General features: G+C 74.7%; 30 protein-coding genes. 21 read left to right on the top strand and 9 right to left on the bottom strand.

From position 1 onward, the window contains the following. Positions 1 to 246: 246 nt before the first annotated feature. The gene (locus ACZ4MU_RS13225) at positions 247 to 861 is read right to left on the bottom strand and encodes a DUF1203 domain-containing protein (RefSeq protein ID WP_467874928.1); all 615 of its coding nucleotides are present in this window, start codon (positions 859 to 861) and stop codon (positions 247 to 249) included. 140 nt (positions 862 to 1,001) lie between these two features. On the opposite strand from ACZ4MU_RS13225, the gene pepN reads away from it, so the two are divergent. After that, positions 1,002 to 3,569: an aminopeptidase N gene (pepN, locus tag ACZ4MU_RS13230; protein WP_467874931.1), complete on the top strand. Its 2,568-nt coding sequence runs from the start codon at positions 1,002 to 1,004 to the stop codon at positions 3,567 to 3,569. 259 nt (positions 3,570 to 3,828) lie between these two features. Here pepN and ACZ4MU_RS13235 read toward each other — a convergent pair whose 3' ends face one another. From ACZ4MU_RS13235 to ACZ4MU_RS13245, 3 genes are read right to left on the bottom strand one after another with little or no spacing between them, the layout of a single operon-like run. Further along, a complete protein-coding gene (locus ACZ4MU_RS13235) occupies positions 3,829 to 4,824 on the bottom strand; it encodes a LysR family transcriptional regulator (protein WP_467874934.1) in 996 nt (331 codons plus the stop codon). 14 nt (positions 4,825 to 4,838) lie between these two features. Next, on the bottom strand, positions 4,839 to 5,762 hold the full coding sequence (locus tag ACZ4MU_RS13240) for a DMT family transporter (protein WP_467875512.1): 924 nt from the start codon (positions 5,760 to 5,762) through the stop codon (positions 4,839 to 4,841). Positions 5,763 to 5,811: 49 nt separating this feature from the next. Beyond that, positions 5,812 to 6,768, bottom strand: coding sequence for an EamA family transporter (locus ACZ4MU_RS13245; protein WP_467874936.1), 957 nt, complete (start codon positions 6,766 to 6,768; stop codon positions 5,812 to 5,814). A gap of 79 nt (positions 6,769 to 6,847) precedes the next feature. Between ACZ4MU_RS13245 and ACZ4MU_RS13250 the strand changes: the two genes are divergently transcribed. Beyond that, a complete protein-coding gene (locus ACZ4MU_RS13250; protein WP_467874939.1) occupies positions 6,848 to 7,345 on the top strand; it encodes a MarR family winged helix-turn-helix transcriptional regulator in 498 nt (165 codons plus the stop codon). Positions 7,346 to 7,474: 129 nt separating this feature from the next. Here ACZ4MU_RS13250 and ACZ4MU_RS13255 read toward each other — a convergent pair whose 3' ends face one another. The 3 genes from ACZ4MU_RS13255 to ACZ4MU_RS13265 are packed head-to-tail and all read right to left on the bottom strand — an operon-like array spanning position 7,475 to position 10,012. Beyond that, positions 7,475 to 7,702, bottom strand: a complete 228-nt coding sequence (locus ACZ4MU_RS13255) for a hypothetical protein (protein WP_101388341.1) — start codon at positions 7,700 to 7,702, stop codon at positions 7,475 to 7,477. 20 nt (positions 7,703 to 7,722) lie between these two features. Then, positions 7,723 to 9,864 carry a 4-alpha-glucanotransferase gene (gene malQ, locus ACZ4MU_RS13260; RefSeq protein WP_467874942.1) on the bottom strand — a complete coding sequence of 714 codons (2,142 nt, stop codon included), beginning with the start codon at positions 9,862 to 9,864 and terminating at the stop codon, positions 7,723 to 7,725. Between the two features lie 4 nt (positions 9,865 to 9,868). Then, complete coding sequence (locus tag ACZ4MU_RS13265) at positions 9,869 to 10,012, bottom strand: hypothetical protein (protein ID WP_467875551.1); 144 nt, start codon at positions 10,010 to 10,012, stop codon at positions 9,869 to 9,871. Positions 10,013 to 10,282: 270 nt separating this feature from the next. Here ACZ4MU_RS13265 and ACZ4MU_RS13270 point away from each other — a divergent pair, with 270 nt between their 5' ends. Next, on the top strand, positions 10,283 to 13,348 hold the full coding sequence (locus ACZ4MU_RS13270; RefSeq protein ID WP_467874945.1) for a beta-N-acetylglucosaminidase domain-containing protein: 3,066 nt from the start codon (positions 10,283 to 10,285) through the stop codon (positions 13,346 to 13,348). A gap of 67 nt (positions 13,349 to 13,415) precedes the next feature. On the opposite strand, the gene ACZ4MU_RS13275 is transcribed toward ACZ4MU_RS13270, so the two are convergent. Next, positions 13,416 to 13,952 (bottom strand): HNH endonuclease, encoded by a 537-nt coding sequence (locus tag ACZ4MU_RS13275; protein ID WP_283143448.1) that lies wholly within the window; start codon positions 13,950 to 13,952, stop codon positions 13,416 to 13,418. Positions 13,953 to 14,206: 254 nt separating this feature from the next. On the opposite strand from ACZ4MU_RS13275, the gene ACZ4MU_RS13280 reads away from it, so the two are divergent. The 14 genes from ACZ4MU_RS13280 to ACZ4MU_RS13345 all read left to right on the top strand — a co-directional run bounded on the left by ACZ4MU_RS13280 (position 14,207) and on the right by ACZ4MU_RS13345 (position 33,119). Further along, the gene (locus ACZ4MU_RS13280; RefSeq protein ID WP_467874949.1) at positions 14,207 to 15,292 is read left to right on the top strand and encodes a mechanosensitive ion channel family protein; all 1,086 of its coding nucleotides are present in this window, start codon (positions 14,207 to 14,209) and stop codon (positions 15,290 to 15,292) included. Positions 15,293 to 15,495: 203 nt separating this feature from the next. Then, a complete protein-coding gene (locus ACZ4MU_RS13285; protein ID WP_467874952.1) occupies positions 15,496 to 16,713 on the top strand; it encodes an ROK family transcriptional regulator in 1,218 nt (405 codons plus the stop codon). A gap of 81 nt (positions 16,714 to 16,794) precedes the next feature. After that, entirely contained in the window at positions 16,795 to 18,141 is a 1,347-nt protein-coding gene (locus tag ACZ4MU_RS13290) for an ABC transporter substrate-binding protein (RefSeq protein WP_467874955.1), read from the top strand. Positions 18,142 to 18,172: 31 nt separating this feature from the next. Next, positions 18,173 to 19,114, top strand: coding sequence for a carbohydrate ABC transporter permease (locus tag ACZ4MU_RS13295; protein WP_467874958.1), 942 nt, complete (start codon positions 18,173 to 18,175; stop codon positions 19,112 to 19,114). Positions 19,115 to 19,117: 3 nt separating this feature from the next. Next, the gene (locus tag ACZ4MU_RS13300; RefSeq protein ID WP_467874960.1) at positions 19,118 to 20,008 is read left to right on the top strand and encodes a carbohydrate ABC transporter permease; all 891 of its coding nucleotides are present in this window, start codon (positions 19,118 to 19,120) and stop codon (positions 20,006 to 20,008) included. A 4-nt stretch (positions 20,009 to 20,012) separates the two neighbouring features. Further along, positions 20,013 to 21,278, top strand: a complete 1,266-nt coding sequence (locus ACZ4MU_RS13305) for a 6-phospho-beta-glucosidase (protein WP_467874963.1) — start codon at positions 20,013 to 20,015, stop codon at positions 21,276 to 21,278. Next, a complete protein-coding gene (locus ACZ4MU_RS13310) occupies positions 21,275 to 22,255 on the top strand; it encodes an N-acetylglucosamine kinase (protein ID WP_467874966.1) in 981 nt (326 codons plus the stop codon). Before ACZ4MU_RS13305 ends, ACZ4MU_RS13310 begins: the two co-directional genes overlap by 4 nt. A gap of 281 nt (positions 22,256 to 22,536) precedes the next feature. Further along, the gene (locus ACZ4MU_RS13315) at positions 22,537 to 23,949 is read left to right on the top strand and encodes a hypothetical protein (RefSeq protein WP_467874969.1); all 1,413 of its coding nucleotides are present in this window, start codon (positions 22,537 to 22,539) and stop codon (positions 23,947 to 23,949) included. A 61-nt stretch (positions 23,950 to 24,010) separates the two neighbouring features. Further along, positions 24,011 to 24,988, top strand: coding sequence for a glutamate ABC transporter substrate-binding protein (locus ACZ4MU_RS13320; protein WP_467874971.1), 978 nt, complete (start codon positions 24,011 to 24,013; stop codon positions 24,986 to 24,988). 58 nt (positions 24,989 to 25,046) lie between these two features. Continuing rightward, on the top strand, positions 25,047 to 26,375 hold the full coding sequence (locus tag ACZ4MU_RS13325; protein WP_467874974.1) for a coiled-coil domain-containing protein: 1,329 nt from the start codon (positions 25,047 to 25,049) through the stop codon (positions 26,373 to 26,375). Positions 26,376 to 26,425: 50 nt separating this feature from the next. Next, positions 26,426 to 29,086 carry a tetratricopeptide repeat protein gene (locus tag ACZ4MU_RS13330; protein WP_467875514.1) on the top strand — a complete coding sequence of 887 codons (2,661 nt, stop codon included), beginning with the start codon at positions 26,426 to 26,428 and terminating at the stop codon, positions 29,084 to 29,086. Between the two features lie 3 nt (positions 29,087 to 29,089). Further along, positions 29,090 to 30,403 (top strand): PP2C family protein-serine/threonine phosphatase, encoded by a 1,314-nt coding sequence (locus ACZ4MU_RS13335; RefSeq protein WP_467874977.1) that lies wholly within the window; start codon positions 29,090 to 29,092, stop codon positions 30,401 to 30,403. A 66-nt stretch (positions 30,404 to 30,469) separates the two neighbouring features. Further along, the gene (locus ACZ4MU_RS13340) at positions 30,470 to 31,822 is read left to right on the top strand and encodes a vWA domain-containing protein (protein WP_467874980.1); all 1,353 of its coding nucleotides are present in this window, start codon (positions 30,470 to 30,472) and stop codon (positions 31,820 to 31,822) included. 118 nt (positions 31,823 to 31,940) lie between these two features. After that, complete coding sequence (locus ACZ4MU_RS13345) at positions 31,941 to 33,119, top strand: FHA domain-containing protein (RefSeq protein ID WP_467874983.1); 1,179 nt, start codon at positions 31,941 to 31,943, stop codon at positions 33,117 to 33,119. 34 nt (positions 33,120 to 33,153) lie between these two features. Here the strand turns inward: ACZ4MU_RS13345 and ACZ4MU_RS13350 are convergent, their stop codons facing one another. Beyond that, on the bottom strand, positions 33,154 to 34,134 hold the full coding sequence (locus ACZ4MU_RS13350; protein ID WP_467874985.1) for a methyltransferase domain-containing protein: 981 nt from the start codon (positions 34,132 to 34,134) through the stop codon (positions 33,154 to 33,156). Between the two features lie 258 nt (positions 34,135 to 34,392). On the opposite strand from ACZ4MU_RS13350, the gene ACZ4MU_RS13355 reads away from it, so the two are divergent. The 4 genes from ACZ4MU_RS13355 to ACZ4MU_RS13370 all read left to right on the top strand — a co-directional run bounded on the left by ACZ4MU_RS13355 (position 34,393) and on the right by ACZ4MU_RS13370 (position 42,024). Then, positions 34,393 to 34,797 carry a globin gene (locus ACZ4MU_RS13355; protein ID WP_467874987.1) on the top strand — a complete coding sequence of 135 codons (405 nt, stop codon included), beginning with the start codon at positions 34,393 to 34,395 and terminating at the stop codon, positions 34,795 to 34,797. Positions 34,798 to 34,968: 171 nt separating this feature from the next. Then, positions 34,969 to 38,277 (top strand): FtsX-like permease family protein, encoded by a 3,309-nt coding sequence (locus ACZ4MU_RS13360; protein ID WP_467874989.1) that lies wholly within the window; start codon positions 34,969 to 34,971, stop codon positions 38,275 to 38,277. A 1-nt stretch (position 38,278) separates the two neighbouring features. Further along, positions 38,279 to 41,014, top strand: a complete 2,736-nt coding sequence (locus tag ACZ4MU_RS13365) for an FtsX-like permease family protein (protein ID WP_467874992.1) — start codon at positions 38,279 to 38,281, stop codon at positions 41,012 to 41,014. Continuing rightward, the gene (locus tag ACZ4MU_RS13370) at positions 41,011 to 42,024 is read left to right on the top strand and encodes an ABC transporter ATP-binding protein (RefSeq protein ID WP_467874994.1); all 1,014 of its coding nucleotides are present in this window, start codon (positions 41,011 to 41,013) and stop codon (positions 42,022 to 42,024) included. The genes ACZ4MU_RS13365 and ACZ4MU_RS13370 overlap by 4 nt, the downstream gene beginning before the upstream one ends. The last annotated feature ends 59 nt before the right edge of the window (positions 42,025 to 42,083 follow it).

Here is a 42,083-nt window from a genome sequence, read left to right on the forward strand (position 1 = left end):
GAACTGCGCGAGCAACCACCACCGGCCCGCAGACGAACACCGGGCCGAGAAGGGGCGCGGGGAACTGCGCGAGCAACCACCACCGGCCCGCAGACGAACACCGGGCCGAGAAGGGGCGCGGGGAACTGCGCGAGCAACCACCACCGGCCCGCAGACAAACCCCCGGCAGAACAGGGGCGCGGGGAACTGCGCGGGCAACCCACCACCGGCCCGCAGACAAACCCCGGGCCCGGCCCCCGCCCCCCCCTACCCCCTCCGCACCTCGAACTGGAAGCACCCGTACTCCACCGCCCTCACATGGACCAGCACCACCCGGGGATCCGAGAAGGCCTCCTCGAAGGCCGTCTCGAAGGCCCGCGTCGTGTCCGGCGGGAGTTCCAGCAGGCTGCCCCCGACGATCCGCCCCTCCGCGTCGTACCGCCGCACCACCCGCAACGCCCCCACCCGCGCGAACGGGTACTCCTGCGCGCCCCCGTCCCCCGGCCCCCCGCACTCCGCGTGGATGAACACCGGCCCCTGCTCGTCGTACGCCCCCGGCTCCGCCCCCGTCGTGCCAGCCCAGCGGCGCAGGGGGGCGTACGACACGAGCGCGATCCGCTCGCCCGGCGCGCTGCGGCACAGGCAGCAGCGCAGCGGGGCGTCACCCTCCTCGTCGGTGAACGGGGTGAAGGCGCGCCCGGCGTCGTCCGTCACGCGGAGCCGGGCGAGCGCGGACGGCGGAATCGGCAGGGGCGGGTAGGCCAGGGGCGGGTAGGCCAGGGGCGGGTGGGCCAGGGGCGGGTGGGCCAGGGCCGCCGTCGGCCGGGACGGGCGCGTATGAGGGGTCCGGGGTGGCTGGGGTGTCCGGGGTGTCTGGGTCATAGGGCCAGGCTGCCGGGGCGCCCCACCCCCCACCGGCGGAATTCGGACCTGTAACCCCCGGGCAAAAGCCCTGTACGCCCCCCGGACGTCTCGTGCAAGGATGGCCGAAACCGTAGAGAAGTCCTGAAGGAGATGGCCGGGTGCCTGGCACGAATCTGACCCGTGAAGAGGCCCAGCGGCGCGCGGAGCTGCTGAGCGTCGACTCGTACGCGATCGAGCTCGATCTGAGCGGCGCGCAGGAGGGCGGGACCTACAGGTCCGTGACCACCGTGCGCTTCGACTCCGCCGAGGACGGCGCGCAGACGTTCATCGACCTGGTAGCGCCCACCGTGCGCGAGGTGGTCCTCAACGGCACCGCGCTCGACCCGGCCGCCGTGTTCGCCGACTCGCGCATCGCGCTCGCCGGTCTGCGGGCGGGGGCGAACGAGCTGAAGGTGGTCGCGGACTGCGCGTACACCAACACCGGCGAGGGCCTGCACCGCTTCGTCGACCCGGTCGACGACCAGGCGTACCTCTACACCCAGTTCGAGGTGCCGGACGCCCGCCGCGTCTTCGCCTCCTTCGAGCAGCCGGACCTGAAGGCGACCTTCCAGTTCACCGTGAAGGCCCCCTCGGGCTGGACCGTGATCTCGAACTCGCCGACCCCCGAGCCCGCCGACGACGTGTGGGTCTTCGAGCCGACGCCCCGCATCTCCAGCTACATCACGGCGCTGATCGTCGGTCCGTACCACAGCGTCCACTCCTCGTACGAGAAGGACGGGCAGTCCGTGCCGCTGGGCATCTACTGCCGTCCCTCGCTCGCCGAGTTCCTCGACGCGGACGAGATCTTCGACGTGACCCGGCAGGGCTTCGACTGGTTCCAGGAGAAGTTCGACTACGCCTACCCGTTCGCCAAGTACGACCAGCTCTTCGTGCCGGAGTTCAACGCGGGCGCGATGGAGAACGCGGGCGCGGTGACCATCCGGGACCAGTACGTGTTCCGGTCCAAGGTCACCGACGCCGCCTACGAGGTGCGGGCCGAGACCATCCTGCACGAGCTCGCCCACATGTGGTTCGGCGACCTCGTCACCATGGAGTGGTGGAACGACCTGTGGCTGAACGAGTCGTTCGCCACGTACACCTCGATCGCCTGCCAGGCGTACGCACCGGGCTCCAAGTGGCCGCACGCCTGGACCACGTTCGCCAACTCCATGAAGACCTGGGCGTACCGGCAGGACCAGCTCCCGTCGACGCACCCGATCATGGCGGACATCCGCGACCTCGACGACGTGCTCGTCAACTTCGACGGCATCACGTACGCCAAGGGCGCCTCGGTGCTCAAGCAGCTCGTCGCGTACGTCGGCATGGACGCGTTCTTCCAGGGCGTGCAGGCGTACTTCAAGGCGCACGCCTTCGGCAACACGCGCCTGTCCGACCTGCTCGGCGCGCTGGAGAAGACCTCCGGACGCGATCTGAAGACCTGGTCGAAGGCGTGGCTGGAGACGGCCGGCATCAACGTCCTGCGCCCGGAGATCGAGGTCGACGCCGAGGGCGTCATCACCTCCTTCACCGTCCTGCAGGAGGCCCCGGCGCTGCCCGCCGGCGCCCAGGGCGAGCCGACCCTGCGCCCGCACCGGATCGCCGTCGGCTTCTACGAGCTGAACGAGACGGGCAAGCTGGTACGCACCGAGCGCCTTGAGCTGGACGTGGAGGGGGCGCGCACGGCGGTGGAGCTCCCGGCGGGCACGCGCCGCCCGGCGGTCGTCCTCCTCAACGACGACGACCTCAGCTACGCGAAGGTGCGCCTGGACGAGGAGTCCCTGAAGGTCGTCACCGCGCACCTCGGCGACTTCGCGGAGTCGCTGCCGCGCGCGCTGTGCTGGGCCTCGGCCTGGGACATGACGCGCGACGGGGAGCTCGCGACCCGCGACTACCTGGCGCTCGTCCTGTCCGGCATCGCCAAGGAGTCCGACATCGGTGTGGTGCAGTCGCTGCACCGCCAGGTGAAGCTCGCCCTTGAGCTGTACGCGGCGCCCGAGTGGCGCGAGACGGGACTGACCCGCTGGACCGAGGCGACGCTGGAGCAGCTGCGGGCGTCGGCGCCCGGCAGCGACCACCAGCTGGCGTGGGCGCGGGCGTTCGCGGCGACCGCCCGTACCGGTGAACAGCTCGATCTGCTCCAGGGGCTCCTCGACGGCACCGAGTCGGTGGACGGCCTGGCCGTCGACACCGACCTGCGCTGGGCGTTCGTCGAGCGTCTCGCGGCGACCGGGCGCGCGGACGAGAAGGCGATCGCGGCGGAGCTGGAGCGCGACCGTACGGCGGCGGGCGAGCGGCACGCGGCGACGGCGCGGGCCGCGCGGCCGACGGCCGAGGCGAAGGCTGAGGCGTGGGCGTCGGTGGTGGAGGGTGACTCGCTGCCCAACGCCGTGCAGGAGGCGGTGATCGGGGGCTTCGTCCAGGTCGACCAGCGGGAGCTGCTGGCGCCGTACACGGAGAAGTACTTCGCGGCGGTGAAGGGTGTGTGGGAGTCGCGGTCCCACGAGATCGCGCAGCAGATCGCGACGGGGCTGTATCCGTCGCTCCAGGTGTCGCGGGCGACGCTGGACGCGACGGACGCGTGGCTGTCGTCGGCGTCGCCCAGTGCGGCGCTGCGGCGGCTGATCTCGGAGTCGCGGGCGGGGGTCGAGCGGGCGCTGCGGGCGCAGGAGGCCGACGCGGCGGCGTAGCTTTTCCCCCACCCCGCCCTTTCCCTCAACCCTCCGGGGGCGGAGGTACCCCTCCCGGGCCAAGCCCCCCGCGCCCGCTCGCACGTGTTTCGGCCGCGGGCCGTGGGTGGCTGGTCGCGCAGTTCCCCGCGCCCTGGGCACCTAGGGGCGCGGGGAACTGCGCGAGCAACCCTCCACGGACCGCGGACGAACACGTCCCAAGGGGCCCCGGGGCCGTACGGCCCCGAGCGGAGGCCGGGGACCAGGCCCCGGACCCCGCTCAGCCCGCATCGCCCCCGGGCGACGCCACTTCCTGGAGCGTCGACAGGACCCGCCCCACCCCGGCTCCCCCCAACCCCCTCCGCACCGCCCCCACCACATGCCGGTACGGCCGCCGTTCCGCGGCCAGTTCGCGCATCGCCACCCCCTCCCGTGGCACCGACGCCATCCGCGGGACCAGCGCCACCCCCATCCCCGCCTCCACCATCGCCAGGATCGCCGTCCAGCCCGCCGCGCTGTGCGCCTGCTCGGGGACGAAGCCGGCCGCCTCGCACGCCGCCGTCGTGATCTGCGACCACGGGCCGCTGCCGCCGAAGATCCACGGCTCGCCCGCCAGGTCCGCGAGGCGCAGGTCCGGTTCGGTGGCGAGCGGGTGGCCTGCGGGCAGGGCCACGTCCAGGGGGTCGGCCAGCAGCGGGACCACCGTGAAACGCGGGTCGCGGACGCTCGGGGCGTGCGCCGCCAGCGACAGGGCCACGTCCACCGCCCCGGCCGACAGCAGCTCGTACGCCTCGGCCGCCTCCGCCTCCCGTACCCGCACCTCAAGCCCGGGATGGCTGCGCCGCAGCCGCCGTACGGCCGGGACGACCAGCGCGGGCACCGCCGTCGAGAACGCCCCCACCCGTACCAGCCCGGCCTCGCCCCGCAGATACCCGGCCAACTCCGCGTCCGCCCGCTCCAGTTGCGCGAAGACGGCCTCGGCGTGGCGCAGGACCAGATGGGCGGCGTCGGTGAGGCGGACCCGGCGGCCGTCCGCCTCCAGGAGGGTCACGCCGAGCCGCTTGGCCAGGTTGGTGAGCTGCTGGGAGACGGCCGAGGGCGTCATCAGCAGCGCCTCGGCGGTCGCGGTGACGGTCCCCTTCTCGCGCAGGGTCCGCAGGATGTGGAGCTTCTTGATGTCCCAGTCGTGCGCTCCGCCGGAGACGGCCCCGGCCCCCGCCCCGATCCCGCTTCCCGCCCCGGCCCCGCCGGGTGCCCCGTGCCCCTTCGCGTTCATGGCCGTCAATCTAGTCACGCGCCCGGGCGGCGGGAGCCCAGGACCACCCCGCCCAGGATCAGCGCCATGCACCCCACCCCGCCCGGCCCGGTCGTCTCGCCCAGGAGGGCGTACGAGAGCAGGGCCACGCAGACCGGCTGGAGGTAGTAGACGGCGCCCGCCCCGGCCGCCCCGATCAGCCCGATCGCCTTGTTCCAGGCGAAGAAGGCGAGGGCCGAGGAGAGCACTCCCACGTACACCAGCGGCCCGGCCGTCCCCGGCGTCGCCGCGAACCCGCCCTGCACCGCGAGGCTCACCCCGTACACCGGCGCCAGCATCAGCGCTCCCAGGACGAAGGTGGTGAACAGGAAGGCGGGGCCGCCCAGCTCGGCGGGGCGGCGGCGCAGCAGGGCGCTGTAGGAGGCGAAGGAGACGGCGGCGGCCAGCATCCACAGGTCCCCGGTCGCGAAGTCCTGCGTGAGCGAGCCCTTGCCCACGAGGAGCAGCACCCCGGCGCAGGCGACGAGCATCCCGGTGGTGCGCCGCGCCCCGAGCCGCTCGCCGCCGAGCCGCTCGTACACCGCCATCAGCACCGGCGACGCGGCCATGATCATGCCCATGTTGCCCGCGGAGGTGGAGAGTCCGGCCTGGTTGACGAGGGTGTTGTAGACCGTGACGCCCAGCAGGGCGGCGAGCAGGACGAAGCGGAAGTGGCGGCGGATCAGGGCCCGTTGGCGCCAGGTCGCACGGGCCGCGAAGGGCGCCACAGCCACCAGGGCGATGATCCAGCGCCAGAAGGCGGCCTGGACGGGGGGTACGGAGTCGTGCAGGGCCCGGGAGGCGACGAAGCTGCCGGACCAGACGAGGGTCGCTACGCCCGCGAGGGCGAGTCCGGGGCCGTTGGCCCGGCTCGCCCTCCGGGGGGTCCGTCTGGTCCGGTCGTGCCGGTCGTGCTCCAGGACTGCCACGGTGGTGGGTGCTCCTTCGGTGGTCGGCGGGGGTGCCGGACTACCGTCGCACCGCCCCGACCATCAGGTCCATCGAATCTTTCTGAGTGATTCGTTCAGGCGAAGTGAACGTTTCCGTCGCGACCGCGGGCCGGACCCTCGGCACGTACTGGCCCGCCAGCGTCGCCCCGAAGGCGACCGCCATACCCGCCAGCTGGAGCGGGGTGAGCGCCTGGCCGAGCGCTGCCCAGCCGATGACGGCGGCGGTCAGCGGCGACAGCGGACCGAGGAAGGTCACGGAGGTGGCGGTGAGGCGGCCGATGCCGCGGAACCAGAGCCAGTACGCCACGGCGGTGTTGACCAGGGCGAGGTAGAGGTAGCCCGCGAGGTTGCGGCCGTCCAGCGCGGGCGGCGCGCCCTCGGCCAGCAGGGCGACCGGCGCGATCAGCAGTCCGCCGGCGGTCAGCTGCCAGCCGGTGAGCACCAGCGGGCCGACCCCTTCGGGGCGCCCCCACCGCTTGGTGAAGACGGTTCCCGCGGCCATCGACAGGGACGAGGCCACTCCCGCCGCGACCCCGACGGCGTCCAGCGCCCCCGTGGCCTTCAGGACGACCAGGCTGACTCCGAGGGCCGCCGCTATGCCGGTGAGCAGGGTCCGCAGCGACGGCCGCTCCCCCAGGAAGAGCGCGGCGAGCCCGGCCACCCACAGCGGCCCGAGCGAGCCGATCACCGCGGCCATGCCGCCGGGCAGGCGGTAGGCGGCGAGGAAGAGGAGCGGGAAGAAGGCCCCGATGTTCAGCGCCCCCAGCACCACCGCCTTCCACCACCACGCGCCCCGTGGCAGGCGCCGGGTGGCGAGCATGAGCGCGAGTCCGGCGGGCAGCGCCCGCATCATGCCCGTGAACAGCGGCCGGTCGGCGGGGAGGAACTCCGTCGTCACGGCGTAGGTGGAGCCCCAGGAGACCGGGGCGAGGGCGGTGAGGGCGACGGTGGCGATGCGGCTCTGGGTTCGCTTCATGGAAAGTAGCTTACTCCTAAGCTACTTTTCGTCAAGCAACTTTCTTGCGTCCGTTCCATACGGCTCGGATACTGGTCCCATGACTGCGACCCCCCGTGATCCCGTCGACGCCATCACCGCCCAGTGGGCGGAGGTCCGGCCCGATCTCGACACCGTTCCGATGGCCGTCTACGGGCGCATCTACCGCATCGCCAAGGGCATGGGCGACCGGATCGAGAAGGAGTACCGGCGGTTCGGGATCTCGCGCGGCGAGTTCGACGTCCTGGCGACGCTGCGCCGCTCCGGCGAGCCGTACACGCTCTCGCCGCGTCAGCTGTCGGCGACGACCATGCTCACCACCGGCGGGATGACCGGGCGCCTGGACAAGCTGGAGAAGGCCGGACTGCTCAGCCGCAGCCCGGACCCGAACGACCGGCGCGGGCTGCGCGTCACCCTCTCGGACAAGGGACGCGAGATCGTCGACGCGTCGGTGACGGCCGGTCTGGAGATGCAGCACGAGGTGCTGGACGGGGTGCTCGACGCGGCGGAGGCGGAGCAGCTGAACGGGCTGCTGCGCAAGCTGCTCGCGGCCCACTGACACCACCGGGCCGGACGACGCGCGGGGGCGGGCGACGCGCGGGGGCGGGCCGGAAAAACGCAAAGGCGCTCCGCGGTACGAGTGCCACTCGTACCGCGGAGCGCCTCAGGGCGTGTGCGCCGTGACCGGTCAGGCCTTCTTCGACTTGTCGAGGACCATGACCAGACCGGCGATGACCGCGAACAGCGCGATGGGCGCGATCACGTACAGGCCGATCGTGTCGAACACGCTCAGGCCGGAGCCCGGGTCGTCGCCGTCGTCGCGGGTGACCGCGAGGGCGGGGGCCGACATGAGCAGCATCATCAGCGTCGTACCGGCTGCCACGGCGCCGGCGCGCAGGGTGTTCTTCTTGTCCACGGTGCAAACGTAGCGAACGCCTAAGCGGGCCGCGCGCCCGGGGGTGCCGTACGAGTCCGCACGCCCTGCGCCGGGGTGTCCGGGGCGGGCGCGAACACCCGCATCAGGCCGTGCAGCCGGGGCGAGGCGACCACGTCCTCCAGCGCGAGCGGGCGCCCGTCGGGACCGGCCACCGGCAGGCGCCAGTTGGGGTACTGGTCCCAGGTGCCCGGCAGGTTCTGCGGACGGCGGTCGCCCACCGCGTCCGGCAGCCACACCCCGACCATCCGGGCCGGGGTGCGCAGCAGGAACCGGTAGACCGCGCGCACCGCGCCCTCCTCGCCCCGGGCACCCTCGGGCAGCAGCCCGAGCCGGGTGAGGTAGGCCAGCCACTCGCCCACCTCCGCCGCGTCCTCGGCCTGCTCCTCGGCGAGCGGCCGGGTGAGCAGCCCGAGGCGGTGGCGCAGCCCCACGTGCTCGCCGGTGAGCCGGGCGGCCGTGGAGGGCAGGTCGTGGGTGGTGGCGGTGGCCACGCAGCCCTCGCGCCAGTCGGCCGGGGGCAGCGGGCGGCCCGCGCCCGCCCAGTCGCGCTCGAACCACAGCACCGAGGTGCCGAGCACCCCGCGCCGGCTCAGCGCCTCGCGCACCCCGGGCTCGACCGTGCCCAGGTCCTCCCCTATGACGGCCGCGCCCGCCCGGTGGGCCTCCAGGACGAGCACGGCGAGCATCGCCTCGGCGTCGTAGCGCACATAGGTGCCCGCCGTGGGCTCCTGCCCGCCCGGGATCCACCACAGCCGGAACAGGCCCATCACGTGGTCGATGCGCAGGGCCCCGGCGTGCCGCAACAGATTGCGCAGCAGACCCCGGTAGGGGGCGTAGCCGGAGGCGGCGAGCACGTCGGGGCGCCAGGGCGGCAGCCCCCAGTCCTGGCCGCGCGCGTTGAAGGCGTCGGGGGGCGCGCCCACCGACATGCCCTGGGCGAAGGTGCGCTGCTGCGCCCAGGCGTCGGCGCCGCCGGGGTGCACGCCGACGGCGAGGTCGTGGACGAGGCCGACGGTCATTCCGGCGTCCCTGGCGGCCCGCTGGGCGGCGGCGAGCTGGGTGTCGGTGAGCCAGGCGAGCCGGGTGTGGAAGTCGACGCGGTCGATGAGCTCGCGCCGGGCGCGGGCGGTGGCGGGTGAGCGGGGGTCGCGCAGGGCGCCGGGCCAGCGGGTCCAGTCCGAGCCGTACCGTTCGGCCAGCGCGCACCAGGTGGCGTGGTCCTCCAGGGCCTGGCCCTGGTGTGCCAGGTAGTCGCAGTACGCCTCGCGCCGCCCGGGGGCCAGCGGTACCGCGTGGAGGGCTTCGAGGGCCTCGCGCTTGAGCGCCCACACCGCGTCCCGGTCGATCAGCTCGCCGTCGTCGAGGACCGAACGGCGCAGCGCGTCCGCCGCCTTCAGCACCTCGTCCAGCCGCTTGCGCTCGCGTACGTAGGCGTACTCGGGAACGTCCTCGATCCGCAGGTGTACGGGGTCGGGGAAGCGGCGGGAGGAGGGGCGGTAGGGGGACGGGTCGGTGGGGGTACCGGGGACGGCCGCGTGCAGCGGGTTGACCTGGAGGAAGCCGGCGCCCACGGACCGCCCGGCCCAGCCGGCGAGTTCGGCGAGGTCGCCGAGGTCGCCCATGCCCCAGGAGCGGGCGGAGAGCAGGGAGTAGAGCTGGACGAGGAACCCGTGGGTGCGCTCGGGCGGCTGCGGCGTGCGCTCGGGGGCGACCACCAGGCAGGCGGTGGCCGCGCGGCCGTCGGGGGTGCGGGCGGTGGCCCGGTGGACGCCGAGGGGGAGGACGGGCCAGGGGGCCTCGCGCCCCGTCCCGCCCTTCGCGCCCGGGGCCGTCCACCGCGCCTGTTCGCCGTCCTCGGTCTCGACCCGGACCTCGGTGCCCGGCGGCAGCGCGGCCAGCGGTGGGGGCGGGGCGGGGTCGGGGGTGCGCCAGTGGACCACGGTCGGCGGCAAGAGGCGCTCCGCGGCGCTCAGTTCGGCGGTGGCGAGGGACGCCGCCACCGCCTCCGGGGTCGCCGCCTCGACGCCCAGGGCCGCGAGGACGGCGACGACCGTGGCCTCCGGGACGGGGACCGTGCGGTCGGCCGACGGGGCGTAGGACGTGGCGACGCCGTGCAGGGCGGCGAGCCGGGCGAGGGTCATGGCGTCAGGCTCCGGCTTGCGCGGCCACCGGGGTCGGTTCGCTGGTCAGGGGCGCGGCCTCGGTCAGGGGCGGCTCGCTGGTCAGCGGTGCGGCGTCGGCCAGCGGAGGTTCGCTGGTCAGGGGCTGTTCAGGGGCGGAAACGGCCACGGAGGGCTCCACGGGGGTCGGCGACGGGGACACAGCAGCCCTACCCAGCGGGCGGGCTCCCAGACGTACAACGCGGGGCGAGTAGCGCTCGTCACCCCCCTCCTGTGACCCAGGTCACCGGAACGGGCAATTCCGGCACAACAGTCACCCGCGTTGACACCTTCGCCACGGGGGTGGTGGGCTCGGGTCCGGTCGCGGCGCGGGAGGCTCCGCCGGGGGCCGTCACCAGGGGACCGGGGCTCCACAAGTCCACGCAGACGAGGAGACGGTGTGCAGTTCGGGCGCGGGAAGCGGGCGGCGGCCGTCGCCGTCGCCGCCATCGGCGGACTGCTCGGCGCGGCGCCCGGCGCCCTCGCCGCCCCCGCGGACCCCCCGGCACCCGAACAGCCCACCGCCACCCGGGAGTCGAAGGCCGCGGTACGGGACGGCGCCCCGGCCGTCTGGCCCCGCCCCCAGTCCGTCCGGCACGCGGGACCGGGGCTGCGCCTGGGCTCCGAGGCCGTGCTGATCGCCGATCCGGGCGCCGACCCGTACGCGGTGGCCGCGCTCGGGGACATGCTCGACCGGGCCGGCGTCACCACGCTGCACCACGAACCCCGGGGCGCGGGGCCGGTGTTCCGCGTCGGTGGCGTCGGCGCGCAGGACGCGCTGCGCGCCCTGCGGGTCGCCGAGCGCGGGGACCTGCCGCCGGGCGGCTACCGGATCGGGGTCGGCCGGGTCGCCGGGCGGGACACGGTCGCGCTCGACGGGGTCGGCGAGGACGGGCTCTTCCACGCCGTGCAGACGCTGCGTCAGCTCCTGGGGCAGGACCGGCGCGGCGCCGCCACGCTGCCCGGCGTCTGGGTGCGGGACTGGCCCGCCACCGCCGTGCGCGGCACGGCGGAAGGTTTCTACGGGCAGCCCTGGACCCGCGAAGAGCGCCTGGGGCAGCTCGACTTCATGGGCCGCACCAAGCAGAACCGGTACCTCTACGCGCCCGGCGACGACCCGTACCGCCAGGCCCGCTGGCGCGACCCGTACCCGGCCGACCAGCGCGCCGACTTCCGGGCGCTCGCCGCCCGCGCCGCCGCCAACCACGTCACCCTCGCCTGGGCCGTGGCGCCCGGCCAGGAGATGTGCCTGTCCTCCGACAAGGACCTCAAAGCGCTGCTGCGCAAGGTCGACGCGATGTGGGCGCTGGGCGTGCGCGCCTTCCAGCTGCAGTTCCAGGACGTCAGCTACAGCGAGTGGCACTGCGGGCAGGACGCGCGCACCTTCGGCCGGGGACCGGCCGCCGCCGCCCGCGCCCACGCGCGCGTGGCGAACGCCCTCGCCGCGCACCTCGCCGAGCGCCACCCGGGCGCGCAGCCGCTGTCGCTGATGCCGACCGAGTACTACCAGGAGGGCGTCACCGCCTACCGGGACGCGCTCGCGGACGGTCTGGACGCGCGCGTACAGGTCGCCTGGACGGGCGTCGGGGTGGTGCCGCGCACCATCACCGGCCACGAACTGGCGGGCGCGCGCGACGCGTTCGGGCATCCGCTGGTGACGATGGACAACTACCCGGTGAACGACTGGGCGCCGGGCCGGATCTTCCTCGGCCCCTACACGGGCCGCGAGCCCGCCGTCGCCACCGGCTCGGCCGCCCTGCTCGCCAACGCCATGGCCCAGGCCTCGGCCTCCCGCATCCCGCTGTTCACGGCCGCCGACTACGCCTGGAACCCGCAGGGCTACGAGCCGGAGGAGTCCTGGCGGGCGGCGATCGCGGACCTCGCGGGCGGTGACGCGCCGCTGCGCGAGGCGCTCACCGCGCTGGCGGGCAACGACTCCTCGTCGGTCCTCGGCAGCGCCGAGTCGGCCTATCTGCGCCCGCTGCTCGACGCGTTCTGGAACTCGCGCGGCACGGCGGACGCGGTGGCGCGGGACCGGGCGGCGGCGCGACTGCGCGCGGCGTTCACGGTCATGCGGCTGACCCCCGAGCGTCTGGCGGGCAGCGCGCTCGCCGACGAGCTGCGCCCCTGGGCCGAGCGGCTCGCCCGCTACGGCCGGGCCGGGGAGAAGGCCGTGGACATGCTCCAGGCGCAGGCCCACGGCGACGGCGCGGGCGCCTGGCGGGCCGCGCTCGCCCTGGAGCCGCTGCGCCGGGATGCCGCCACCGGCCCGGTCACCGTCGGCAAGGGCGTCCTGGACGCGTTCCTGACCCGTGCGGCGCGGGCCTCGGCGACCTGGACGGGCGCGGACCGCCCGCCCGGCGAGGTGACCCTCTCGCCGGACGCGTACACCGTGCGCCTGGACCGGGTCCGCCCGGTGGAGGCGGTCACGGTCATGGACGACTCCGGCGCCGGGCAGAGCCCGTCGGTGGGCCCGGGCTCGGGCCCGCCCGCCTGGGCCACGGCGGGCGCGCGGCCCGTGCCGGACGCCGCCTGGGGACCCGGCCCCGGGCCCGGCCGGGTCGCCTGGGCCGAGGGCGGGGCGCTGGTGCAGGCGCATCTGCCCGGCGTGGGCTGGCGCAGCCTGGGACCGCTGTCGCCGGACGGCTGGACCCAGAGCGCCGCGCGGGGCGTGCGCGCCGACGCCGTCCGGGTGACGGGCCCGACCGCCGCCGTACGGTCCGTACGCCATCTGGTCCCGTGGTTCGCCGACGAGCCGCGGGCCCGCCTGGAGCTGGCCCGGGACGTGGCCGACGCGGAGATCGGCGGGAAGCCGCAGGTGGTGACGGCCGTGCTGACGTCCACCCGGCCCGCGGACGTGCGGGGCACGCTCGCCGCGAAGGCCCCGCGGGGCCTGACCGTGCGGGCCCCGGGCGCGCTCACGGTCCCGCGCGGCGCCGCGATGGGTGTGCCGGTGGAGGTGTCGGTGGCGCCGGGCACCCCGGCGGGCGAGTACCGGGTGCCGGTCGCGTTCTCCGGGCAGGAGCGCGTCCTGACCGTACGGGCCCATCCGCGCACGGCCGGTCCCGATCTGCTCGCGGGGGCGGCGGCCTCCTCCTCCGGCGACGAGACGCCCGCGTTCCCGGCGCGCGCGGCGGCCGACGGCGACCCGTCGACGCGCTGGTCCTCCCCGGCGCAGGACAACGCCTGGTGGCAGGCCGAGCTCCCGGCCCCGAGCCGGGTCGGCCTGGTGGTGCTGACCTGGCAGGACGCGTACGCGAGCAGCTACACCGTGCAGGTCTCGCCGGACGGGCGGACCTGGCGCACGGCGGCGACCGTGCGGGAGGGCAGGGGTGGCCGGGAGGCGGTACGGATGGACGCGCGCGGGGTGCGGTTCCTGCGGGTGCAGGGGGTGGCGCGGGCAACGCCGTACGGGTACTCGCTGTGGTCGGTGGAGGCGTACGGCGTGGCACAGGGGAGCCGGTAGGCCCGCTCGCGGGCACGCCGGGCCGGGGACCGGCGGACCGGTCCCCGGGGACGACGAAGGCCCGGACTCAGGCTGAGATGCCGTCGATCCGGGCCAGGGCGTCGTCCGCGCCGAACGGTTGGAGGTACGGGAGCCAGCGTGGGTCCCGGTGCCCCGTGCCGATGATGCGCCACGCCAGGCCGCTGGGCGGGGCGGGCTGGTGGCGCAGGCGCCAGCCGAGCTCCAGCAGGTGCCGGTCGGCCTTGACGTGGTTGCAGCGGCGGCAGGCCGCCACCACGTTGTCCCAGACGTGCTGACCGCCGCGGCTGCGCGGGATCACGTGGTCGACGCTGGTTGCGACGCCACCGCAGTACATACAGCGCCCGCCGTCACGCGCGAAGAGCGCACGGCGGGTCAGTGGGACGGGCCCCCGGTAGGGGACCCGTACGAATCTCTTCAGCCGGACCACGCTGGGAGCGGGGACGACCCGGGTCGCGCTGTGCATGAAGGCGCCGGATTCCTCTAGGCAGACTGCCTTGTTTTCGAGCACGAGGACGAGCGCGCGGCGGAGCGGTACGACGCCGAGGGGCTCGTACGACGCGTTGAGGACCAGGACGTGCGGCACGGTGGATGCCTCCTTGTACGCCGGCGGCGCGTGGCTCGCGCCGGGACGATCTGCCTTCAGTCTCTCCTCAGGGCCGGTCGGAGCGCCACCACGTCCGGGTAACGGCCCTGAAGTGTTTTCGACCACACTCCCACGCGTCCCGGGCCCGGTGCCGCGCCCGCCTCGAACACGGCACCGAAGCACACGGGTTGCCCCGTTAGTGTGGTTGGTCTGCCGTCGCACTGTCGGCAGCGCAATGCCTGGAGGTTCCCGCCGTGCACTGGCCCGCCGTACTGGCCGCCGGATCCCCGTCCGATCCCACCGGCCCGACGACCGCCCCGGTCACCCTCGACGACGCCCAGAAGCAGGCCACCGAGGCCGCGGGCTGGGTGGAGGAGAACTGGTCGACCTGGCTCGCCCTCGGCCTGCGGATCCTGCTCATCGTGATCATCGCGTCGGTGCTGCGGGTGCTGGTGCGCCGCGCGCTGACCAAGCTCATCGACCGGATGAACCGCAGCGCCCAGGCGGTGGAGGGCACCGCGCTCGGCGGGCTCCTGGTCAACGCCGAGCGCCGCCGCCAGCGCTCGGAGGCCATCGGCTCGGTGCTGCGCTCGGTGGCGTCCTTCCTGATCCTGGGCACCGCGGCCCTGATGGTCCTGGGCGTCCTCAACATCGACCTGGCGCCGCTGCTCGCCTCGGCGGGTGTCGCGGGTGTGGCGATCGGCTTCGGCGCGCGCAACCTCGTCACCGACTTCCTCTCCGGCGTCTTCATGATCCTGGAGGACCAGTACGGGGTCGGCGACTCCATCGACGCGGGCGTGGCCTCGGGCGAGGTGGTCGAGGTCGGGCTGCGGGTGACGAAGCTGCGCGGCGACAACGGTGAGATCTGGTACGTGCGCAACGGCGAGATCAAGCGCATCGGCAACCTCAGCCAGGGATGGGCGACGGCCGCCGTCGACGTCCAGGTCCGCCCGACGGAGGACCTGGACCGCGTCCGGGCCGCCATCACGGAGGCGGCCGAGTCCATGGCCAAGGACGAGCCGTGGAACGAACGGCTGTGGGGGCCGGTGGAGGTCCTCGGCCTCAACGAGGTGCTGCTGGACTCGATGGTGATCCGTGTCTCGGCGAAGACGATGCCGGGCAAGGCGCTGGGCGTGGAGCGCGAACTGCGCTGGCGCATCAAGCGGTCGCTGGACGCGGCGGGGATCCGGATCGTGGGCGGCCCGCCGCCGGCGGACCCGGACGACTCGGCCCCGGACCCGTCCGCCGGTGTGTCCGCCCCCTCGGCCCTGAACAACCCGACGTCTCCGCAGTCGCTGGCCACGGCGCCGATACCGCCCGGGCAGGGTCTGGCGAAGTAGGCACGAACGAGGGCGCCCCCGGCCGCACCGCGGCGGGGGGCGCCCTTCGTCATGTGCGGCGCGGGGAGAAGTAACGCTTTGGTAGCCCCGGCCGTTCACCCCATTGACGCCCGTGGGACCGGCGGCCTACTTTCCTCCCACCGGATAGGAAACTTTCCTAACAGTCGGTTGGGAGCCGGGACCGTGAAGGCAGGTGCACCGTCGTGGCCGGTACTACCCCGGGAACCCCGCGCGTACTCCGCGCCATGAACGACCGCGCCGCCCTCGATCTGCTGCTGGAACACGGGCCCCTCTCCCGCACCCGCATCGGCAAGCTCACCGGACTCTCCAAGCCGACCGCCTCCCAGCTGCTCGCGCGGCTGGAGGCGGCCGGGCTCGTCGTGGCGACCGGAACCACCGAGGGACGGCCCGGGCCCAACGCCCAGCTGTACGCGGTCAACGCGCGCGCCGCGCACGTCGCCGGGCTCGACGTCACCCCCGAGCGCATCCGCGCCGCCGTCGCGGACGTCACCGGGGAGGTGGTCGGGGAGTTCGAGGTGCGCACCCCGGGGCGCCGGGCCGGCGAGTCGGTGGTGCGGCAGGTCACCGGCGCCCTCGACGGGGCGGCAAAGACCGCCGGCCTGGTCCGGGCCGATCTGCACCGCGTCGTCATCGGCACGCCCGGCGCCTTCGACCCCGGCACCGGGCGGCTGCGGTACGCCTCCCACCTGCCCGGCTGGCACTCCCCCGCCCTCCTCGACGAGCTCGCGGCGGCGCTGCCGATGCCGGTCGAGTACGAGAACGACGTCAACCTCGCGGCCATCGCCGAGCAGCGGCTCGGCGCCGCGCGCGGCCACGACGACTTCGTGCTGCTGTGGAACGAGGGCGGTCTCGGCGCCGCACTCGTCATCGGCGGCCGGCTGCACCGCGGCTTCACCGGCGGCGCGGGCGAGGTGGGCTTCCTGCCGGTGCCGGGAGCCCCGCTGGTGCGGCACGTCACCAAGGCGAACTCCGGCGGCTTCCAGGAGCTTGCCGGCGGTCAGGCGGTGCCGCGCCTGGCCCGGGAGCACGGGGTCGCGGACATCCCCGGCGGCCCGTCCACCGAGGCCGCGGCCGCGCTGGTCGCCCGGGCCGCCGAGGCCGTACGGGCGCGGGAGGACGGCCCGTACCGCGGGCTCCTGGAGACCTTCGCCACCGGTCTGGCCACCGGTCTAGCCTCCATGGTCGCCGTGCTCGACCCCGAACTCGTGGTCCTGTCCGGCGCCCTGATCACCGCCGGGGGCGAGCCGCTGCGCGCGCTGGTCCAGCACGAGCTGGGCGAACTCGCCGCCTCCCGGCCCCGGCTCGTCATCGGCGAGGTGCGCCACCACCCCGTCCTGCGCGGCGCGCTGGAGAGCGCGCTCGCCGCCACCCGCGACGAGGTCTTCGACACCTCCCGCTGACCTCCCCCACCCCCGACGCACCCCCCGCACGCCCGCACCCGTCTCTGCCCTGCCCCTGCCCCTGCCCCTGGAGACTTCGCCATGTCCGGAAACAGCCCGCGCCGCCAAAAGTCGGCCGCCGTCCTCGCCGTGACCGCCTCCATCGCCCTGTTCGCCACCGCCTGTACGGGCCAGAGCTCCTCCTCCGCCGAGGACGACGCCTCCAAGGAGACGACGATCACCTTCTGGCACGGGTGGAGCGCGCCCGAGGAGGTCAAGGCGATCCAGGCCAACGTGGACGCCTTCCAGAAGGCGCACCCCAACATCCATGTGAAGGTCGTCGGCAACATCAACGACGACAAGATCAACCAGGCGCTGCGCGCGGGCGGTTCGAACGCGCCGGACGTGGTCTCCTCCTTCACCACCAACAACGTCGGCAAGTTCTGCTCCTCCCGCGCCTTCGTCGACCTCGCGCCCTTCCTGAAGAAGGACGGGATCGACCCCGCGAAGACCTTCCCGAAGGCGATGAACGAGTACACACAGTTCGAGGGCAGGCGCTGCACGCTCCCGCTGCTCGGCGACGCCTACGCGCTCTACTACAACAAGGACGCCTTCAAGGAAGCCGGGATCACCGCCCCGCCGAAGACCTGGAGCGAGTTCGCCACCGCCGCCAAGAAGCTGACCAGGGCCAAGGGCGACTCCTACGAGCAGCTCGGCTTCATGCCCGACTACCACGGCTACGAGTCGACGACCGAGCACTACATCGCGCAGTGGTCGCCCACGTACTTCGACAGCGAGGGCAGGTCGAACATCGCCAGGGACCCGGCTTTCGCCAAGGGGCTCGCCTTCCAGAAGCAGCTGGTGGAGGACCTGGGCGGGTTCCAGAAGCTGGAGAAGTTCCGCTCCGGCTTCGGTGACGAGTTCGGCGCCAAGCACCCCTTCCACCTGGGGCAGGTCGCCATGCAGCTGGACGGCGAGTGGCGGCTGGGGATGGCCGAGGCCGCCAAGCCCGAGTTCGGGATCGGGGTCGCCCCGCTGCCCGTGCCGGACGACCAGGCCTCCACCTACGGCAAGGGGTACATCACCGGCACCATCGCCGGGATCGCCGCCACCTCCACCAAGCAGAACGCCGCCTGGGAGCTGGTGAAGTACATGACCACCGACACCCGGGCGGTGGTGGACTTCGCCAACGCCATCCACAACGTGCCCTCCACGATGGAGGCGCTCAAGTCCCCGGACCTGAAGTACGACCCGCGCTTCAAGACGTTCCTGGACATCGCGCAGAACCCGGCCTCCACGACCAGTCCGGCCTCGGTCAACGGCGGCCAGTACCTGGTCTCGATCCAGAACCTCGGCTACGACGTGGAGAAGGGCCGGCAGAGCGACATCAGGGCCGGTCTGGAGAAGACCGCCAAGGAGATCGACACGGCGATCGACCAGGCCAAGTAGGCCGGGTCCGACGAGCGCCGCGGAGCACTCCATGACCACGTACACCCCGCGCGCCAAGCGCCGCCGGGCGGCCCTGCGCACGGCCGCCTTCATGTCCCCCTGGCTGATCGGTTTCGGCGTCTTCTTCGCCTACCCGCTGATCTCCACCGTCTACTTCTCCTTCACCCACTACGACGGCTTCGCCGACCCCACCTTCACCGGGCTCAAGAACTGGTCGTACGTCTTCGACGACTACCCGCTGTTCTGGCCCGCGCTGCGCAACACCCTGTGGCTGGTGGTGGTCATGGTGGCCTGCCGGGTCGTCTTCGGGCTCGGCATCGGGCTGCTCATCACCAGGATCAAGACGGGCACCGGGGTCTTCCGGACGCTCTTCTACCTGCCCTACCTCGCCCCGCCCGTCGCCGCCACCCTCGCCTTCGTCTTCCTGCTCAACCCGGGTACGGGACCGGTCAACTCGGTCCTGTCCGACCTCGGCGTCCCGGCGCCGGCCTGGTTCACCGACCCCACCTGGTCCAAGCCGGCGCTGACCATGCTGGCGGTGTGGGGCGTCGGCGACCTGATGGTGATCTTCATGGCCGCGCTGCTCGACGTGCCGAAGGAGCAGTACGAGGCCGCCGAGCTGGACGGGGCCTCGTCCTGGCAGCGGTTCCGCTTCGTGACGCTGCCGAACATCTCGCCGATTCTGATGTTCGCGGTGGTCACCGGGATCATCCAGACCATGCAGTACTACACCCAGCCGCTGGTGGCCGGAAAGGTCGCCTCGGGGGTCATCGGCAGCTCCGGTCAGCAGTTCGAGCCCGGCTACCCGGACAAGTCGACGCTGACCCTTCCCCAGCTGGTGTACAACCTCGGTTTCCAGCGCTTCGACTACGGCTCCGCCTGTGTGGTCGCGCTGGTCCTCTTCGCCCTCTCCATGGCCTTCACCGCCCTGCTCATGCGGCGCCGCGGCGGACTGATCCAGGCAGGTGACTAGCCGATGGCCGACCTGACGTATCCACTCGACACTCCGGTGGCGAGGACCCCGGCGGCCCGCACGGCCCGCCGCAAGGCGCTGCTGCACTGGATCGGTGTGCACGCCCTCGGGGTCGCCGCGGCCCTCTTCTTCGTGCTGCCGTTCGTCTTCATCGTGCTCACCTCGCTCATGGACGACCAGCAGACGCTCACCCGCGACCTGGTCCCCGACCACTGGCAGTGGTCCAACTACAAGAAGGTGCTCGACACCCCGGGCTTCCTCACCTGGTGGCGCAACACCCTGCTCTACGCCGGGCTCGGCACCGTCCTGACCGTGGTGTCGTCCCTCCCGGTGGCCTACGCGCTCGCCAAGTTCCGCTTCCGCGGCCGCAATCTGTCGATGATGCTGGTCATCTCGATGATGATGCTGCCACCGCAGGTGATCATCATCCCGATGTACCTGTTCTGGGCGAAGCAGCTCGACCTCTCGGGGACGCTGTGGCCGCTGATCGTCCCGATGGCGTTCGGCGACGCGTTCTCCATCTTCCTGCTGCGGCAGTTCCTGATGACCATCCCGAACGAGTATCTGGACGCGGCCAGGGTCGACGGCTGCGGAGAGCTGCGGACCCTGCTGCGGGTCGTGCTGCCGATGGCGAAGCCCGGCATCGCCGCCGTCGCGCTCTTCCAGTTCTTCTACGCCTGGAACGACTACTTCGGGCCGCAGATCTACGCCTCGGAGAACCCCGGCGCCTGGACGCTCAGTTATGGCCTGGAGTCCTTCAAGGGCGCGCACCACACCGACTGGAACCTGACCATGGCCGCGACCGTGCTGGTCATGGCCCCCGTGATCCTCGTGTTCTTCTTCGCGCAGAAGGCGTTCGTCGAGGGCGTCACGCTCACCGGAGTGAAGGGTTAGAGAAATGAAGCTCACCGTGGTCGGCGGAGGATCGACCTACACCCCCGAGCTCATCGACGGATTCGCCCGGCTACGGGACACCCTGCCCATCGAGGAACTGGTCCTGGTCGACCCGGCGGCCGACCGGCTGGAGCTGGTCGGCGGGCTCGCCCGGCGCATCTTCGCCAAGCAGGGCCACCCGGGCACCATCACGACCACCTCCGACCTGGACGCGGGCGTCGAGGGTTCGGACGCGGTCCTGCTCCAGCTGCGCGTCGGCGGCCAGGCCGCCCGTGAGCAGGACGAGACCTGGCCGCTGGAGTGCGGCTGCGTGGGCCAGGAGACGACCGGGGCGGGCGGGCTCGCCAAGGCCCTGCGGACCGTCCCGGTGGTCCTGGACATCGCCGAGCGGGTGCGGCGCGCCAACCCGGACGCCTGGATCATCGACTTCACCAACCCGGTGGGCATCGTCACGCGCGCGCTGCTCCAGGCCGGCCACCGGGCGGTCGGGCTCTGCAACGTGGCCATCGGCTTCCAGCGCAGGTTCGCCCGCCTGCTCGGTGTCGCGCCCGGCCGGGTTCATCTCGACCACGTGGGCCTCAACCACCTCACCTGGGAGCTCGGGGTGCGCCTGGGCGGCCCCGACGGAAAGAACGTGCTGCCCGGGCTGCTCGCCGAACACGGCGACGCGGTCGCGGACGACCTGCGCCTGCCCCGGCGGCTCCTGGACCGGCTCGGCGTCGTCCCCTCGTACTATCTGCGCTACTACTACGCACACGACGAGGTCGTACGGGAGCTGGGCACCAAGCCGTCCCGGGCGTCCGAAGTCGCCGAGATGGAACGGCAGTTGCTGACAATGTACGGGGACCCGGCGCTCGACGAGAAGCCGGAGCTGCTGGCCCGGCGGGGCGGTGCCTTCTACTCGGAGGCGGCGGTGGACCTGGCCGCGTCCCTGCTCGGCAACGGAGGCAGCCCGGTGCAGGTGGTCAACACCCGCAACAACGGCACCCTGCCCTTCCTCGCCGACGACGCGGTGATCGAGGTGCAGGCGCGGGTGGGCGCGGACGGCCCGGTGCCGCTCGCCGTGCCGGAGCTCGACCCGCTGTACGCGGGGCTGATCGCGCACGTCACGGCGTACGAGGACCTGGCCCTTGAGGCGGCGCTGCGCGGCGGGCGCGAGCGGGTGTTCCGGGCGCTGCTCGCCCATCCGCTGGTCGGGCAGTACGCGGCGGCGGACGGCCTCACCGACCGGCTGATCGCGCACAACCGGGAGCACCTCGCGTGGGCATGAGCGTGCTGGCGATCGACGCCGGCAACAGCAAGACCGACGTCGCCCTGATCGGCCCCGACGGCACCGTCCTGGGGGCCGCCCGGGGCGGCGGCTTCCGGCCGCCGGCCGTGGGGGTGGAGACGGCGGTGGACGCGCTGGCGGACGCGGTCGGCCGGGCCCGGGCGGCGGCGGGGAACGCCGGACCGGCGGCGGTCGACCACGTCTCGGCGTGTCTGGCCAACGCCGACCTGCCGGTGGAGGAGCTCCGGCTGGCCGAGGCGCTGGCAGCCCGCGGCTGGGGCGGCACGGTCAAGGTCTACAACGACACCTTCGCGATCCTGCGGGCCGGACTGCCGCGCGGCGCCGAACCGCGCGGGGTCGCGGTGGTGTGCGGGGCGGGCATCAACTGCGTCGGCATGACCCCGGACGGCCGCACCGCCCGCTTCCCCGCGCTCGGCAAGATCTCCGGCGACTGGGGCGGGGGCGGCGGACTCGCCGAGGAGGCCCTGTGGTTCGCCGCGCGCGCCGAGGACGGGCGGGGCGCGCCCACCGCGCTGGCCCGGGCGCTGCCGGAGCACTTCGGGCTGGCGTCGGTGTACGCGCTGATCGAGGCGCTCCACCTGGAGCACGTGGCGCCCGCCCGCCGCCACGAACTGGCGCCGGTGCTCTTCGCGGTGGCGGCGGAAGGGGACCCGGTGGCCCGGTCGCTGGTGGACCGCCAGGCCGAGGAGATCGTGGCGCTGGCCGTGGTCGCCCTGGAGCGCCTGGACCTGCTCGACCAGGAGACACCGGTCCTGCTCGGCGGCAGCGTGCTGGCGGCCCGGCACGCCCAACTGGACGACGGGGTGCGTACGTTGCTCGCCGCCCGGGCGCCCAAGGCGGTCCCGCTGGTGGTGGGGGCCTCGCCGGTGCTGGGGGCGGGGCTGCTCGGGCTGGACGAGGTGGGGGCGTCGGCGGAGGTGTTCGAGCGGCTGCGCGGACAGTACGCGGGGGCGTGAGAAACGGGCCGGGCGGCGGGCTGTGGGCCGGGCGGCGCGCAGGAGCGGCCGGGGGCGTGCGCGGGGGAGCGGGGGTGGTGCGCGCGGACTCGTGCGCGGCCCCGTCGCATCGGGTCGCACCGAGGGGAACCGATCCGCGGACTGCGGCGTATACATGGTGGGGAGGCAGCGGGAGCCGGGGCGGAGCAAGCGGGTAACAAGATCAGGTCAACCCTTGTGTGGTGGTCGGTCCCTGCGTCCATACTGCTGGCCAGGCACTCGGTGACCCAGGGGGAGGTCAAGTGGCACACCCGCCGAGCACACACGCACCGCGGACACCGGCGGCGGCGCCGGATCCGGCGCCGCCGGCCGCACCGGTCACGGGGGCCCGGTCCGCGCCCGCACCGCGCCGGGGCGGCTGGGCCACGGCCCGCGAGCGGGTGCGCGCCGCCGCGACGACCGAGCCGGGGCGGCTGTGGATCATCGGCACGGTGGTCGCGCTGCTGGTCGTGGCGTTCGGCGCGGTGACGGCCTGGGAGGTCACCGACCGGGCGGCCGCCGCCGACGACGTGGTGAGCCGCAGCCAGCCGCTGAGCGCCGACGCGGCCTCCATCTACCGCTCGCTGGCGGACGCGGACACCGCGGCCGCCAGCGGCTTCCTCGCGGGCGCCCACGAGTCCCGCGCCGTCCGCGTGCGGTACGAGTCGGACATCGCGACCGCCTCCCGGCTGCTGGTGAAGGCCGCGGCCAACACCACGGGCGCCTCCGACTCCGGGCGCGCGATCGCCTCGCTCAACGAGCAACTGCCGGTCTACAACGGCCTGATCGAGCAGGCCCGCGCCAACAACCGCCAGGGCTTCCCGGTCGGCGGCGCCTATCTGCGGTATGCGAACGAGCAGATGACCAAGCACCTGCTGCCCGCCGCCCAGGACCTCTACGAGGCCGAGACCGACCGGCTCCACCACGACTACGACCAGGCCGAGACCTGGCCGTACGCGGCGCCGGCGGTCGGCGTGGCGGCGCTGGGCGCGCTGTTCTGGGCCCAGCGGCGCACCTACCGGCGCACCAACCGGGTCCTCAACCACGGGCTGCTCGCGGGCAGCGCGGCCTCGCTGGTCGTCCTGCTGTGGCTGGTCGCCGGGCACGCGGTGGCCGCCGCGGACCTGTCGGACTCGCGCACGCACGGCCAGGAGTCGCTGAAGGTGCTCAACGACGCCCGGATCAACTCCCTCCAGGCCCGCGCCAACGAGAACCTGACGCTGGTGGCACGCGGGGCCGTCCTGACCGAGGACGGCAAGGAGGACAAGTACGACGCGGACTACAAGGCGGAGATGAAAGAGCTCGTGGACCAGCTCGGCTCGGCCGGGAGACTGGCCGACGACAGCGCGGGGCGCACCCCGGTCGAGGAGGCGCGCGCCGGCGTCACCGAATGGCAGGCGCGGCACGACAAGGCGCACCAAACCGACACCGAGGGTGACTACGAGGACGCCCTTGAACAGGTCATCGGCGCGACCGGCTCCACCGGCCAGTCCTTCGACCGGGTCGACGCGGCCCTGGAGAAGGCGATCGGGCACGAGCAGCGCGAGTTCACCCGGGCCGCCTCCGACGGCAGGGGCGCGCTGACCGGGCTTCCGCTGGGCGCCGCGGTGCTGGCGGTGCTGGGCGCGGCGGCGGCGGGCGTCGGCGTCAGCCGCAGGCTCGCGGAGTACAGGTGAGCACCGTGGCATGGAGGGGAACACCGGCCCGAGGGGCACAGCGGCCCTGGGAGGAGGCGCGATGAACCGGAACAGCAAGCTCCGAGGCTGGGGCGGCGTGGGCGGGATGGCGCTCGCCTGCGCCGCCGCCGCTTCCCTGCTGGTCCCGCTCTCGCGGCACGAGGCGGGCGCCGAGGGCGCGCGGACCGGCGGCCCCGGTGTGGGACGGGGCGTCCAGGCCAGGGCCGACACCTGCGCCGACCCCGAGGCGAGCCTGCCGCCCTCGTCCGACGACGGGCCGAGCATCGAGAGGATCCGGAAGAACGGCAAGCTGGTCGCGGGCGTCGACCAGAACAGCTTCCGCTGGGGGTACCGCAACCCCGCGAACGGCCGGCTCGAAGGCTTCGACATCGAGCTGGTGCGGGCGATCGCCAAGAACATCCTGGGCGACCCGGACGCGGTCGTCTACCGCGCCATCCCCACCAGCCGGCGCATCCCGGCGCTCCAGAACGGCCAGGTCGACGTCGTCGTGCGGACGATGACCATCAACTGCAAGCGGATCGGCCAGGTCGCGTTCTCCTCGGCGTACTTCCAGGCGGGCCAGCAGGTGCTCGTGCCCGAAGGGTCGAAGATCACCGGCTACGACGACACGCTGAAGGGCAAGAAGGTCTGCGTCGCGGCCGGTTCGACCGCGTTCGACGCGCTGGAGAAGGAGTCGTACGGGGCGGTCTACAAGGACCTGACCGTGCCCAACCAGCTGGACTGCCTGGTGCGCCTCCAGCTCGGCCAGGCCGACGCGGTGGTCACGGACAGCGCGCTCGCCGCGAGCCAGGCGGCCCAGGACCCGTCGGTCCGCCTCACGGGCGCCCCGTTCACCAAGGAGTACTACGGGGTGGCCACCAAGCTGGAGAACACCGATCTGGTCCGCCGGATCAACCAGGTCCTGGTGGACTACCGCAGCGGCGGCGACAACAGCCCGTGGATGAAGGCCTACCGCGAGTGGCTCGCCGCCGACCTGCCCGGGATAACGGGGCCGCCCGAGCCCAAGTACCGTTCCTAGCGCCCGGCTTGACCCGCCCGGCACGACCGCACAGACACGCAGAGCAGAGAGGTGATCGATGGGCGCGGGATCCTTCCCCGGCTCCTCCTCGGGGAGGCCCGTCCGGCCGGTGCTCGACCGGGACGAGGTGGACCGCGCGCTGACCCGGCTCGACGCCGAGCACGAGGCCATCGAGACCTCGCTGCTCGCCCTCCAGGACCACGCGGGCAGACGGCTGCTGGAGGGCGCCGAGCTGACCGGGGTCACCCGGGAGCGCTGGGCCTCGGCCGAGCAGTCGATCACCGTGCTGTGGGCGTACTTCGACGCGTACAAGGCGGCCCTGGACGACGCCCGTGAGCTGCGCGAGCGGCGCCGCTGGCCCTCCCGGGAGGACCTGGTGGAGCTGACCGACCGGCTGCGCGGCGAGTCGGTGACCGTCGCGGGCGCCGCCTCCCAGGCCGCGGCGCCGACCGGCGCCGCCCGGCTGAGCGAGCGGTTCAGCCTGGAGCAGCTGGTGAACCGGATGAACGAGCTGTACGCGCGCTCGCTCGACCTGGTCGTCGCCGCCGACGCGGTGTGGTCGGCGCTGCCCGCCCGGATAGACCTCCTCGCCGCCGAGCTGCACCGGACCCGGGGCCTGGCCCACTCGGTGGGCGTGCGCCCCGGGGAGCACCCGGCGGGCGACGACCTGGAGTCGATCACCGAGGAGCTGGCGTCGCTGCGGGCGCAGGTGGTGTCGGACCCGCTGGCGTTCTGGCTGCCCGCGCCGGGCAGCTCCGCGCCGGGCGGCGGCCGCCCGGACACCGAGCGCTACGACCGGGCCGCCCGCGCCCTGGAGGACGTCCGCCGGGAGATCGACGCGGTGCTGACGGTCCGCCAGGACGCCGAGATGCGGCTGGTGCGGCTGCGGGACGTGCTCTCCCGGGCGGATCGCACCCTCACCGAGGCGCGGGCGGCGCGCGGCGAGGTGCTGGCGAAGATCGCCGCGTCCGAGGTGCCCGCGGTGAGCGGCCCGCCGACCCGGCTCCAGGAGCGCCTGGTGGCCGCCGCCGAGTACCGCAGACACGCCCAGTGGCACCGGCTCTCCCCGCTCCTGGAGTCCCTGGAGCGCGAGGCGGAGGACGAACTGCTGCGCGCGCGGGAGTCGCTGACGGCCGTCACCGCGCCGCTGGCGGTCCGCGCGGAGCTGCGCGGCCGGCTCGACGCGTACAAGGCGAAGGTGGCCCGGCACGGCCTGGCGGAAGACCCGCTGCTCATCGAACGGTACGACGCGGCGCGGCGGATGCTGTGGTCCGCGCCCTGCGATCTGCGCGTCGCCGAGCAGGCGGTGCTGCGGTACCAGCAGGCGGCGGCCGAGGCGCTGGCTCCCCGGCAGCCCGGGCCCGTCGACCAGAGGGGGGAATCGTGAGCGACCACAAGCAGTGCCAGCGCCCCGGCTGCGAGGGCTCCTACGAGGACATGGGCGGCGGCGAGCTGTACTGCGACACCTGCGGCCTGGCGCCGGTGGTGTCGCTGAACGGCGCCATCTCCCCGGCCCCCACGGGGATCACCGCGGGCGCCCGCGGGGACAGCGGCTCCTCCTCCGCCCGCTCCGGGCGCTCCTCGGCCTCCTCGCGCTCCTCCACGTCCCGGCGGTCGGTCTCGGGACGTCTGTCGCGCTCGCTGACCGGGGCGGGCAGCGCGCGCTCGGTCTCGGTGCGCAGCTCCGGCCCGGCGACCGGCACCTCCGGGCGCAGCAGGCTCGGGGCGGGTCTGGTGACCGTGCCGGGCGTACCGCGCCCCGATCCGGCGACGGCGGTGATGGAGCACCCGGAGGTCCCCGAGCGGAAGCGTTTCTGCTCACGTGCGGACTGCGGGGCGCCGGTCGGCCGCTCGCGCGGGGACCGGCCCGGGCGCACCGAGGGCTTCTGCACCAAGTGCGGCCACCCGTACTCGTTCGTGCCCAAGCTGCACCGGGGCGACATCGTGCACGGCCAGTACGAGGTGGCGGGCTGTCTGGCGCACGGCGGCCTCGGCTGGGTCTACCTCGCGGTCGACCGCGCGGTCTCGGACCGCTGGGTGGTCCTCAAGGGCCTGCTCGACACCGGCGACCAGGACGCGATGGCGGCCGCGATCTCCGAGCGCCGCTTCCTCGCCGAGATCGAGCACTCCAACATCGTGCGCATCTACAACTTCGTGGAGCACCTCGACCAGCGCACCGGCTCCATGGACGGCTACATCGTCATGGAGTACGTGGGCGGCAAGTCGCTCAAGGAGATCGCCAACGAGCGGCGCGGCCCGGACGGCAAGCGCGACCCGCTCCCGGTCGAGCAGGCCTGCGCGTACGGGATCGAGGCGCTGGAGGCGCTCGGCCATCTGCACAGCCGCAACCTGCTCTACTGCGACTTCAAGGTCGACAACGCCATCCAGACCGAGGACCAGCTCAAGCTGATCGACATGGGCGCGGTGCGCCGGATGGACGACGACGAGTCGGCCATCTACGGCACGGTCGGCTACCAGGCCCCCGAGGTCGCCGAGGCGGGTCCCTCCGTCGCCTCCGACCTGTACACGGTCGCGCGCACGCTCGCGGTGCTCACCTTCGACTTCCAGGGCTACACCAACGTCTTCGCGGACAGCCTGCCGGACCCCGACCACATCGAGGTCTTCCGTACGTACGAGTCGTTCTACCGGTTCCTCGTACGGGCCACCGACCCCGACCCGGCGCGCCGGTTCGCCTCCGCCCAGGAGATGGCCGAGCAGCTCACCGGGGTGCTGCGGGAGGTCGTGGCGCTCCAGACCGGCCGCCCGCGCCCCGCCCTGTCCACCCTGTTCGGCACCGAACTGCGGGTCACCGACACGACGTTGTTCGCCGAGCTCACCGGTGACGTGTCCGCGCTCGGGGCGCGACCGGTGCCCGAGAGCCGGTGGACGCGCAGACGCGCGGCGCGCCCCCGCACGAACGGCGCCCCGGCGCCGGACGGCGCCCCCTCCGCCGTGGTCCACCCGGGCGGGGGCGCGGTGCCCGTCGCCGTGGCCGGGCCGACCGTCACCGCCGCGCCGCACCCCTCCCCCGGCACCGGCGCGGCGGTGCCCGGCGGCGCACCCGCGCACACCGCCCTCGTCCCCGCGCCCCGCACGGGCGGCGCCCCGGCCCCGTACGGCACGGGAGCGGGCGGCGACGGCTACCTGCGTCCGCTGGACGCGCCCGCCACCGCGCTCGCACTGCCGGTGCCGCACGTGGACCCGGGCGATCCCAACGCCGGTTTCCTGGCGGGCCTGATGGGCGCCGCGCCCGCCGAGCTCATCGCCGCGCTGCGCACCGCGCCCGCCAACTCGGTGGAGAAGCGGCTGCGCGAGCTGCGCGCCCGGCTCGACCTCGGCGAACTCCTCTCGGCCGCCCGGAGTCTTGAGTCCCTGGAGGCCGACCACCCCGACGACTGGCGGGTCGTGTGGTACCGGGGCGTGGCCTCGCTGGTCTCCGGCGACCACGAGAACGCCGCGCTCTCCTTCGACGCCGTCTACGACGCCTTCCCGGGCGAGCCGACGCCCAAGCTGGCGCTCGGGGTGTGCGCGGAGGTGCTGGGCCAGCTCGACAACGCCGCCGAGTACTACCGGCTGGTGTGGACGACGGACCCCAGCTACGTCAGCGCCGCGTTCGGCCTGGCCCGGGTGCAGCTGGCCGCGGGCGACCGCGAGGCGGCCGTGGCCACCCTGGAGTCGGTGCCGGAGGCCTCGATCCACTACACGGCGGCCCGGGTCGCCGCCGTGCGGGCGAGGCTGCGCCGGCGCGACCCGGGCGACGCGCTGCTGGCCGATCTGCGGGCCGCGGCGGACCAGGTGGAGGCGCTCCAGCACCTGGGCCTGGACGCGGTGCGCCGCGAGCGACTGGCCACCGAGGTCCTCGGCACCGCGCTCGACTGGGTACTCTCCCAAGGCCGGGGCGGCCCCGGTGAGGGCGGGCGGCCCGGCCACGGCCCGGGCGGCGGGGCCATACTGCTGGGCAGCGAGCTGGACGAACGGGGCCTGCGCTTCGGCCTGGAGCGTTCGTACCGGGTGCTCGCCCGGCTCGCCGGCAGCGGCGAGGAGCGGATCGAACTGGTGGAGCGGGCCAACCGCTTCCGCCCCCGGACGTGGGTGTGATTGATGGCGCAGATGCACCAGCCGGCAACCGGGACGTGCCCCGGCTGCCACGAACCGCTGGAGTCGGGCGACCGGTACTGCGGAGCCTGCGGGTACGACCTGTCGGCCGTGCCCGTGGCCGCGGCGGACAGCCCGACGGTGGTCCTGGGCAGCCCGGTGGCGGGTGAGGCATGGCCCGCCGCGCGCGCGGCGGAGGGTCCGGCGGCCCCGGTGCACCTGCCCACCGACCTGCCCGGCACCGACTCGGGCGGCTCCCCGCTGCCCGGGCCCGTACGGCACGACGAGCCCGGCGGTGACCCGGCGGCCACGGAGTACCCGCTCCAGGCGCCCGACCCCCGCGCGGCCGACCCGGCCGCCCTCGGGGACCAGGCCACCCACGTCAGCACGCCCCTGAAGGTCTGTGTGGCCTGCCGGGCCGGGCGGGTCGACGACGACGGGTACTGCGAGAACTGCGGCCATGCCCAGCCGCGCGAGCGCGACCACATGGAGCAGGAGCTCGGCCCGGTGGCGGCAGTCAGCGACCGGGGCCTGCGCCACCACCGCAACGAGGACGCGTTCGCCGTGTCCACCACCGCACTGCCCGACGGCTCGCCCGCCGTGGTCGCGATCGTCTGCGACGGCGTCTCCTCCGCCACCCGTCCCGACGAGGCCTCGGCGGCCGCGGCGGCCCGTGCCAACGAGTCGCTGCTCCAGGCGCTGCCTCAGGGCACGCACCCCCAGCAGGCGATGCACGAGGCGATCGTGGCCGCCGCCGAGGCGGTCAACTCCCTGGCCGGCCCGCAGGGGTCGGCGCTCGACCACGACCCGCAGCGCCACCAGAACGCCCCGGCCTGCACCCTGGTCGGCGCCATCGCCGCGGGCGGTCTGCTGGTGGTCGGCTGGGTCGGCGACAGCCGCGCCTACTGGGTGCCCGACGACCGTACGACCCCGCCCGCCCGGCTGACCGAGGACGATTCCTGGGCCGCGCAGATGGTCGCGGCGGGCCTGATGAGCGAGGCCGACGCGTACGCGGACGAGCGGGCGCACGCCATCACGGGCTGGCTGGGCGCCGACGCCTACGAACTGGAGCCGCACACCGCCGCGTTCAAGCCGGACCGCTCCGGAGTGGTCGTGGTCTGCACCGACGGGCTGTGGAACTACGCCGAGGGCGCCGAGGAGATGGCCGGGGCCGTGCCGGCGGACGCCGCCGAACGGCCGCTGCACAGCGCCCAGGTGCTGGTCGGCCACGCCCTGGACGGCGGGGGCCACGACAACGTAACAGTGGCCGTCGTGCCGTTCGCGGTCCCCCGGCCCGGGGCAGGATCCGCCTACCACTAGGCCGTGCCACCTGTTTTCCCCGCATTCTCGTCTCTTCAGGCCCACAAGCCTCAAGGAGCCCCACAGATGGCCAACTTCTCCAAGCCGCCCGCGCCCCGGTTCTCCGTCGAGGTCTACCAGAACGAGTACCTGCCGGAGGGCGGCCGCGAGGTCAACGCGATCGTCACGGTGACGTCGACGGGCGGGACCGGCGGGGCCGCGCCGACCGGGGCCACGCTCTCGCCCTCGGCCCTGCCGGGGCAGGCGGCCGGCGCCGCCGTGGTGATCATGGTCGACTGCTCGGGGTCGATGGACTATCCGCCGACGAAGATGCGCAACGCGCGCGACGCGACGGCCGCCGCGATCGACACCCTGCGCGACGGCGTGACGTTCGCGGTGGTCGCGGGCACCCACCAGGCCAAGGAGGTCTACCCGGGCGACGGGCGCCTGGCCACCGCCGGCCCGCACACCCGCGCCGAGGCCAAGGAGGCGCTGCGCAAGCTGAGCGCGGGCGGCGGCACCGCCATCGGTACCTGGCTGCGGCTCGCCGACCGGCTGCTGAGCTCGGCCGACGTACCGATCCGGCACGGCATCCTGCTCACCGACGGCCGCAACGAACACGAGTCGCCCGCCGATCTGAAGGCCGCCCTGGACGCCTGCGCGGGCCGCTTCACCTGCGACGCGCGCGGGGTCGGCACCGACTGGGAGGTCAAGGAGGTCACGCAGATCGCCTCCGCGCTGCTCGGCACCGCCGACATCGTGGCCGATCCCTCGGGCCTGGCCGCGGACTTCACGCGGATGATGGAGAACGCGATGGGCAAGGAGGTCGCGGACGTCGCGCTGCGGCTGTGGACGCCGGTCGGCGTGGAGATCGCGTTCATCAAGCAGGTCGCACCCGCCGTCGAGGACCTGACCGGCCGCCGAACCGGGGCGGGACCGCGCGCCGGGGACTACCCGACGGGCTCGTGGGGCGACGAGTCGCGGGACTACCACGTGTGCGTGCGGGTCCCCGAGGCCGGAATCGGCCAGGAGATGCTCGCCGCCCGGGTCTCCCTGATCCTGCCCGACCCGGCGGGCGGCACCCCCCAGACCCTCTCGCAGGGGCTGGTCCGGGCGGTGTGGACCGAGGACATGGCCGCCTCCACCGCGATCAACCCCCAGGTCGCCCACTACACGGGTCAGGCCGAACTGGCTCAGGTCATCCAACAGGGCCTGGATGCCCGCAAGTCGGGCGATATCGACGGCGCCACCGCCAAACTCGGCCGGGCCGTCCAGCTCGCCGCCGCCTCCGGGAACGCCGATACGGCGAAGCTGCTCGCGAAGGTGGTGGACGTCGTCGACGAGGCGACCGGTACTGTGCGACTGAAGGCGAAGGTCGCGGAGGCGGACGAGATGACTCTCGAAACCCGCTCGACGAAGACCGTACGCGTGAAGAAGTGACGACGGGAACGACCCGGGCACGGGCCCGGGAGCGAGCCGCCCCGAGCGGTGCGCGGCAGCGAGACCACGAGAGCGCCCCGGCCCGAGGGGCCGGACGAGGAGAGGGGGAAGCGACTCCATGCCGACCTGCCCGAACGGACACCAGTCGGGTTCCGACGACTGGTGCGAGGTCTGCGGCCATCGCATGGGCGCCGTGCCGCCGCCTCCCCCGCCCCCGCCGGCCTTCCCCGGACCGCCCCCGCAGGGCGGCTACGGCTACCCCGGCGCCGAGGCGCCCGCCGCCCCCGCGGAGCTCTGCCCGCAGTGCCGCACGCCCCGGGAGGGCAACACGCCCTTCTGCGAGGAGTGCCGCTGGAACTACCTCACCCGCACGGCGACCTCGTACACCCCGCTGGCGCCCCAGCCCTCCCCCGGGCGGAGCGAGGGCCTGAACCTGCCGCCCGGGTTCCAGTCGCCGCCGCGCCACACCCAGGCGCCTCCGGCGCCCCCGGCCCAGCAGCAGCGCGACCCGTTCGAGTACCAGAGCTCGCGGCCCTCGCAGGTCAACCGGCCCGCGGAGCCGCTCACCGGCGACCCCTCGCAGCAGCAGGGGCCCCCGCAGGCGTTCCGCCAGGGCCCGCCGCCCCCGCCGAACGGGGGCACGCCCCCGCGGCAGGGTCCGCCGCCGCACTTCCAGCAGGGGCCGCCCGCCCCGCCGGCCTTCCAGCAGGCGGGACCGCCGGCGCCCCCGGTGATCCAGCCGCCGGCCCGCGCGGAGGACGACGACTGGATGATCCAGCCGCCGTCCCAGCCACACCCGCCGCAGCAGCACACCCAGGCACCGCAGGCTCCCCAGGCCCCGCAGCAGCCCCAGCCGCCCCAGCAGCAGTTCCAGGCCCCGGCCACCCCCCAGCTCGGCTGGACGGTGACCATCGGCCCGGACCGCGAGTACTTCATGGCGATGATGCAGCGCAGCGGCCCCGAGGCCGCCGGGCTCAATCTGCCCGCGTACTCGCCCGAGCAGCAGCGCCGCCTCACCGGCAGCCAGCTCACCATCGGCCGCCGCCGCCACTCCACCGGCGAGGCGCCCGACATCGACCTGGCCGTGCCGCCGGAGGACCCGGGCGTCTCGCACCAGCACGCGGTCCTGGTCCAGCAGCCCGACGGCGGCTGGGCGGTGGTCGACCAGAACTCCACCAACGGCACCACCATCAACGGCGCCGAGGAGCCCATCCAGCCCTATGTGCCGGTCCCGCTCCAGGACGGCGACCGGGTGCACGTGGGCGCCTGGACGACGCTGACCGTCCGCCGGGGATAGTTGCCCCGGTGGGCGGACACCGCCTGCCGTGCCGTCAGGACGCGTCCTGCGGCGCGGCGTCCCGCAGGGGCCAGGTGTGCGGCCCCCGCGGGTCGTCCAGCCAGGCCCACTGGCGCCCGCCGCCGACCGTCACGCCGAAGCGCTCGCGCCGGGGCCGCCCCTCGCGCTGCCACAGCGCGTACGCCTCGTACGGGTCCAGGCTGTCCGCGGTGAGCGCCAGCAGGAAGCGGAAGAGCTCGTTCTCCAGCCCCGGGCGGGTCGGTCCGTCGCGCCGCGCGGCCTCGGGCGCGGGCGTGGCGCCCCGCAGCGGGACGAAGTAGGCCGGGGTGTCCAGGAAGTGCCCCTCGGCGTGCTGGGCGTCGCGCACCTCCAGCAGGATCAGGCCGGTGGCGAGCGGGGCCTCGATCAGCGCGCCGGGCACGCACTGCGCCAGCCATCCGGCCGGGACCGACGGCAGGGTGCAGGTGGCGATGATCCGGTCGAAGGGCGCCCGGGCCGGGCAGCCGCGCGCCCCGTCGCCGGTCACCACCGCCGGGCGGAACCCCGCGGCCGTCAGATGCGTCCGGGCCGACTCGGTGATCTCCGGCTCCAGGTCGACGGTGGTGACCCGCTCCTCGCCGAGGCGGTGGCTCAGCAGCGCCGCGTTGTAGCCGGTCCCGGCACCGATCTCCAGGACCGTGTGCCCGTCCCGGACGTCCAGGACCTCCAGCATCCGCGCCATCAGCGACGGCTGGCTGCTGGAGGAGAGCAGTTCCCCGTCGCGCAGCCGGGTGGCCAGCGGGATGTCGGTGTAGACCCCTTCCAGCCAGCGCGCCCGGCGCTCCGGGTCCGGGTCCTCCCCCCACAGCCGCTCGTAGCCGCCGGACCGCCCGACGAAGTAGTACGGCACGAAGAGGTGGCGGGGCACCTCCTCGAAGGCGGCCCGCCAGGCCGGGTCGGCGAGCCCGCCGCCGGCGGCGATCTCCGCGACGAGGGCCGCCCGCGCCTCGGCGGCCGGATCCCGGTATGCGCCCATAGGTCCACTGTGCTGCGCCGGGGCCCGGGAGGCGAGCGGTCGTACGCCCGCACGGCCCCCGGGCGGACGGTCCCGGGCCTGTCGCCACCTTCGCGCCGGCGCCCGGCAGACGGGGATGTGCCGACAGGTCCTAGGCCCCAGGTCCTCGGCCGCCCCATCTGAGACCATGGACGTGTGCTGCATCTCCCGGGGGACGACCCCCGGGCCCCCGGCCGAGCCCCGGGGGCCGGGCCGAATGACATTGCGAGGCATACACAGGTGAACGAGATTCCGCGCGGCACGCTCCAGGAGCAGACCTTCTACGAGCAGGTCGGCGGCGAGGAGACGTTCCGGCGCCTGGTCCACCGGTTCTACCAGGGCGTCGCCGAGGACCCGCTGCTGCGGCCGATGTACCCGGAGGACGACCTGGGTCCGGCCGAGGAGCGGCTCCTCCTCTTCCTGATCCAGTACTGGGGCGGCCCGCGCACCTACAGCGACCACCGCGGCCACCCCCGGCTGCGGATGCGCCACGCGCCGTTCACCGTCGACCGCGCCGCCCATGACGCCTGGCTGACCCATATGCGGACGGCCGTGGACGAGCTGGGGCTCTCCCCGGAGCACGAGACGACGCTGTGGAACTACCTGACGTACGCGGCCGCCTCGATGGTCAACACCGCCGAATAGACCGGAACTTCACCCTCCGCCCCTCCCGTCCCCGGAATGCGGGACTCCGGGAGCGCATTGCGGTCACGATCCGGTCAAGGTGACCCCGCAAGCAGTTTCCCCCGCCCCACGCCCTCTGAAAGCATCCGTACAGACTTTCGGGGGCAGGGCGGGACAGGGTCTGGGGGCCGGGTGGCGGGGTTCGTGTTTCTGCGGGTGCGCGCGCACCGGCTGCTGCTCGCCGCCGCGCTGCTCGCGGTGGTGCTGACCACCTCGGTGCTCGCCGCCCTGACCGCGTTCTCCGGCTCCATCGGGGACGCGGCCCTGCGCCACACCCTCACCACCCGGTCCGCCGCACCCGCCGCGCTGGTCGTCAAGGCGGCCGTCCCCGAGGCGAAACGGCCGGCCGCCGACGCCGCCGTACGGGCGGGCGCGAGCCGCACCTTCGACCGGCTCCCCGTCACCACGGCCACGTTGACGCAGTCCGGGCCGTACGCCCTGCCGCGCGCCCTCCAGTCGCCCGACGCCCGCAAGGGCGACCAGCCCGACCTCACGCTCTTCGCCGCCGTCGACCGCAGCCGCGTCAGACTGACCGGCGGCGGCTGGCCCGCGCCGCCGGGCGCCGGAGGCGAGATCCAGGCCGCGCTGCCCGAGAGCGCCGCCGCCCGGCTCGGCCTGCGCCACTGGCCCACCAGGCTGACCCTCACCGACCGGCTCAGCGGCCCGGCCGTACAGGTCCGGATCACCGGCGTCTACCGGCCCGTCGACATCACCGACGCGTACTGGCAGCTGGACGACCTCGGCGGCCGGGGCTCGCGCCGGGTCAACTTCACCACGTACGGGCCGCTCCTCACCGACCCCGCCGCGCTCACCGGCGGACGGCTCAGCGCCGGGCAGCGGTCCTGGCTGGCCACCGCCGACTTCTCCGCCCTGACCACCGACCGCGTCGGCGCCCTGCGCGCCGCGGCCGAGTCCGGGCCCAAGTCCCTGGTGGGCGGCGGGGTGTTCGCGGGCGACGCGACCGCCACCACCGGACTGCCCGACGTGCTCGACGGGGCCGAGCGCTCACTGCTCGTCTCCCGCTCGACCCTGCTGATCGTGGCCCTGCAACTGGTGCTGCTCGCCGGCTACGCGCTGCTGCTCGTGGCCCGGCTGCTCAGCAGCGAGCGCACCGGCGAGACCGAGCTGCTGCGGGCGCGCGGCGGCTCCCGCGCCCGCCTCCTCGGCCTCTCCGCCACCGAGGCGCTACTGCTCGCCGTCCCTGCGGCGGTCGGCGCGCCGCTGCTGTCCGGCCCGCTCACCCGGCTCCTCGCGGGCCACGGCCCGCTCGCCCGCAGCGGCGTCCATCTGAAGACCTCCCCCACCGGCACGGTGTGGCTGGTGGCGGCGCTGGTCGCGCTGGGGTGTGCGGCCGCCGTGGTGGCCCCGGCCCTCTCGGCCGGGCGGGCCAACCGCGGCCGGGCCGCCGCCCTGCCCGCCTCCGTACGCGCCGGGGCCGACGTCGGGCTCCTGGTGATCGCGGGTGTCGCCTACTGGCAACTGGACCGCCAGACCTCCGGTTCCGGGGCGCTCAGCGACACCGGCACCGGCGGCCTCGGCATCGACCCGCTCCTGGTGGCCGCGCCCGCCCTCGCCCTGCTCGCCGGGACCGTACTGACCCTGCGGCTGCTGCCGCCCGCGGCCCGGCTCGCCGAACGGCGGGCCGCGAGCGGGCGCGGACTCCCGGCGGCGCTCGCGGGCTGGCAGTTCAGCCGCCGCCCGCTGCGCGGCGCGGGCCCGGTGCTGCTGCTGGTGCTCGCGGTTGCCATGGGCATGCTGGCGATCGGCCAGTCCGCCTCCTGGGACCGCTCGCAGCAGGACCAGGCGGACTTCCGCGCGGGCACCTCGGTCCGGGTCTCCGGGTCGAGCCTGAACGGCTTCGGCCAGGCCGGTTCGTACGACCGCGTCCCCGGCGTGACGACGGTGGCCCCGGCGGCCCGCTCCTCGCTGGAGCTCTCCGGCGGGCGCTCCGGGACACTGCTGGCCCTCGACACCGCGCACGCGGACGGCCTGCTGCTCCGCCCCGACCTCGGCGACCGGTCCGCCCGCGCCCTCCTCGCCGGACTCACCCCGCGCCGGACGGCCCGCGGCGGGGTGGCGCTCCCGGCGGACGCCGCCGAGCTCGTCCTCGGCCTGCGGATCGACAGCGCGGGCGCCCCGGGCCGGGCCTCCTCCGACCCGCTCACGGTGAACGTGACGGCGGTGGTCGAGGACCGGTTCGGCATCCAGTACCGCCTCCCGGCCGGGACCCTGGAGGCTGACGGGCGGGCGGCCGAGCGCCGGCTCTCCCTCGACCTGGCGGCCGGCGCGCCGGTGGGCCGCCCGGCCGCGCCGCTCGGCCTCACCGCCCTGCACCTGGAATTCAGCGTGCCGGTCCACGACGAGCAGCAGCGGTTCACCGTGAGCGGGCTGAAGACCGTGGCGCGGGACGGGCGCAGCACCGCCGTCCCGGTGCCCGCGGCCGACGCCTGGCGGGCCACCTCGATGGAGGTTGCCACCCGCCCCACCGGCGTGGTGGCCCTGACGCCGAGGACCGACGGGCAGGGCCTCGGCGTGCCGTACACCACGGGATCGAGCCCGCCGGCCGGCCCGTTCTCGACCTCGGTTCCCAGCCGTACCGTCCGGCTCACCGCCGTACGGCCCGCCGCTCCCGCGCTGACCGCGATCGCCACCGACCGGTTCCTGGCCTCCAGCGGCACCCGGGTCGGCCAGACCGTCACGGCCGTCCTGGCCGGTCAGACCCTGCGCGCGAAGGTCGTCGACCGGATGGGCGCGTTCCCCACGACCGGGCCCGGCGCGCGGAGCACCCCCGACGACGGCCGCGACGGCGGCGCGCTCCTGCTCGACCTGCGCGCCGTCAACGAGGTGCTCGCAGGTACCGGCGACAGCCTCGCCCCGACCGAGTGGTGGCTCACCACCGCCCCCGGCGGCGCGGCCCGCGCCGCCGCCGCGCTGCGGGCCCGGCCCGACATGGACCCGCAGCAGGTGGTGGTGCGCGCGGAGGTCGCCGAGCAGTTGCGCGACGACCCGCTGGGCGCGGGCCCGCAGGCCGCGCTCATCGCCGCGGCGATCGCGGCGGCGGCCCTGGCGGCGGTCGGCTTCGGCGTGAGCGCGGCGGGCTCGCTGCGCGAACGCGGCGCCGAGTTCGCCGTGCTGCGGGCCCTGGGCGCCCCGCGCCGCCAGCTGGCCCGGCTGATCGCGGCCGAGCAGGGGGTGCTGATCGCGCTGGCGCTGCTGGTGGGCCTGGCACTGGGCGAGGTGCTGACCCGTGCGGTGGTGCCGCTGATCGTGCTGACCGGGCAGGCCACCCAGCCGGTGCCCAAGGTGCTGGTGGAGCTGCCCGCCGGGCGGCTCGCCGTGCTCTTCGCGGGAGTCGCCGCCGTACCGCTGCTGATCGTCGCGGTGCTGGCGCTGCGGCGCACCGACCCGGCGGTCTCGCTGCGCCACCAGGGGGACAACTGACATGAGTGCCAAGGCCGTCGCCCCCTGGGTGCGCACCCGGCTGCGGACCGCGCCGGGCGCCGCGGGCGCGCTCGCCCTGCTGGTGACGCTCACCGCGTTCCTGGCCGCCGCGCTGCCGCGCGGGGTCGACGGGTACGAGGACCGGGGCCTGCGCCACGCGGTGGCGTCGGCGGCCCCGGAGAACGCGGTGCTGCGCCTGGCCGCCATGCTGCCCGCCGCCGGCGATCCCCAGCACCCCGACCCCGACACCGGCGCCGCGCTCCGCCCACGAGCCATGGAGCAGGGCTACCGCGAGCAGGTGGCGGCGGTCCCGGCACCGCTGCGGGCGGACGAGGGGCAGTCGGCGTACGGGGTGCGCACCACCCAGAAGGTGCTCACGGACCCCCGGCTCGACCCCTGGCTGCCCCGGCCCGAGGGCCTGCCGCCGCGGCTGCTGATCGCCTCCCGGTCGTCGTTGGCCGACCACGCCCGCCTGGTCGGCGGACGGCTGCCCACCGCGACGGCGAACGCCGCCTCCCGCACGGCGGAGGCCGCGGTGACCACCGCGACCGCCAAGGCGCTGCGCCTCTCGCCCGGTTCGGTCGTCCACGTGCCCGGCGCCAAGGACGAACCCCTCGCGATCCGGATCACCGGGATCGTGCGGCCCGTGGAACCCGAGGCGAGCTACTGGGCCACCGCCGCGGTGCTGCGCGGCCCCGAGCTCGTCCCGGTGTCCCCCCAGCCGGACGCCCCGCACTACTGGTACGCGGGTCTGCTGCTCGGCGAGGGCTCGGCGCCCGCCCTCCTCGACGCGGGCGGCAGCCCCGAGGTGTACGCGGACATCGCCCCGGCCACGGACGCCATGAACGCCCGCCGACTCCACGCCCTCTCCACCTCGGTGGCCTCCCTGGAGGGCGGCCCGGCGCTCGCCGCGCTGCGCCAGACGTCCGGCCCCGGCACCACGGCCGCCACCGAACTAGACGCGGTCTTCACCCGCTACGCCTCCGTACGCGCTTCCATCACCCCGGTGGTCGCCGTCGCCACCTTCGGAACGGGGACGGTCGCGGCCGTGGTCCTGCTGATGGCGGGCGGCCTCGCGGCAGCCCGCCGTACCGCCGAACTGGCCCTGCTGCGCGCCCGGGGCGGCTCGCTGCCCGGCATCGGCGCCCGGCTGGCCGCCGAGACGGCGGTGGTGGCGCTCCCTTCGGCGGCCCTGGGCCTGGCCCTCGCGGTCCTGACCGTACGCGGCGGACGGCTCGGCCCCGCCCTGCTCGCGGCGACTGTGGTGGCGGCGGTGTCGTGCCTGGCCCTGCCGGTACGGGCGGTGGTCGCCCACCGCACGGTCCGCACCGCCGCCGACCGCGACGACCTGGTACGCGCCCGCCCCACCCTGCGCCGCACGGTGGCCGAACTGACGCTGCTGGTCCTGGCGGCGGGCGCGGTCTACGCCCTGCGCCGGCGCAGCACGGCGGCGGGCTCCGACACGCTGGTCAGCTCGGCGCCGGTGCTGATCGGCGTGATCGCGGCGCTGGTCCTCGTCCGGCTGTATCCGCTGCCCCTGCGCTGGGCGGCCCGCCCGGCCGCGCGGCTGCGCGGCACGGTCGGCTTCCTCTCGCTGGCCCGCGCGGGCCGCGCCCCCGGCGGCGGGGCCCTCCCGCTGCTCGCCCTGCTCACGGCGCTGACCACGGCCGCGTTCGGCGGCTCGGTGCTGGCCGGGGTGGCGGACGCGCGCGACCGGGCGGCGCTGTACGCCACGGGCGCGGACGCCCGGATCGACAGCCAGGGACCGTTGCCGCCGGGCCTCGCGGACCGGGTCACCAGGGTCGGCGGGGTGGCGCGGGTGGCAGCGGCACGCGTCGAGTACGGCGTGCGGCTACCCTCCGGCGACAAGGTCGCGGTGGTCGGCGCGGACCCGTCCCCGTACGCCCGTCTCACCGCGGGCACCGGCCTGGGCGCGATCCGCGCCGACGATCTCAGGGCCCGCCGCGGCGGGGCCCTGGCGGCGATCGCGTCACCGAAGGTGGCGGCCGGCCTGGGCCGGGGACCGCGGGAGGTACGGGTGGCGGGCTACCGCCTGATGGTCGAGGTGGTGGCGGTGCGCGAGCGCACCCCGGCCGTACCGCGCGGCGACTACCTGCTGGTGGACGTGGCCGGACTGGGCGCGCGGGAGCCGACGACGCTGCTGGTGGCGGGGACGGGCCTGGACGCGGCGGCCCTGCGCCGCACGGTGACGCCCGCCCGTTCCGTGGACGCCCCCACGGTCCAGCTCCGCTCGCAGGCCCGGGACAGGCTGATCGACTCCCCGCTCCAGTCGGGGGCGGAAGGGGTGTACGGGGCGGCGGTGGCGGCGGGCGGCGGGTACGCGGTGCTGGCGCTGCTGCTCTCGCTGCTGCGGGGCGCGCCGGAGCGGTCGGCACTCCTTGCGAGGCTGCGGACGATGGGCCTGACCCGCCGCCAGGGCCGCCGGCTGCTGATCCTGGAGGCACTGCCGCAGGCGGCCCTGGCCGCGCTCGGCGGCGCGCTGACGGGCTGGGCGGCCACCGAGCTGCTGGCCCCCGGGGTGGACCTGACCGGCCTGGCCCTCGCGGCCTCGCCGTCGACGGCCGCGGCCGGGGGTGGCCTGCGCACGGACCCGCTGTCGCTCCTGGTCCCGGCGGTGTGTGTGGTGGCACTGGCGGCGGCGGTGGCGGCGGCACAGGCGTGGTGGACGAGCCGGCGTGGCTCGGTCACGGAGCTGAGGGCGGGAGACGCGAGATGACGGGGACGGGGACGGAGACGAGGGCGGGGTCCGGAGCGGGGGCGGGACCTGAGGCAGGGTCCGGGTCTCGGGCGCGCACGCTGTCGGAGCTGGAGGAGCGGGCGGCCGCGCGGCGCGACCGCCCGGCATACGGCCATGACGCCCTGATCGCCTGCGACCGCCTGGTCCGGATCTTCACCACGGACGGGGTGGAGGTCCAGGCGTTGCAGGGCCTGGACCTGCTGGTCACCGAGGGCGAGCTGATGGCCCTGGTGGGAGCGTCCGGGAGCGGGAAGTCCACGCTGATGAACATCCTGGCGGGCCTGGACGTGCCCACGGCGGGCCAGGCGAAGGTGGCGGGCCGGGACCTGCTGGCGATGGACGCGAAGGCGAGGCTGGACTACCGCAGGGAGGTGGTCGGCTTCGTCTGGCAGCAGACGGCGAGGAACCTCCTCCCGTACCTGACGGCCGCTCAGAACATCTCTCTGCCGCTCCAGTTGCGCGGCCGTCGCGCGAAGAACCGGTCGACGCGCGCGGACGACCTCCTCACGCTCCTGGAGGTGGCCCACTGCCGCGACCGCCGCCCCCACCAGATGTCCGGCGGCGAACAGCAGCGCGTGGCGATCGCGGTCGCCCTCGCCAACAACCCGGCGGTCCTGCTGGCGGACGAGCCGACGGGCGAACTCGACTCCGCCACGGCGGAGCAGATCTTCGCGGCCTTCCGCAAGGCGAACGAGGAACTGGGCACGACGATCGTCATCGTCACCCACGACCAGACGGTCGCGACGGAGGTCCGCCGCACGGTGGCGATCCGCGACGGCCGCACCTCGACGGAGGTCCTGCGCCGCACCCACCTGAACGAACAGACGGGCGAGGAGTCGGTGACCTCCCGCGAATACGCCATGCTCGACAGAGCGGGCCGCCTCCAACTCCCCAAGGAGTACACGGAGGCCCTGGCCATGGAACGCCGAGTCCTCCTGGAACTGGAACAGGACCACATCCAGGTGTGGCCGGACGGGGGTGGGGAGTAGGGGCCTCGCGGGGCGGGGGGCGTGGGGCGTCTGGGGGTGCGGGGTGCGCGGATGCGGGT

Source organism: Streptomyces sp. NPDC026377, from assembly GCF_055567715.1.

Bases quoted from the DNA above. Each gene is read 5' to 3' on its own strand.
- ACZ4MU_RS13225 (WP_467874928.1), bottom strand. From the start codon at position 861: ATGACCCAGACACCCCGGACACCCCAGCCACCCCGGACCCCTCATACG.
- ACZ4MU_RS13235 (WP_467874934.1), bottom strand. From the start codon at position 4,824: ATGAACGCGAAGGGGCACGGGGCACCCGGCGGGGCCGGGGCGGGAAGC.
- ACZ4MU_RS13245 (WP_467874936.1), bottom strand. From the start codon at position 6,768: ATGAAGCGAACCCAGAGCCGCATCGCCACCGTCGCCCTCACCGCCCTC.
- ACZ4MU_RS13250 (WP_467874939.1), top strand. From the start codon at position 6,848: ATGACTGCGACCCCCCGTGATCCCGTCGACGCCATCACCGCCCAGTGG.
- malQ (WP_467874942.1), bottom strand. From the start codon at position 9,864: ATGACCCTCGCCCGGCTCGCCGCCCTGCACGGCGTCGCCACGTCCTAC.
- ACZ4MU_RS13290 (WP_467874955.1), top strand. From the start codon at position 16,795: ATGTCCGGAAACAGCCCGCGCCGCCAAAAGTCGGCCGCCGTCCTCGCC.
- ACZ4MU_RS13295 (WP_467874958.1), top strand. From the start codon at position 18,173: ATGACCACGTACACCCCGCGCGCCAAGCGCCGCCGGGCGGCCCTGCGC.
- ACZ4MU_RS13300 (WP_467874960.1), top strand. From the start codon at position 19,118: ATGGCCGACCTGACGTATCCACTCGACACTCCGGTGGCGAGGACCCCG.
- ACZ4MU_RS13305 (WP_467874963.1), top strand. From the start codon at position 20,013: ATGAAGCTCACCGTGGTCGGCGGAGGATCGACCTACACCCCCGAGCTC.
- ACZ4MU_RS13310 (WP_467874966.1), top strand. From the start codon at position 21,275: ATGAGCGTGCTGGCGATCGACGCCGGCAACAGCAAGACCGACGTCGCC.
- ACZ4MU_RS13320 (WP_467874971.1), top strand. From the start codon at position 24,011: ATGAACCGGAACAGCAAGCTCCGAGGCTGGGGCGGCGTGGGCGGGATG.
- ACZ4MU_RS13325 (WP_467874974.1), top strand. From the start codon at position 25,047: ATGGGCGCGGGATCCTTCCCCGGCTCCTCCTCGGGGAGGCCCGTCCGG.
- ACZ4MU_RS13330 (WP_467875514.1), top strand. From the start codon at position 26,426: ATGGGCGGCGGCGAGCTGTACTGCGACACCTGCGGCCTGGCGCCGGTG.
- ACZ4MU_RS13335 (WP_467874977.1), top strand. From the start codon at position 29,090: ATGGCGCAGATGCACCAGCCGGCAACCGGGACGTGCCCCGGCTGCCAC.
- ACZ4MU_RS13340 (WP_467874980.1), top strand. From the start codon at position 30,470: ATGGCCAACTTCTCCAAGCCGCCCGCGCCCCGGTTCTCCGTCGAGGTC.
- ACZ4MU_RS13345 (WP_467874983.1), top strand. From the start codon at position 31,941: ATGCCGACCTGCCCGAACGGACACCAGTCGGGTTCCGACGACTGGTGC.
- ACZ4MU_RS13350 (WP_467874985.1), bottom strand. From the start codon at position 34,134: ATGGGCGCATACCGGGATCCGGCCGCCGAGGCGCGGGCGGCCCTCGTC.
- ACZ4MU_RS13365 (WP_467874992.1), top strand. From the start codon at position 38,279: ATGAGTGCCAAGGCCGTCGCCCCCTGGGTGCGCACCCGGCTGCGGACC.
- ACZ4MU_RS13370 (WP_467874994.1), top strand. From the start codon at position 41,011: ATGACGGGGACGGGGACGGAGACGAGGGCGGGGTCCGGAGCGGGGGCG.